At 71.9% G+C, this 55,994-nt stretch carries 57 protein-coding genes (2 of these 57 running past the window's edge); 32 read left to right on the top strand and 25 right to left on the bottom strand.

Annotated features, from left to right (window positions below):
* The 5 genes from purH to sucC form a co-directional block, all read right to left on the bottom strand.
* Positions 1-1,439 carry the 5' portion of a bifunctional phosphoribosylaminoimidazolecarboxamide formyltransferase/IMP cyclohydrolase gene (gene purH / locus BOSE127_RS09935; RefSeq protein ID WP_159557048.1) on the bottom strand. The gene continues 196 nt to the left of window position 1, outside the view, so the window shows 1,439 of its 1,635 coding nt (coding positions 1-1,439); the start codon lies at positions 1,437-1,439; its stop codon lies beyond the left edge, outside the window.
* The gene (gene purN / locus BOSE127_RS09940) at positions 1,436-2,029 is read right to left on the bottom strand and encodes a phosphoribosylglycinamide formyltransferase (protein WP_042539801.1); all 594 of its coding nucleotides are present in this window, start codon (positions 2,027-2,029) and stop codon (positions 1,436-1,438) included. Before purN ends, purH begins: the two co-directional genes overlap by 4 nt.
* Before the next feature lie 41 nt (positions 2,030-2,070).
* Positions 2,071-4,149, bottom strand: coding sequence for a cell division protein PerM (locus BOSE127_RS09945; protein ID WP_159557050.1), 2,079 nt, complete (start codon positions 4,147-4,149; stop codon positions 2,071-2,073).
* Positions 4,150-4,290: 141 nt separating this feature from the next.
* Positions 4,291-5,178 carry a succinate--CoA ligase subunit alpha gene (gene sucD, locus BOSE127_RS09950; protein ID WP_042539799.1) on the bottom strand — a complete coding sequence of 296 codons (888 nt, stop codon included), beginning with the start codon at positions 5,176-5,178 and terminating at the stop codon, positions 4,291-4,293.
* 11 nt (positions 5,179-5,189) lie between these two features.
* Positions 5,190-6,359, bottom strand: a complete 1,170-nt coding sequence (sucC, locus tag BOSE127_RS09955) for an ADP-forming succinate--CoA ligase subunit beta (RefSeq protein WP_031260265.1) — start codon at positions 6,357-6,359, stop codon at positions 5,190-5,192.
* A 223-nt stretch (positions 6,360-6,582) separates the two neighbouring features.
* On the opposite strand from sucC, the gene BOSE127_RS09960 reads away from it, so the two are divergent.
* The 6 genes from BOSE127_RS09960 to BOSE127_RS09985 all read left to right on the top strand — a co-directional run bounded on the left by BOSE127_RS09960 (position 6,583) and on the right by BOSE127_RS09985 (position 11,235).
* Entirely contained in the window at positions 6,583-8,214 is a 1,632-nt protein-coding gene (locus BOSE127_RS09960) for a RecQ family ATP-dependent DNA helicase (RefSeq protein WP_159557052.1), read from the top strand.
* Between the two features lie 244 nt (positions 8,215-8,458).
* Complete coding sequence (locus BOSE127_RS09965) at positions 8,459-8,758, top strand: hypothetical protein (protein WP_159557054.1); 300 nt, start codon at positions 8,459-8,461, stop codon at positions 8,756-8,758.
* 50 nt (positions 8,759-8,808) lie between these two features.
* On the top strand, positions 8,809-9,174 hold the full coding sequence (locus BOSE127_RS09970) for a hypothetical protein (protein ID WP_159557056.1): 366 nt from the start codon (positions 8,809-8,811) through the stop codon (positions 9,172-9,174).
* On the top strand, positions 9,171-10,010 hold the full coding sequence (locus BOSE127_RS09975; protein ID WP_159557058.1) for an oxygenase MpaB family protein: 840 nt from the start codon (positions 9,171-9,173) through the stop codon (positions 10,008-10,010). The genes BOSE127_RS09970 and BOSE127_RS09975 overlap by 4 nt, the downstream gene beginning before the upstream one ends.
* 5 nt (positions 10,011-10,015) lie before the next feature.
* Positions 10,016-10,624, top strand: a complete 609-nt coding sequence (locus tag BOSE127_RS09980; RefSeq protein ID WP_017888159.1) for a hypothetical protein — start codon at positions 10,016-10,018, stop codon at positions 10,622-10,624.
* A complete protein-coding gene (locus BOSE127_RS09985) occupies positions 10,624-11,235 on the top strand; it encodes an FHA domain-containing protein (protein WP_159557060.1) in 612 nt (203 codons plus the stop codon). Before BOSE127_RS09980 ends, BOSE127_RS09985 begins: the two co-directional genes overlap by 1 nt.
* A gap of 67 nt (positions 11,236-11,302) precedes the next feature.
* Here the strand turns inward: BOSE127_RS09985 and BOSE127_RS09990 are convergent, their stop codons facing one another.
* On the bottom strand, positions 11,303-15,718 hold the full coding sequence (locus BOSE127_RS09990) for an FtsK/SpoIIIE domain-containing protein (protein ID WP_056071947.1): 4,416 nt from the start codon (positions 15,716-15,718) through the stop codon (positions 11,303-11,305).
* Between the two features lie 105 nt (positions 15,719-15,823).
* On the opposite strand from BOSE127_RS09990, the gene BOSE127_RS09995 reads away from it, so the two are divergent.
* Together BOSE127_RS09995 and BOSE127_RS10000 are read left to right on the top strand one after the other, a co-directional pair.
* Complete coding sequence (locus tag BOSE127_RS09995; protein ID WP_017888162.1) at positions 15,824-16,120, top strand: WXG100 family type VII secretion target; 297 nt, start codon at positions 15,824-15,826, stop codon at positions 16,118-16,120.
* Between the two features lie 107 nt (positions 16,121-16,227).
* Positions 16,228-16,557 carry a DUF6507 family protein gene (locus tag BOSE127_RS10000; RefSeq protein WP_152427322.1) on the top strand — a complete coding sequence of 110 codons (330 nt, stop codon included), beginning with the start codon at positions 16,228-16,230 and terminating at the stop codon, positions 16,555-16,557.
* Between the two features lie 233 nt (positions 16,558-16,790).
* Here BOSE127_RS10000 and BOSE127_RS10005 read toward each other — a convergent pair whose 3' ends face one another.
* Entirely contained in the window at positions 16,791-18,113 is a 1,323-nt protein-coding gene (locus BOSE127_RS10005; RefSeq protein WP_017887730.1) for a glutamyl-tRNA reductase, read from the bottom strand.
* Between the two features lie 38 nt (positions 18,114-18,151).
* Between BOSE127_RS10005 and hemE the strand changes: the two genes are divergently transcribed.
* The 11 genes from hemE to hemL all read left to right on the top strand — a co-directional run bounded on the left by hemE (position 18,152) and on the right by hemL (position 27,972).
* Positions 18,152-19,258, top strand: coding sequence for a uroporphyrinogen decarboxylase (gene hemE / locus BOSE127_RS10010; RefSeq protein WP_031260073.1), 1,107 nt, complete (start codon positions 18,152-18,154; stop codon positions 19,256-19,258).
* Positions 19,255-20,571 (top strand): protoporphyrinogen/coproporphyrinogen oxidase, encoded by a 1,317-nt coding sequence (locus BOSE127_RS10015; protein ID WP_159557062.1) that lies wholly within the window; start codon positions 19,255-19,257, stop codon positions 20,569-20,571. Before hemE ends, BOSE127_RS10015 begins: the two co-directional genes overlap by 4 nt.
* A gap of 100 nt (positions 20,572-20,671) precedes the next feature.
* Positions 20,672-20,926 carry a hypothetical protein gene (locus BOSE127_RS10020; protein WP_017887727.1) on the top strand — a complete coding sequence of 85 codons (255 nt, stop codon included), beginning with the start codon at positions 20,672-20,674 and terminating at the stop codon, positions 20,924-20,926.
* Entirely contained in the window at positions 20,923-21,381 is a 459-nt protein-coding gene (locus BOSE127_RS10025; protein WP_017887726.1) for a phage holin family protein, read from the top strand. Before BOSE127_RS10020 ends, BOSE127_RS10025 begins: the two co-directional genes overlap by 4 nt.
* A 41-nt stretch (positions 21,382-21,422) precedes the next feature.
* Positions 21,423-21,653, top strand: a complete 231-nt coding sequence (locus tag BOSE127_RS10030; RefSeq protein ID WP_017887725.1) for a DUF3618 domain-containing protein — start codon at positions 21,423-21,425, stop codon at positions 21,651-21,653.
* 68 nt (positions 21,654-21,721) lie between these two features.
* Positions 21,722-22,474, top strand: a complete 753-nt coding sequence (gene hemQ / locus BOSE127_RS10035; RefSeq protein ID WP_056072514.1) for a hydrogen peroxide-dependent heme synthase — start codon at positions 21,722-21,724, stop codon at positions 22,472-22,474.
* Positions 22,471-23,703, top strand: a complete 1,233-nt coding sequence (locus tag BOSE127_RS10040) for a ferrochelatase (protein WP_017887723.1) — start codon at positions 22,471-22,473, stop codon at positions 23,701-23,703. The genes hemQ and BOSE127_RS10040 overlap by 4 nt, the downstream gene beginning before the upstream one ends.
* A gap of 11 nt (positions 23,704-23,714) precedes the next feature.
* Positions 23,715-24,752: a hydroxymethylbilane synthase gene (gene hemC, locus BOSE127_RS10045; RefSeq protein WP_071249885.1), complete on the top strand. Its 1,038-nt coding sequence runs from the start codon at positions 23,715-23,717 to the stop codon at positions 24,750-24,752.
* 258 nt (positions 24,753-25,010) lie between these two features.
* Positions 25,011-25,592: a uroporphyrinogen-III synthase gene (locus BOSE127_RS10050; protein ID WP_235045685.1), complete on the top strand. Its 582-nt coding sequence runs from the start codon at positions 25,011-25,013 to the stop codon at positions 25,590-25,592.
* A complete protein-coding gene (gene hemB / locus BOSE127_RS10055) occupies positions 25,589-26,644 on the top strand; it encodes a porphobilinogen synthase (protein WP_081612315.1) in 1,056 nt (351 codons plus the stop codon). Before BOSE127_RS10050 ends, hemB begins: the two co-directional genes overlap by 4 nt.
* Positions 26,641-27,972: a glutamate-1-semialdehyde 2,1-aminomutase gene (hemL, locus tag BOSE127_RS10060; RefSeq protein ID WP_071249881.1), complete on the top strand. Its 1,332-nt coding sequence runs from the start codon at positions 26,641-26,643 to the stop codon at positions 27,970-27,972. Before hemB ends, hemL begins: the two co-directional genes overlap by 4 nt.
* A 48-nt stretch (positions 27,973-28,020) precedes the next feature.
* Here the strand turns inward: hemL and BOSE127_RS10065 are convergent, their stop codons facing one another.
* The 6 genes from BOSE127_RS10065 to BOSE127_RS10090 form a co-directional block, all read right to left on the bottom strand.
* A complete protein-coding gene (locus tag BOSE127_RS10065; RefSeq protein WP_159557064.1) occupies positions 28,021-28,740 on the bottom strand; it encodes a hypothetical protein in 720 nt (239 codons plus the stop codon).
* Between the two features lie 99 nt (positions 28,741-28,839).
* Complete coding sequence (locus BOSE127_RS10070) at positions 28,840-29,637, bottom strand: ABC transporter ATP-binding protein (protein WP_159557066.1); 798 nt, start codon at positions 29,635-29,637, stop codon at positions 28,840-28,842.
* Complete coding sequence (locus tag BOSE127_RS10075; protein WP_159557068.1) at positions 29,634-30,956, bottom strand: hypothetical protein; 1,323 nt, start codon at positions 30,954-30,956, stop codon at positions 29,634-29,636. Before BOSE127_RS10075 ends, BOSE127_RS10070 begins: the two co-directional genes overlap by 4 nt.
* A gap of 3 nt (positions 30,957-30,959) precedes the next feature.
* On the bottom strand, positions 30,960-31,628 hold the full coding sequence (locus tag BOSE127_RS10080; protein WP_017887715.1) for a GntR family transcriptional regulator: 669 nt from the start codon (positions 31,626-31,628) through the stop codon (positions 30,960-30,962).
* Positions 31,629-31,707: 79 nt separating this feature from the next.
* Positions 31,708-32,685 carry an MDR family oxidoreductase gene (locus BOSE127_RS10085; protein ID WP_159557070.1) on the bottom strand — a complete coding sequence of 326 codons (978 nt, stop codon included), beginning with the start codon at positions 32,683-32,685 and terminating at the stop codon, positions 31,708-31,710.
* Between the two features lie 227 nt (positions 32,686-32,912).
* Positions 32,913-33,941 (bottom strand): 6-phosphofructokinase, encoded by a 1,029-nt coding sequence (locus tag BOSE127_RS10090; RefSeq protein ID WP_031260061.1) that lies wholly within the window; start codon positions 33,939-33,941, stop codon positions 32,913-32,915.
* Between the two features lie 74 nt (positions 33,942-34,015).
* Here BOSE127_RS10090 and BOSE127_RS10095 point away from each other — a divergent pair, with 74 nt between their 5' ends.
* On the top strand, positions 34,016-34,984 hold the full coding sequence (locus BOSE127_RS10095; protein WP_201300445.1) for a DNA-3-methyladenine glycosylase family protein: 969 nt from the start codon (positions 34,016-34,018) through the stop codon (positions 34,982-34,984).
* 86 nt (positions 34,985-35,070) lie between these two features.
* Here BOSE127_RS10095 and BOSE127_RS10100 read toward each other — a convergent pair whose 3' ends face one another.
* Positions 35,071-35,928 carry an NAD-dependent epimerase/dehydratase family protein gene (locus BOSE127_RS10100; RefSeq protein WP_042537979.1) on the bottom strand — a complete coding sequence of 286 codons (858 nt, stop codon included), beginning with the start codon at positions 35,926-35,928 and terminating at the stop codon, positions 35,071-35,073.
* A 72-nt stretch (positions 35,929-36,000) separates the two neighbouring features.
* Between BOSE127_RS10100 and BOSE127_RS10105 the strand changes: the two genes are divergently transcribed.
* The 3 genes from BOSE127_RS10105 (at position 36,001) to BOSE127_RS10115 (ending at position 38,341) form a co-directional block, all read left to right on the top strand.
* On the top strand, positions 36,001-36,333 hold the full coding sequence (locus BOSE127_RS10105) for a hypothetical protein (protein WP_020381114.1): 333 nt from the start codon (positions 36,001-36,003) through the stop codon (positions 36,331-36,333).
* A 50-nt stretch (positions 36,334-36,383) separates the two neighbouring features.
* Positions 36,384-37,748 (top strand): hypothetical protein, encoded by a 1,365-nt coding sequence (locus tag BOSE127_RS10110; protein WP_042538049.1) that lies wholly within the window; start codon positions 36,384-36,386, stop codon positions 37,746-37,748.
* Positions 37,749-37,813: 65 nt separating this feature from the next.
* Positions 37,814-38,341, top strand: a complete 528-nt coding sequence (locus tag BOSE127_RS10115; RefSeq protein WP_042537976.1) for an AAA family ATPase — start codon at positions 37,814-37,816, stop codon at positions 38,339-38,341.
* Positions 38,342-38,353: 12 nt separating this feature from the next.
* On the opposite strand, the gene BOSE127_RS10120 is transcribed toward BOSE127_RS10115, so the two are convergent.
* Entirely contained in the window at positions 38,354-39,025 is a 672-nt protein-coding gene (locus BOSE127_RS10120; RefSeq protein WP_159557072.1) for an HAD family hydrolase, read from the bottom strand.
* Between the two features lie 188 nt (positions 39,026-39,213).
* Between BOSE127_RS10120 and BOSE127_RS10125 the strand changes: the two genes are divergently transcribed.
* The 4 genes from BOSE127_RS10125 to BOSE127_RS10140 are packed head-to-tail and all read left to right on the top strand — an operon-like array spanning position 39,214 to position 42,203.
* On the top strand, positions 39,214-40,254 hold the full coding sequence (locus BOSE127_RS10125; protein ID WP_159557074.1) for a TerC family protein: 1,041 nt from the start codon (positions 39,214-39,216) through the stop codon (positions 40,252-40,254).
* Between the two features lie 43 nt (positions 40,255-40,297).
* Positions 40,298-40,987 carry a YceI family protein gene (locus BOSE127_RS10130; RefSeq protein WP_159145890.1) on the top strand — a complete coding sequence of 230 codons (690 nt, stop codon included), beginning with the start codon at positions 40,298-40,300 and terminating at the stop codon, positions 40,985-40,987.
* Entirely contained in the window at positions 40,984-41,499 is a 516-nt protein-coding gene (locus BOSE127_RS10135) for a sigma-70 family RNA polymerase sigma factor (protein ID WP_017887705.1), read from the top strand. The genes BOSE127_RS10130 and BOSE127_RS10135 overlap by 4 nt, the downstream gene beginning before the upstream one ends.
* Complete coding sequence (locus BOSE127_RS10140; protein ID WP_017887704.1) at positions 41,496-42,203, top strand: anti-sigma factor; 708 nt, start codon at positions 41,496-41,498, stop codon at positions 42,201-42,203. The genes BOSE127_RS10135 and BOSE127_RS10140 overlap by 4 nt, the downstream gene beginning before the upstream one ends.
* On the opposite strand, the gene BOSE127_RS10145 is transcribed toward BOSE127_RS10140, so the two are convergent.
* Positions 42,200-42,679, bottom strand: a complete 480-nt coding sequence (locus BOSE127_RS10145; protein WP_159557076.1) for a MarR family winged helix-turn-helix transcriptional regulator — start codon at positions 42,677-42,679, stop codon at positions 42,200-42,202. The two genes, BOSE127_RS10140 and BOSE127_RS10145, sit on opposite strands and share 4 nt — an antisense overlap.
* A 128-nt stretch (positions 42,680-42,807) precedes the next feature.
* Between BOSE127_RS10145 and BOSE127_RS10150 the strand changes: the two genes are divergently transcribed.
* The gene (locus BOSE127_RS10150) at positions 42,808-46,377 is read left to right on the top strand and encodes a bifunctional proline dehydrogenase/L-glutamate gamma-semialdehyde dehydrogenase (protein ID WP_159557078.1); all 3,570 of its coding nucleotides are present in this window, start codon (positions 42,808-42,810) and stop codon (positions 46,375-46,377) included.
* 93 nt (positions 46,378-46,470) lie between these two features.
* On the opposite strand, the gene BOSE127_RS10155 is transcribed toward BOSE127_RS10150, so the two are convergent.
* The 4 genes from BOSE127_RS10155 to BOSE127_RS10175 form a co-directional block, all read right to left on the bottom strand.
* A complete protein-coding gene (locus BOSE127_RS10155) occupies positions 46,471-46,668 on the bottom strand; it encodes a hypothetical protein (RefSeq protein ID WP_071404495.1) in 198 nt (65 codons plus the stop codon).
* Between the two features lie 10 nt (positions 46,669-46,678).
* On the bottom strand, positions 46,679-47,221 hold the full coding sequence (locus tag BOSE127_RS10160) for a dihydrofolate reductase family protein (protein ID WP_236559532.1): 543 nt from the start codon (positions 47,219-47,221) through the stop codon (positions 46,679-46,681).
* A 261-nt stretch (positions 47,222-47,482) separates the two neighbouring features.
* Complete coding sequence (locus tag BOSE127_RS10170) at positions 47,483-47,827, bottom strand: hypothetical protein (protein ID WP_071249865.1); 345 nt, start codon at positions 47,825-47,827, stop codon at positions 47,483-47,485.
* Entirely contained in the window at positions 47,824-48,819 is a 996-nt protein-coding gene (locus tag BOSE127_RS10175; protein ID WP_159557082.1) for an SDR family oxidoreductase, read from the bottom strand. Before BOSE127_RS10175 ends, BOSE127_RS10170 begins: the two co-directional genes overlap by 4 nt.
* Before the next feature lie 92 nt (positions 48,820-48,911).
* On the opposite strand from BOSE127_RS10175, the gene BOSE127_RS10180 reads away from it, so the two are divergent.
* The gene (locus BOSE127_RS10180) at positions 48,912-49,625 is read left to right on the top strand and encodes a hypothetical protein (protein WP_159557084.1); all 714 of its coding nucleotides are present in this window, start codon (positions 48,912-48,914) and stop codon (positions 49,623-49,625) included.
* On the opposite strand, the gene BOSE127_RS10185 is transcribed toward BOSE127_RS10180, so the two are convergent.
* From BOSE127_RS10185 to BOSE127_RS10200, 4 genes are read right to left on the bottom strand one after another with little or no spacing between them, the layout of a single operon-like run.
* Positions 49,597-50,358, bottom strand: a complete 762-nt coding sequence (locus BOSE127_RS10185) for a YqjF family protein (protein ID WP_017887697.1) — start codon at positions 50,356-50,358, stop codon at positions 49,597-49,599. The two genes, BOSE127_RS10180 and BOSE127_RS10185, sit on opposite strands and share 29 nt — an antisense overlap.
* Positions 50,355-51,188 (bottom strand): nitroreductase family protein, encoded by an 834-nt coding sequence (locus tag BOSE127_RS10190; protein ID WP_017887696.1) that lies wholly within the window; start codon positions 51,186-51,188, stop codon positions 50,355-50,357. The genes BOSE127_RS10185 and BOSE127_RS10190 overlap by 4 nt, the downstream gene beginning before the upstream one ends.
* Before the next feature lie 3 nt (positions 51,189-51,191).
* Complete coding sequence (locus BOSE127_RS10195) at positions 51,192-51,572, bottom strand: hypothetical protein (protein WP_159557086.1); 381 nt, start codon at positions 51,570-51,572, stop codon at positions 51,192-51,194.
* 10 nt (positions 51,573-51,582) lie between these two features.
* Complete coding sequence (locus BOSE127_RS10200; RefSeq protein WP_017887694.1) at positions 51,583-52,020, bottom strand: Lrp/AsnC family transcriptional regulator; 438 nt, start codon at positions 52,018-52,020, stop codon at positions 51,583-51,585.
* A gap of 246 nt (positions 52,021-52,266) precedes the next feature.
* On the opposite strand from BOSE127_RS10200, the gene ddaH reads away from it, so the two are divergent.
* Together ddaH and rocD are read left to right on the top strand one after the other, a co-directional pair.
* The gene (gene ddaH / locus BOSE127_RS10205; protein WP_017887693.1) at positions 52,267-53,175 is read left to right on the top strand and encodes a dimethylargininase; all 909 of its coding nucleotides are present in this window, start codon (positions 52,267-52,269) and stop codon (positions 53,173-53,175) included.
* The gene (gene rocD, locus BOSE127_RS10210) at positions 53,175-54,407 is read left to right on the top strand and encodes an ornithine--oxo-acid transaminase (protein WP_159557088.1); all 1,233 of its coding nucleotides are present in this window, start codon (positions 53,175-53,177) and stop codon (positions 54,405-54,407) included. The genes ddaH and rocD overlap by 1 nt, the downstream gene beginning before the upstream one ends.
* Positions 54,408-54,509: 102 nt before the next feature.
* Here rocD and BOSE127_RS10215 read toward each other — a convergent pair whose 3' ends face one another.
* A complete protein-coding gene (locus tag BOSE127_RS10215; RefSeq protein WP_159557090.1) occupies positions 54,510-55,502 on the bottom strand; it encodes an NAD-dependent epimerase/dehydratase family protein in 993 nt (330 codons plus the stop codon).
* A 127-nt stretch (positions 55,503-55,629) separates the two neighbouring features.
* Between BOSE127_RS10215 and BOSE127_RS10220 the strand changes: the two genes are divergently transcribed.
* Positions 55,630-55,994, top strand: partial view of an aldo/keto reductase family protein gene (locus tag BOSE127_RS10220; RefSeq protein ID WP_159557091.1) — the 5' portion only. The gene runs 646 nt beyond the window's last position; the window shows 365 of its 1,011 coding nt (coding positions 1-365); it begins with the start codon at positions 55,630-55,632; its stop codon lies off the right edge, out of view.

Below are 55,994 nucleotides of genomic sequence, written 5' to 3' on the forward strand. Positions count from 1 at the left end.
CCCGCACGGTTCACGGCGAGGTGGCACGAGTCGACCCGGTTGACCTGGCCCATGCCGACACCGACGCTCGCGCCCTGGTTCGCGAGCAGGATGGCGTTGGACTTCACCGAACGGCTGGCACGCCACGCGAAGGCCAGGTCGGTCAGGGTCTGCGCATCGGCGGGCTCGCCGGCGACGAGGGTCCAGGTGGACTGGTCGAAGCCCGTGAAGCGGTCGGCGTCCTGCACCAGGAACCCGCCGGAGACCTGCTTGACCTCGCGGTCGGCGAGCGCGAAGTCGGCCGGCAGCGTGAGCAGGCGGATGTTCTTCTTGCGCGACAGGACCTCGAGCGCCTCGGGGTCGAACCCGGGGGCGACGACGACCTCGGTGAAGATGTCCTTGACGGTCTCGGCCATGGCCAGGGTGACCGGGCGGTTCGCGGCGATGACCCCGCCGAACGCCGACAGCGGGTCGCAGGCGTGCGCGGCGGCGTGGGCCGAGGCGATCGGGTCGGCGGCGTCGGCCGGGGCGATCGCGATGCCGCACGGGTTGGCGTGCTTGATGATCGCGACGGCGGGCTCGTCGAAGTCGAAGGCCGCACGGACCGCTGCGTCGGCGTCGACGTAGTTGTTGTACGACATCTCCTTGCCGTGCAGCTGCGTCGCCTGTGCGATGCCGGTGCCGTCCGACGTCGTGTAGAGCGCCGCGGCCTGGTGGGCGTTCTCGCCGTAGCGCAGGGTCGCCGACAGCTCGGCCTCGACCGTCAGGTGCTCGTCGAACGCACCGGGGGTCCGGATGTCGCCGGCGGTCGTCGGGGCTGCGGCGGCGGTGACGACGTCGCTCGCGAAGTAGGACGCCACCGCGGTGTCGTAGGCGGCGGTGTGCGCGAAGGCCTGGGCGGCGAGGCGCTTCCGGAGCTCGAGCGTGGTGCCGCCGGCACGGACGGCCTCGACAACCTCGGGGTAGGACGCCGGGGAGACGACGATCGCCACGTTCGGGTGGTTCTTCGCCGAGGCACGGACCATCGCGGGGCCGCCGATGTCGACGTTCTCGACCACGGTCGCGGTGTCGGCACCCGACGCGACGGTCTCGACGAACGGGTAGAGGTTCACGACGACGAGCTCGAACGGCGCGATGTCGAGGTCGGCGAGCTGCTGCTCGTGCGACTCGAGCCGCAGGTCGGCGAGCAGGCCGGCGTGCACCGACGGGTGCAGCGTCTTCACGCGACCGTCGAGGGACTCGGGGAACCCGGTGACGCTCGCGACGTCGGTGACGGCGTACCCGGCGTCACGGATGGTCTGGGCGGTGGAGCCGGTCGACACGATCTCGACCCCGGAGTCGGCCAGGGCGCCGGCGAGCTCGAGCAGGCCGGACTTGTCGCTCACCGAGATGAGTGCACGGCGGACCGGCACCACGTCCCGGTCGCGGTAGAGGCTGGGGTCGGCTGCGTGCACGCTCATGCGCTCGGGGTGCCCTTCAGTTCGGTGGTGCCGTTGGCGATGTCGAGGATGGTCTGGATGAGCAGGCGGCGCTCGACCGGCTTGATGCGGTCGTGCAGCGTCGACTCGCTGTCGCCCGGCAGCACCGGGATGCGCTCCTGGGCCAGGATCGGCCCGGTGTCGACGCCGTCGTCGACCGCGATGACGCTCGCGCCGGTCTCGGTCACGCCGGCGGCGAGTGCGTCGCGCACGCCGTGGGCGCCGGGGAACTCGGGCAGGTACGCCGGGTGGGTGTTGATGATCCCCGGTGCGAACTCGGACACCACGGCCGGGGGCAGCAGGCGCATCAGGCCGGAGAGCACGAGCAGGTCGGGCGACCACGGACGGATCTGCTCCGCCAGGGCCTGACCCCACTCGGCGCGGGAGTCGTAGCGGGTGAACGGGACCGTGAAGGTCGGGATCGAGAACTCCTCGCCCAGCCCGAGCCCCTCGGCGTCGCGGTCGGCACCGATGGCGACGACACGGGCGGGGTACTCGGCGTCGAAGGTCGCTTCGAGCAGGGCTCGGAGGTTCGACCCGGTACCGGAGATCAGGACGACCAGTTCGAGCACGGCACCAACCCTACCGGGAGGCACGGCGTCGGCGGGCGCGGTTACCGGTCGTCCTTCGGCTGTCGCCACCAGGGCAGTTCGTCCTCGGGGATCTGGTCGGTGACGTCCCACTTCGCCTGGCGGGGCTGCTGCTCCCGCTCCGGTGCGGGCGCCCGGGTGTCGTGGACGACGTCGACGCGGTCCGCCTCGGCGGTCTCGTCCAGGTCGTCCCGGCCGGCGACGAACTCCTCGGTGCTCCACGGGAACGCGGGCTGGGCGTCGGTGGGCACGCGCGGCGGTGCTGCCGCGGGGGCGGTGGCCGTGGGCGGCTCGGGGGCGGGCTGCTGCGGCTCGGCGTCGGAGCCGGTCACGCGGCCGCGCAGTGCACCGGCTCGTCCCCGGACCCCCTCGGCCGCGCCGGCCAGACGGTCGCGCAGGCCGCCCAGGGCTGCTCGTCCGGCACCGCGTCGCACCGGTTCGGGCTCGGCGGCGAGGCGGTCGGCGGCCACCGCGTCGGTCTTCGCCCAGTCGGGGAGCTCGACGTCGTGGTCGGTGTCGCCGGCACGCGGTGCGCGGGGTGGAGGCGTGGGTGCGGAGGCGGGGTCGGGTTCGCGGGCGGGCCGCGCCGGTGTCGCGTCGGCCGGCTCGTCCCCGACGACCTCGCTGCCGATCGGCCCGGTCGTGTGTTCGGTCGTCGCGCGTTCGGTCGTCACCCGCGGGCGCGCTGCCGTCGACCCGTCGTGGGACTCCTCGACGACGAAGCGGTGCACGTCGGTGGTCCGTCCGGCCCCGGCCTGGTCGAGCGCGGCGAGCAGGGACCCCTCGCCGAGGTCTGCTCCGGCGCGCGCGGTGTCGTGGTCCTCGTCGGCCTCGGCGGCCTCGTCCGCTTCGGTCCAGCGCTCGCGCCTCCACCCGCCCTCCGGCAGGCGGACGAGGTCACTGCCCGCGGCGAGGGCGATGATCGCCGGCAGGCCGACCTCGAGTGCGGCGAACCCACCGACCGCCAGGGCGTTCGGGCCGACGTCGGCCAGGCGTCCCGGGCCGAACGATCCGGACGACACCCAGGCGACGAGCCCCGTGAGCACGCCGGCGACGAGTCCTGCCGCGACGCCGCCGAACGCACGGTGCAGCGCGGAGTCGGCGGTGCCCAGGGCCCGCACCAACCGGGGCCGCATCGAGCCGCCGATCGCGAACCCGGCGATGACGGGCACCAGGATCCAGACGAGCCCGAACGTGTGACCCGAGGTCGGCAGCGCGCCGAAGACCGGCAGGCCGGGGATCGGGCCCAGGGTCGTGGCGATCGGGGACACGCTCGACCCGGTGCCGATGGCGAACCCGGGGCCGATCAGCCACGAGGTCGCCCACCCGACGAAGTCCGGCAGGAACGCGAGCTGTCCGACGGTGAGCGCGACGCCGCCGATCACCCCGGCGTGCGACTGCTCGTACAGGGTGATGACCTCGGCGAACGAGGTGAAGAGCAGCAGGCCGACCAGCACCGCGGCCACGCCGACGACCACGGCGGTCGCTGCGGTCCCGGCGCGCAGCCCGAACCCGGCGACGGACCGCCAGACGGCTGGGACGCGGTCGACCAGGTCGATGACCCGCTGGGTGACGGCGTCGGCGGGCATGTCCCGGCGACGACGGCAGACCTCGGACGCGGCGAGTGCGGGGATCCCGAACCAGAGCGCCGGCAGCACCACGGCCTGCCAGAGCGTGGGGTGGGTGGCGGCGGAGGTCGTCGACAGCGCGACGGCCAGACCGAGGAGCGCGACGACGGCGGTGCCGACCAGCAGGCCGGTCGTGCGGTGCTCGGTCTCGGCGAACCGGCGTCCGGCACGGGCGCCGAGCCAGGCGGTCACGACCGCGAACCCGAGGGCCGCCAGGGTGACGTGGATGGGGTCGGCAGCGCCGCTGACCCCGGTGCTCTTGGCGAGTGCGGAACCGAGCAGGAACGAGACGTCGACGCCGTGCCCGACGAGCCAGACGCTGCCGGTGGCCTTCCAGAAGACGTCCCAGTCGACCTGCAGGCCGTACTCGAACCCCCAGAGCAGCGTCAGCGGCACGAGGGCGATCCCGATGCCGACGCCGACCGTCACGACCGCCTCGATCGCGGCGAGCAGAGCGGTTCCCAGGCGGTTCATCGCAGCGAGGATACGTGCCCCTCGCGCGGCCACCCCGGAGCCGCGCGGCTGCCGACGCAAAACACCGGTGTTCGCAGGACGAACACGCGCAGGACGCGGTTCACCCGACGAACACCGGTGTTTTGCGGAACGGGCTCGTCGCTAGCGGGCGGCGACGACCTCGCGCAGCAGCGCGGCGGTCTCGGACGGCGTCTTGCCGACCTTGACGCCGGCGGCCTCGAGCGCCTGCTTCTTCGCCTCGGCGGTGCCGGCCGAACCGGACACGATCGCGCCGGCGTGGCCCATCGTCTTGCCCTCGGGAGCGGTGAAGCCCGCGACGTAGCCGACGACCGGCTTGGTGACGTGCGCCTTGATGAACTCGGCCGCGCGCTCCTCGGCGTCGCCACCGATCTCACCGATCATCACGATGGCCTCGGTCTCGGGGTCGGCCTCGAACGCGGCGAGCGCGTCGATGTGCGTGGTGCCGATGACGGGGTCGCCGCCGATGCCGATGGCGGTCGAGAAGCCCAGGTCACGGAGCTCGTACATCATCTGGTAGGTCAGGGTGCCGGACTTCGAGACGAGGCCGATCGGCCCCTTGCCGGTGATCGTCGCAGGGGTGATGCCGACGAGCGACTCCCCCGGGGTGATGATGCCGGGGCAGTTCGGCCCGATGATCCGGGTCGTGCCGCCCTTCGCCTTGGCGTGCGCCCAGAACTCGGCCGAGTCCTGCACGGGGATGCCCTCGGTGATGACGACGACGAGCGGGATCTCGGCGTCGATGGCCTCCGTCACCGCGTCCTTCGCGAACGCCGGCGGGACGAAGACGATCGAGACGTCGGCACCGGTGGTGTCGATGGCCTCGCGCACCGAGCCGAAGACCGGCAGCTCGACGTCGCCGTGGGTGACGGTGGTGCCGGCCTTGCGGGCGTTGACACCGCCGACGACGTTCGTGCCGGCCTTGAGCATCAGGGCGGTGTGCTTCGTGCCCTCGCCACCCGTGATGCCCTGGACGATGACCTTGGAGTCCTTGTTGAGGAAGATCGACATGGTCAGTCCCTTCAGGCCGCTGCGGCGGCGAGTTCGGCGGCCTGCTCGGCCGCATCGTCCATGGTCGCGGCGACGGTGACGAGCGGGTGCGCTGCCTCCGCCAGGATCCGACGACCCTCTTCCACGTTGTTGCCGTCCAGACGCACGACGAGCGGTTTGGTGGCCGCGTCGCCGAGGATGCCGAGCGCGGCGACGATGCCGTTCGCGACGGCGTCGCACGCGGTGATGCCGCCGAAGACGTTCACGAACACGCTCTTCACCTGCGGGTCGCCGAGGATGACGTCGAGGCCGTTGGCCATGACCTCGGCCGAGGCGCCGCCGCCGATGTCGAGGAAGTTGGCGGGCTTCACGCCGCCGTGGCGCTCACCGGCGTAGGCGACGACGTCGAGCGTCGACATGACGAGCCCCGCGCCGTTGCCGATGACGCCGACCTGGCCGTCGAGCTTGACGTAGTTCAGCCCGTGGGCCTTCGCCTTCGCCTCGAGCGGGTCCTCGCTGGCGGTGTCCTCGAGGTCCTTGTGGCCCTCGTGGCGGAAGTCGGCGTTCTCGTCGAGCGAGACCTTGCCGTCGAGTGCCAGGATCTGGCCGTCGCCGGTGCGGACCAGGGGGTTGACCTCGACGAGGGTCGCGTCCTCGCCCTTGTAGACGTCGTAGAGCTTGACGAAGACGTCGGCGACGGCGTCCTGCAGCTCCGATGGGAAGTTCGCCTGCGCGGCGATCTCGAGCGCCGCGGCCTTGTCGATGCCGGTCAGCGGGTCGACCTCGACCCGGGCGAGTGCCTCGGGCTTCTCGACGGCGAGCTGCTCGATCTCCATGCCGCCCTCGACGCTGGTGAGCGAGAGGTAGGAGCGGTTGGCCCGGTCGAGCAGCACGGAGAAGTAGAACTCCTCGGCGATGTCGGCACCCTGGGCGACCATGACCCGCTGGACGGTGTGGCCCTTGATGTCGAGGCCGAGGATGGCCTGCGCGTGTTCGAAGGCCTCGTCCGGGGTCTTCGCGACCTTGACGCCGCCGGCCTTGCCGCGACCGCCGACCTTCACCTGCGCCTTGACGACCACGACGCCGCCGATCTTCTCGGCCGCCGCCTTCGCCTGCTCGGGGGTGTCGGCGATGATCCCCTGCAACACGGGGACGCCGTAGGACTCGAAGAGGTCCCTGGCCTGATACTCGAAAAGATCCACGCTGTTCTTCTTCCCGCACGGTTCGTGCGATCGGCATCGGTTTCCCGGTCGCGCACTCCACATCGAGGGTCGCTCGATGTCGAGACAACGGCCGCCACGCAGCCTAGCGCTGCTCGGTGGACGGCCGGTGCACGGATGCCGGAGCGGGCCGGCTCCGACGGGCGTGAGCCGCTGCGCGCATCGCTGGGACCGGCCTCAGGCTCCCGCTCGGCACTGTGGATCGGTGCACCCTGAACTCCGTACCCGCGCCACCGAGGTCTTCGGCTGGAAGCTCCGCCCCGACCAGGAGTCCGTCATCGACGCGGTCCTCGAAGGCCGCGACGCCCTGGCGGTCATGCCCACCGGTTCGGGGAAGTCGGCGATCTACCAGGTCGCCGGCCTCGGCCTGGACGGGCTCGTCGTCGTGGTCTCCCCGCTCGTCGCGCTGCAGGAGGACCAGGTGGTCGGGCTCGAGCACCATCCGGGTGCACCCCGCGCCGTCGCCCTGAACGCCACGAAGAAGGCCCGGGACGTCGCCGATGCCTGGGACGCCGTTGCCGCGGGCCAGGTCGGCTACGTGTTCCTGGCGCCCGAACAGCTGGTGAAGGACGACGTGCTCGAGCGACTCCGCGATGCCGGCGTCGCGCTGGTCGCCGTCGACGAGGCGCACTGCATCTCGTCCTGGGGTCACGACTTCCGACCCGACTACCTGGCGCTCGGCGAGGCCGCGGAGCGCCTGGGCCGCCCACCCGTGCTCGCCCTGACCGCGACGGGCTCCGCTCCGGTGCGGGACGACATCGTCGAGCGGCTCCGCATGCGCGACCCGTTCGTGCTCGCGTCGGGGTTCGACCGACCCGGCATCCGACTCGAGGTCATCCGGCACGCCGAGGACGCCGAGAAGCGCCAGGCCGTGGTCGACCAGGTCGCCGAACTGGACGGGGCCACGGTCGTCTACGTCGCCACCCGCGCCGCGACCACCGAGTACGCCGATGCCCTCGCCACCCGTGGTCGTCGCGCGCAGCCGTACCACGCCGGCATGCGCGTGGCGGAGCGCGAGTCCGTGCACACCGGGTTCCTGGACGGCGACGTCGACGTGGTGGTGGCGACCAGCGCGTTCGGCATGGGCATCGACAAGCCCGACGTCCGGTACGTCGTGCACGCCCACGTCCCGGAGTCGGTCGACGCCTACTACCAGGAGATCGGACGGGCCGGGCGGGACGCCGAACCGGCCGGCGCCACCCTGCACTACCGCGCCGAGGACTTCGGCCTGCGCACCTTCTTCGCGTCCGGCTCCCCCCGGCCCGCATCGGTGCGGGCCGTCTTCGACGCCGTCCCGCCCAGCGGCTCGATCGCCCGTTCCGCGCTCACGGAAGCCTCGGGGCTGTCGGCCCGCACCGCCGGCCGTGCGCTCAACGCCCTGCTCGACGCCGGTGCCCTCCGAGACGACGTCGACGGTGTCTCCCGGATGCCGGACGGCCCCCGGGACGCCGACCGTGCGGCCCGCGCCACCGCCGACCGAGCCGCCGAACGGGAACGGGTCGAGGAGTCCCGCATCGCGATGATGCGCCAGCTCGCCGAGACGACCGCGTGCCGCCGGCAGTTCCTGCTCGGCTACTTCGGCGACGAGCTGCCGGAGCCCTGCGGCAACTGCGACACCTGCTCGTCCGGCACGGCACGCGACGCCTCCGCCCACGTGGCCGACGGTGCGAACGACGCCGTCTGGCCACCGGATGCCCGCGTCGAGCACGCGGAGTGGGGCACGGGCGTGGTGATGAGCACGGAAGAGGACCGCATCACGGTGTTCTTCGAGTCCGCCGGTTACCGCACCCTCGCACTCGCCGACGTCGAGGAACGCGAACTGCTCGAACGCGTCTGACAGCGGCACGGACGGAGCACGGACGGAGCACACCGGCGGCCAGCGCACCAGCGCAGCCGACCCGGGCGGGGAAGGCGCGGCCGCTCGACCACCCGTCGGCGACCGCGCTCCACTCCCCCGAGCATCGGCGATGCTGCCGTGACGGCGTGACCGGAAGGTGACGCCCGGGTGAACACGACACGAAACCGGACAGCCGCCAAGCACCCGCGGGTAGGCAGGAAGCCCGCAACGGAAAGGAACCACCATGAGCGACCCCGGCATCAGCCCCGTCGACGACTTCGACTCCCAGCAGCGTCGCGACGACGACATCGACCGTGAGCACGTCGGCCCGTACGAGGTGGACGAGGCCGAGGAGTCGCTCGAGACCGTCACGAACGACGCGGTCGCCGGTGAGACGGTGGAACCGCAGCCCGGTGACGGCTCCGACGACGGTCCCACCGGCGGCTCCCCGCGCGAGGGCTCGCCCGACCTGTGGGAGCACGAGAACGAGCAGGACGAGGACCGCGCCGACCTCGGCAACGACCTCGGCACGAAGCCGCTCTGAGCGCTGACCTGATCAGGCTCCCCCGGAACACGGCTCGGTAGCATCGGGCCGTGTTCCGACGAGTCCGTGCCAGCGTCCGCAGCATGCCCTCGGCGGCGCGGCTGCTGGCCGTCGCGGTGATGCTGCTGGTCGCCGCCGCGGCGCACCTCGCCGCCCGCTCGGAGCCCGGTGGCCGCTGGGTCCCGCTGCTCGTCGCCGGCGTCCTCGGCGCGCTGGTCACCGGTTCCCCGACCCGCCTCTGGCCGATCCCCGCGATCTGGCTCGTCGCGACGCTCCTCGCCCTGACCGGTGACGCGCCCGTCGACCCCGCCTCCACACGGGTCGCCGTGATCGTCGGCGCAGTCGCGCTCCTGGTGGCGATCGCTGTGGACCTACGACCCGTCCTGCGGGCGCGACGCCGACGGGGTGCGGCGTGACCACCCCACGGCCTGGAGGCTCGGCGCACGACCCGCACCGGGCCTCCCGGCCGTCTCCCGCGCACGTCCACGACCGTCACCTGCGTCGGTTCCTCGCCGACAGCACCCCCGTGGCCGCGGGCGGCCGCGCCATCCTGCTGCAGATCGCCGACCCGGTCGTCGCGGCCGGTGTGCGACGGCACTCGGACTTCGCCCGGCGACCCCAGCAGCGGCTCGCCCACACCCTGATGTTCATCTACGCCGTCGTCATCGGCACGGAGTCCGACTCGGCGACCGCGACGGGCTTCGTCAACCACGCGCACGGGCCCGTCGCCGGCGCCGACGACGTCGACCGGCAGCTCTGGGTGGCCGCGACCCTGTTCGACTCCGCCCGGCGGGCGCACGACCTGTTCGGCACGAAGGTCTCCGCTGCCCGGGCCGAGCAGGTCCTCGCCGCCTACGCGCCGATCGCGACCGCGCTGCGGGTGCCAGCGGAGCGCTGGCCGACCTCGGTGGCGGCGTTCGACCGGTACTGGCAGCAGACGCTCGACGGACTGCAGGTCACCGACGACGCCCGCGGGGTCGTCCGTGACCTGCTGCACCCGCGGTTCGCGCCGCTGTGGGTGCAGGCGGCGATGCCCCTCGTGCGCATCGTGACCGTGGGGATGCTGCCGGAACCGGTGCGCACGGCGTACGGCTTCGCGTGGGGGCGGCGCGAGGAGCGGCGCTTCCGGCGGACCGTGCGGGTGGTGGCCGGGGTGCGGGCGCTCGTGCCGCGGGCGCTGCTGCGGGTGCCGGGGCCGGTGCTGCTGCGGGCGATGCGGCGGACCGCCGAGCGACACGGCGCGGTACGGTAGCGGGCATGTCGGTCGACCACTTCGCCATCACGGTCCCGCGTTCCTGGTTCGAGCTCCCGGTCGATCCGGAACGCCGCGACGACCGGATCAGCGCCCTCGTGCAGGAACGCATCGAGGACCACCGGGAACTCTGGGACCACCGCACCGAGATCGTCCGGGTGCTCCGCCGGTTCGCCCGCTCCGCCTGGGACAGCGGGGCGCGGTACTGCGCCGCGTTCGCCGAGCCCAGCGAGGACGGCATCGTCTCCGGTGCCCTCACCGTGACGGTCCTGCCCGCGCCCGAGGCCGGCGGGGACCCACTCGCCGCACTGACCGACCACGTCGCCGCGCTCGGCGGGGACGACGACGGGATGCACGTCGACGTGCACGAGGTCCCTCGCATCGGCCGGGTGCCGCGCGTCTGGGGCGTCTCGACGGTGCAGGCACCGGACGGCCGCGGATCGTTCGACGTCGTGCTCATGCAGACCTTCGTGCCGGCCGGCGACCAGGTCGCCCTGGTCAGCGTCTCGTCACCCGCGACCGACCTGGCCGAGCCGCTGTACGAACTGTTCGAGACCGTCACCGACACCTTCGAGCTCATCGACTCCGCCACGGTCGGCAGCGAGGTGTCCTGATGCGCCTCTGGCCGTTCCGGAAGAAGCGCAAGGTCGTCGAACCCGTCGTCGAACGGGTCGGAGAGCGTGATCTGGCGCAGATGGCACAGCGCGGAGAGCTCGCCCGTTCCGTCGTCACCCCTCCCCTGGCTCCGCGTGCGAGCGCCGACCGGGTCCGGGCGACCGTGGCGCAGATGCCCGGCCGACCACTCGGCTCGTCCGGCGGAAGCACCGCGCGACGCGACGCCGCGCCGGCCCGCCAGGCCGCGGCGGCCGTGCTCGTCCTCGACGGCGCCCAGCGGGTCACCGTGTCCGGCGGGGGACTGATCGGTCGCGATCCTGCGAGCTCCCATCCCGACGGCGGATACGCCCACATGATCGCCCTGGAGGACCCGGAGCGGCTGCTCAGTCGTACCCACCTGGAGTTCGGGTTCGGTGCCGAGGGCTCGCTCTGGGTGCTCGACACCGCGTCGGCCAACGGGGTCGAACTGCAGCGTCCGGGGTTCCCCCCGGCGATGCTCGTTCCGTCGCAGCGCACGACCGTGCGGCCCGGGGACACCGTGGTGTTCGGCGGGCACTCGCTCCGCGCCGAACCCGCCGTCGGACTCGTCAGCGAGACGCCGCTGGGCTGAGCCGACCCTGGACCGGGCAGACTGCTGCGGGGTGCGCACGCTCCGGGCTGCGCCCCTGCGGCCGGCGCTAGTCGCCGGCCGGCACCTGCACGAGTCGGAGCGCCTGGTCGGCGTCGTTCAGCAGAGCCCGGCCGGCGACGCGGTCCTGGGTGACGAGGCTCTTCGACAGCTTCGTGCCGATCAGGTCGCCATCGACCGTGCTGAGCGGCGCGAGGAGCATGCCCCGACGGGCCTTCTTCGCGTCGACCTGCCAACCGCGGAACCCGCTCGCCACCCCCTCGACGTCTCCCGCCAGGACGAGCCCGACCGAACGGCCCCGGTCGGACTCCATGATCGCCCGGAACACCGGTTCGGCCGGCGACTCCTTCAGGGCTTCGGCGTCGTCGACGAGCACGAGCGTGAAGCCCGCGGCGCCGGTGTCGATGGCGGCGGACAGGCCCTCGGCTCCGATCGCACCATCGGTCACGACCGTGGCTCGTGGCGCTCCGTCGAGCGCCCGCAGCGGGGACTCCCGCGGGGTCACCGCGACCACCGAACCACCGGCAGACAGCACGTGGCGGGCCATCGCGACGAGTGCGGTGCTCTTGCCCGAGCGGGGGCTGCCGCCGACGATGAAGACCGAGGTGTCCTGCACGAAGTCGTGCGTGAACAGCCGGAGCTCGTCGCCGCCGACGCCGAGTGCGACCCGGCCGACCGACGCCTCCGCCGACGGCAGGTACCGCACGGCGTCCTCGAAGGTGATGGAGCGCGGGAGCACGTCGATCCGGAACGGCTTCGGGGCGTCGGCCGACACGTGCGCACGGACCTCGTCACCGATGCCCCGGAGCGCGGCGGCCTGGTCGCGGCCCCCGAGTCCGCCGGGCAGAACGGCGACCTGGGTCTCCGTCGCCGTCGCGTTGCGGAACCCGCGCCCCGGCGGGATCGACTCCGGCAGCTTCTTGCCGTTGATGCCCTCGTAGTTGTAGTCGCCGCGGTCGGCCAGGGCAAGCAGCAGCTTCCGTTCCACCTGGCTCGACATCCGGCCGGACGTGAGGGTGCGGTCGCCGGAGACGACCAGGTGCACGCCGACGCCGACGCCCTCGCGCAGCAGGGTCTGGACGGCATCGTGCAGCATGCCGTTCTCGGCGTCCGCCAGGGTCGCCATGAAGCTCTCCCACTGGTCGAGGAACACGACGACGTGGGGCATCGGCACGGTGCCGGAGTCGGTCCGCTGTTCGGCGATCGACGAGTAGCCGCCGGCGGAGAACGCGGCCTGGCGCTCCTGCACCGTGCGGAGCAGGATGCCGAGCAGCCGCGAGACCCGGTCGGGCTCGTGCCGCTGCACGACGGCACCGCAGTGCGGCAGAGCACCGAGGGCGAGCAGGGCACCGTTGCCGCAGTCGATCCCGTACATGTGCACGTCGCCGACGCCGAGCCGCAGGGCCATCGCACCGGCGAGGGTGCGGAGGGTCTGGCTGCGACCGGAGCGTGGCGAGCCGATCACGAACAGGTGGCCGTCCGCGTCGAGGTCGAACACCGCCGGGCGCTGCCGCTGGTCACCGGGGTGGTCCTCGACGCCCCAGGCGACCGCCAGGGGCGCCAGGTCGCCGGTGCCGGTCGCCTCGACGTCGTCGAGCCCGACGACCTCGCCGAGCGGTGGCAGCCAGGGCTTCCGCTGCTCGGGGGTGCCGAGGGCTCGGGTGGCGTCGTCGATGGACGCGACGAGGACGCTCAGGTCGGTGACCTCCACGTCGCTCGCGGCGGCCTCGACGGCGGCCGGGCGAGGGGCCGGGTCACTGTACGAGGCGAACGTGAGCTCGCGGACCAGGGCGGGTCGGGCCTCCTGGTCGTCCGTGCCGGGCCGGCGCCCGCCGACGCGACCGGACTGGAACGGCAGCAGCGAGGCCGCGCCGAGCCGCACGTAGGCGCGCCCCGGGGTCGACTTCGCGATCCGCGCGGCGTCGTTCGCGCCGATGACGTCCTGGCTCTCCGACTGGTCGGTGACGCGCAGCGCGATCCGCAGGTTCGTGTTCGCGCGGATCTCAGGCGAGACGACGCCGCCCGGTCGCTGCGTGGCGAGGATGAGGTGGATGCCGAGGGAGCGACCGCGCTGGGCGATGTTCACCAGGCCCTTGACGAAGTCGGGCAGCTCACGGGCGAGCGAGGCGAACTCGTCGATGACGATCAGCAGCCGCGGCAGGCTCGGGATGGTGTCCCCGTTCGCCGCACGCTTGGCCTGCAGGTCCTGGTAGTCCTCGAGGTCCTTCGCGCCGACCTCCGCGAGGGCGTGCTCGCGGGTGCGGAGCTCGGCACCGAGCGACTCGAGCGCGCGCTCGACCTGGTGCGTGTCGAGGTCCGTGACCATGCCGACGGTGTGCGGCAGGTCGACGCAGTCCTTGAAGGCCGCACCGCCCTTATAGTCGACGAGCACGAAGTTCATCTCGTCCGGCCTGTTCGCCACCGCCAGGGACGCCACGATCGTCTGCAGCAGCTCGGACTTGCCGGAACCGGTCGTGCCGGCGACCAGGCCGTGCGGACCGTCGTTCCGCAGATCGATCGCGAACGGCCCGTCGATCGACGCCCCCACCACGGCGGTGGTGCTGCGGCCGCCGAGCAGCCAGCGAGCCTGGACGGCCTCGGACGTCGGCGGTTCGAGCTGGAGGACGTCGAGCAGGCGGGCGGACGAGGGGATGGCGCCGTCCTGCACGTCCGGGCTGGCGTCGACGATCGGCGACAGCGACCGGGCTACCCACTCGAGCCAGTCCTGGTCGACCAGGTCGGGGCGTGCGTCGTCGATGCGCTCACTGCGCTGCTGGGTGACCCGCACCCGGTCGTCGCGGACGACCACCACCGCGTCGCACTCCTCGGGCAGGAGCCGTTCGTCCAGGTCGAGGCAGATGCTGAACACCCCGACCGACGGCCCCTCCTTGAGCACCTGCACGAGCGAGGGCATCGCGCGGAGCCGCCGTGCGCCGTCCATCACGACGACGATCTCGTCAGCTGGCGGGGTCTTCTTGCCGATACCCGCCTCTTTCCGGGCGTCGATGATCGCGGCGAGCTCGGCGATCGCCCGCGCGGTCGACGCGGCGTTCGAGGCGATGCTCGTCATCGGCTGGTCTGCACCGTCCCGGCGGACGTGCGGCAGCCAGGACATCCACTCCCACAGCGACGTGCGCGTGGTGTCGGTGAGCAGCGTGAAGGTGACGTCCTTCGGGCTCTGCAGCGTCGCGAGCTGCGCGACCACCCAGTTCGCCAGTCGTCGGGCGTCGTCGTCGGGACCGGCGATGCCGATCACGCCGCGCTCGGCCAGACGGATGCGGACCGGCACGTCCGTGGCGTCCCACGCCACGGTCCGCTTGTGGGACAGCTGCTCCGGGTCCTCGATGGTCACCTCGGAGCGCTGCGTCGCCGTGCCGACGCGGACGAGCAGGTGGTCCGGATCAGTCCGGCGTCGCTCCCACAGTCGCGGCAGCGGCGTGACCGCGGTCTCGTAGACGGCGGCCGGGTCCGGCGCGCTCGCGATCCAGCGTGCGCGTTCGGACTGGAGGCTCTCGGTCGCGTCCGCCTCGATCCGCGCCTTGGTGTCCTCGTACTCCACGACGCGCTGCCGGTACGTCTTCTTGCCCTGTCGGCGACCCTGCAGCCCTGTGATGATCATCAGGACCGGCGACAGCAAGGCGATGAGCAGGTAGATCCAGCGGCCGGTTGTCGACACGAACATGACCGCCATGCCCATCGGCGCCAGTGCCATCAGGATGGGCAGCGCCCGGGCGGGGGGCTCGGTCGGCGGCGGCGGCAGCTGGTAGCGGGTGTGCTCGTCCGGGGGCAGGATGCGCGGCGGCCGGTTGTACTCGAGCGACATGCCGTCGTCCGCCAGTGACAGATGGGCGCCACGGTCCGGAGCGCGGCCGAATCCGAGCAGTACCGCACCGATCGCGAGCTGTGCTGTCTCGGGCCAGTCCGTCTCCTCGGTGACCGGCTCACCGTCGAGCAGCGCTCCGGAGAAGCCGTTCGCCGGACGCACCTTCGCGCCGTCGGCGGTCACCGTGACCAGCAGGGCGATCTCCGGCACCGTGTCGACCCCCGACGCCTCGGCCTCCACCTCGTCCGTGGTGCTCACCGGCACCCGCACGTGCGCGGACCGTGCTGTACCGATGGTCACCGTGCCGGTGCTGACCCGGACAATCGTCCCCGCGTGCAGCCCGGAGACGATCCGGATCTCGGCGTCGGTCAGCGGACGGAGTGGCTGCGGCGGCACCTGTTCCAGGCTGCGGCTCACCACCACTCCCTCCCGGACACCGGACTCGGCGACCGACGCCGAGAGGTCGAGCTGCTGCTCCCCGACGAAGTACACCGGAGTCCGACCGGAGGCGTCGACGTCCGTCGCGATGAGGCGCTCGGCCTCGGCCACCAACTCGCGCACCGCCCGGGAATCGTCACCGTCGACGTAGACGTTCGCGGTCTGGCCGCTCTCGCGGTCGACCATCGTGAACGTGAAGGTCATGGCAATCCCCCGTAGCGTTGACTTCGTGTCGCAGGACGATGGTAGTGTCCATCCCACACGCCCCGTTGGGGGGACAACGAAACTCCGGGGAAAGGGAGTCACACCGTGGCGAACATCAACGTCTCGTACGCAGACCTCGAGGCAGCAGCCTCCGACCTCAAGGCAGGCCAGGCAGACATCGAAGACCGTCTGTCAGCACTGCAGCGAAAGATCCAGCAGCTCATCTCGGATGGCTACGTCACCGACAAGTCGTCCGTCGCGTTCGGCGAGTCCTACGACGAGTTCAACCGTGGCGTGAGCCAGACGGTCCAGGGGCTCGAAGGCCTCTCCACGTTCCTCTCGAAGGCTTCGCAGACCCTGTCCGAGACGGACGAGTCGCTGGCCTCCGGCCTCAAGGGCTGACATCGTCGTCGACCCCGTGCCCCGCGATCGCGTGGGGCACGGGGTCGTCGCGGTTCCTGTGGCGTCGTCCTGGTGGTGCCGGTTCGTGATCGGGGAGGGATTGTTCCGTGGCAGGCAAACTGCTGGTTGATCTGATGGGGCTCGGGGAGCTCCAGAACGACCTGACGACCGTGCACAGCACGCTCGAGCAGGCGCACAAGCGTGTCGATGCGTCCGACGACGAGATCGGTTCGGGGACGGTACAGGACGCTCTGCACGACTTCGACCACCGCTGGGGCGACAAGCGGGACAAGATCAGCGAGTCGACGAAGGCGTTGGCGGACATGCTGAGCTCGTCCATCGAGACCTACACCGAGACCGACGAGAAGCTCGCGCAGGCCCTGCAGGTCAACGACGAGAACGGCGGCGGCGGGCCCGTCGCCTCGAGGGCTCAGTAGCCATGGGGCGGCCGTCGGGGTGGGACGTTGTCGATCAGGGTGACGATCCGGTCAAGGGTGATCCGTCGACGTTGCGGATGATGGCGCGGGAGTACCAGCGCATCTCCGACGCAGCCGATGACGCCTCGACCCGACTGAGCGCGCCCGGGCGCGCACCATCAGGACACGTCGGTCACGCACCAGCAGCAGCGCACTCACGCGCAGTGTGGGTGGTTGGGCGCCTGTCTGGAGGCTCAGCTCGCGTCCGCCTGGTCGTCGCGACCCGGGGTGGTCGGGTCCAGGGCCGTGCGGTCGGCCAGCGGGACGACGGGCGACGGCAGCTCCGGTTCGGCGTCGGGGCGGACGCCGTACAGGGAGTCGATCGCCCCGACGAACTCCTCGCCGCGACCGGCGCGACCGAGCTCACGGGCGCGGACCGACGGACGGTGCAGCAGGACGCCGACCAGGTGCCGGAGCGCCCGCTCGGTGTGCTCGACGGACTCGCCGTCGGCGTCCGCGCGGCGCTTGGCCCGCTCGATCTCGTCGTCGAGGATGTCGAACACGTGCTTGCGGAACGCCACGAGCGCCGGGGTCGTCGACTGCTCCATCGCCTGGGCGCGGAACCGGGACACGGCGTCGTCGACCATCGCGCGGGCCTCGGACTCGGCGTTCAGCTCGGAGATCGGGGCGTGGATGCTGATCGTCTCGAGGTCGAGCAGCTCGACGCCGTCGACGCCGGCGGCCGCGGGGTCGACGTTGCGGGGGAGCCCGAGGTCGATGACGATGCGGCGGACCCCGTCGTCGAGGTCGGCCGGTGCGACGACCGGGACCTCGCTCGAGGTGCAGGTGATCAGGACGTCGCTCGCCCCGATGGCCTGGCGCAGGTCACGGGTGGCGACGAGGTCGTGCTTGGCGGCGAACCAGGACGCGCGACCCGAGGGCGAGAAGACCTGGATGTTCGTGGCACCGCGGTCGCGCAGGGCGGCGATGGTGGTCGCCGCGTAGCTGCCGGTGCCGACGAGCAGCACGCGGGTGCGGGCCCAGTCGGTGACGCGCGACGAGGCGAGTTCGAGGCCGAGGCGCACGAGCGACCGGCCGGCGGCGCCGATGCGGGTGCGGGTCTTGACGCCGCGCGAGGTGTGCGCGGCCTCTTGGAACAGGCGCTCGAGGTCCGAGGTGGTGGTGCCGTTCGACCGGGCGTCCTCGAGCGAGCGACGGACCTGGCCGGAGATCTCGGTCTCGCCGACGACGACGGACTCGAGACCGCTCGACACGGCGAACAGGTGCTGCACGACGTCCTTGCCGCCGAGCACGTTGACGGAGTCCAGGACCTCGGTCGCGTCGAGGTCGCTCGCGGCGGCCACGGCCTGCACGGTGGCGGAGACGGCGGAGTCGCTCTCGTCGCCCGCGATGTCCAGGTACGCCTCGAAGCGGTTGCAGGTCGCGAGGACCACTGCACCGTCGAGGACGCCGGCATCCGTGACGAGTCGGCTGGCTGCCGCGGGTGCACCGATGCTCAGTCGCTCCAGGAGATCGAAGCTGGCGTTGCGATGCGACGCCGTGAGACAGATGAGCACGTAGTCAATGGTAACGCGCTCGATGGGAGAATCATCCGGTGACCGAAGCGACGAGCACATCCCTCCCCGACTCCCACCCCCTGGCATCAGGGCGGACGAGTGGTTCCCGCCTGGTACGGGCCCTGCGGGGTGACCGTCCGGAGACGCTCCCGGTGTGGTTCATGCGGCAGGCCGGACGGTCCCTGCCGGAGTACCGCGAGCTTCGGATCGGCACAGCCATGCTCGATGCGTGCCTCGACCCGGAGATGGCGTCGGAGATCACCCTGCAGCCGGTGCGCCGGCACGGTGTCGACGCGGGCATCTTCTTCAGCGACATCGTCGTGCCGATCAAGCTCGCCGGCGTGGACGTCGAGATCGTCCCCGGTCGTGGTCCGGTGCTCTCGTCGCCGATCCGCACCCCCGCGGACGTCGACGCGCTCGAGCAGCTCGACCCCGCGGCCCTCGCCCCCATCGAGCAGGCCGTCCGCCGAACGGTCGAGCAGCTCGGCGACACCCCGCTGATCGGCTTCGCGGGGGCACCGTTCACCCTGGCCGCCTACCTGGTCGAGGGCGGCCCGTCGAAGGACCACATCCGCGCGCGCACGCTCATGCACGCCGACCCCGAGACCTGGTCGCGGCTGCTCGCCTGGGCCGCCGAGGTGTCCGGGATGTTCCTGCGGGCCCAGGTGCTCGCCGGGGCCTCGGCCGCGCAGCTGTTCGACTCGTGGGTCGGGTCGCTCTCCCGCGCCGACTACATCCGGTACGTCGCGCCGCACTCCGCCCGGGCCATGTCGTACGTCGCCGAGCTCGGGGTCCCGCGCATCCACTTCGGTGTCGGCAGCGGCGAGGTCCTGGCCGACATGACGACCTTCGGCACGGACACCGTCGGCGTCGACGCGATCGGGGTCGACTGGCGCCTGCCCCTCGACCAGGCAGTCCAGCGCGTCGGCACCGGCGTCAGCGTGCAGGGCAACATCGACCCGGCGATGCTCTCGGCGCCGTGGGACGTCCTCGAAGCGCACGTCCGCGACGTCGTCCGTCGGGGCGGTGCCGCACGGGCCCACGTCGTGAACCTGGGCCACGGGGTCCCGCCGGAGACCGACCCGGACGTCCTGACCCGCGTGGTCGAGCTCGTCCACTCCCTCGGGGACGGAGCCGGCGCATGACCGACGTCGTCGTGGTCGGCGGCGGGATCGCCGGGCTCGTCACCGCGCGTGACCTGGCCAAGGGCGGCGCCCACGTGGTGCTCGTCGAGTCCTCGGGCGAGCTCGGGGGCATGATCCGTCGGCACACCGTCGGCGGGATCGACCTGGACATGGCGGCGGACTCGTTCGCCACCCGCACGGACGCCGTCGGCCGCCTGGCGACCGAGCTGGGACTGGGCAACGACGTCGTCGCCCCCGACCCCCGCGGCGCGTGGCTGATGACCCGCGACGGCCGGACCTCGCCGATCCCCGCGACCGGGCTCCTCGGCATCCCGAGCACCCCGATGGCGGCCGACGTGCTGGCCGTGGTCGGACAGCAGGGCGGTCTGCGCGCCCAGATGGACTCGTTGCTGCCGGCTCCGGTGGGCGCCAAGGCCTCCTCGCTCGGCGAACTCGTCCGCCGGCGCATGGGGGAGCGGGTGCTCGACGACCTGGTGGTGCCGATCGCCGGTGGCGTGCACTCCACCCACCCCGACCAGCTCGACCCCGACCGGGTGGCTCCGGGCCTGCGCGCCGCACTGCTGCGCGAGGGCTCCCTGGCACGGGCGGTCCTGTCGCTGCGGGCACGGGCGGCCGCCGGCACCCCGGTGCAGGGGATCCGCGGTGGCACGGTGCGGCTCGTGGACGAACTCGTCGCCGACATGGCCACCTACGGCGTCGACGTCCGACTGCACACCCGGGCGACCCGGATCGAGGCGCACGCGGTGGAGACCGTCCGCGCCGACGGCACCACCGAACGGCTGCCGGCCCAGCACACCTTTTCCTCCGTCGCCGACCCGGAGCGCACGGCTGCACCCGACCGGACGGGCATCCAGCTCGTCACGCTCGTCGTCGACCAGCCGGAGCTCGACGCCGCCCCGCGTGGCACCGGCATGCTCGTGCACCCGGACGCGCAGGCCGTCTCGGCGAAGGCCCTGACGCACGCCACCGTGAAGTGGCCGTGGCTGGCCGACGTGGCGGACGGACGCCACGTCCTGCGACTCAGCTACGCGACCAGCGCGACGGACACGGCGGGCGTGGCCACGAGCCTCCCGGTCGACCCGGCCGACCCCGTCGGCAGCCGTGCCCTGCAGGACGCCTCCACGCTGCTCGGCGTGCCGATCACGGCGGACCGCGTCAGCGGGGCCGCACGCGTCGGCTGGTACGGGCCGGACCTGACCGCAGCCGGGCTGGCCGAGGGCGTCGTCGGCATCGGCGAGGCCTCGACCGGACGCGGACTGGCGGGCATCATCGGCGCGGCCCGGAAGGCAGGCGACGAGCTCCTTCGTTCCTGAGCGGACCGCGCAGCCCCTGAGGGCTACTGTTGGTGAGACCGCCGGACGTATTCCGTTCGGTGCATGACCACCGCACAACCAATGCACGGAGGAATCGCACATGCGCGGAAAGCTCCTGTTCGTCGCCGGCGCCGCACTCGGGTACGTCCTGGGATCGCGAGCCGGACGGGCGCGGTACGAGCAGATCAAGACCGTCAGCGGCAAGGTCTGGAACAGCAACGGCGTCCAGAAGGGCGTGCACGTCGCTGAAGACTTCATCGCCGACAAGACCCCGGACGTCGCCGAGTTCATCGGTGAGACCACCAAGAAGGCCGTCCGCAAGGTCGGCCAGAAGAAGGACACCACCACCTCATGACGGACACCCGCGATCGCAAGTCGCGTTCGCTGTTCGGCCTGGTCGGTGACGTCCCGAAGCTCGTCAAGGGCCTGGTCAAGGGCGAGATCGACCTGCTCAAGGCCGAGATGCTCGCGAAGGCGAAGATCTTCGGTCTGGCAGCCGGGCTGCTGGTCGGTGCGCTCGTCGTGGTGCTCTACGCGATCGGCGTCCTGCTGACCGCAGCCGTGATGGGCCTGGCGACCGTGATGCCGGCGTGGCTGGCCGCACTGGTGGTGGCCGTGGTGATGCTCGTCATCGCCGCGATCCTCGGCCTGGTCGGCTGGAAGCGCCTGAAGAAGGGCCTGCCCCTCACGCCCAAGCGCACGATCGACAGCGTCAAGAACGACATCAACGCGGTCAAGGGCCTCGGCAAGAAGCCGACCCCGCCGACGCAGTACGGCAGCCGCAAGCCGGACGTCGACAGCCGCTCCTGAGCGTCGACAGCCCCGACAGCCGCACCACCGACGGAGGAACCGTGACCGACCCGCACGACGATCTCGCTGCCCGCGTCGCCGCGACCCGCGCCCAGTTGTTCGACACCCTCGACGCGATCGAGGACAAGCTCAACGTCCCGAAGCAGATCGGGATCGCCGCGTCGAGGTTCAAGCGCGGCCTCGACGAGCAGCCCGTCCCCTACCTGGCCGGTCTCGCAGCCGGCGTGGCAGTGGTCGGGGGTATCGTCGTGATGGTGCTCCGACGGCGGTAGACCGCCCGAGCGCGGTCCACCGGAGGCGGGGCGGCCACCACCCTGGCAACCGATAGGACAATGGATCCATGAGCTCCGACGCGCCCGTGCCCGCGAACGACCACCCCCACGCCGAACCCGCCGAGACCGGTCACCCGGACTCCGGGATCGACCCGAACCTGCTGACGGCCTACGCTCTGTGGGCAGTGTTCCGCCGGCCCCTCGGTCCGATCCACCGCGTCGGCGACGACGCCGTGGCCGAACTCGACGCCGTGATCGCCAGCGCTGCCGAGCGCGGGGTCACGATCCGTGGCTTCTACGACGTCTCGGCCTTCCGCGCCGACGCCGACGTCATGGTCTGGCTGCACGGCGACGACGCACAGGCGATCCAGGCCGTGCTGCGCGAGATCCGCCGCACCGGACTGTTCCAGGACGCCGAGCCGGTGTGGCACGTGATGGCCATGCACCGCGAAGCCGAGTTCAACAAGCGGCACACCCCCGCGTTCCTGCGCGGCAAGGACCCCGAGGCGTGGATCACGGTGTACCCGTTCGTCCGCTCCTACGAGTGGTACCTGCTGCCCGAGGACGAGCGCTCGAAGATGCTCCGCGACCACGGCATCGCCGGCGCGAAGTACCGCCGCGTGCTCACGAACACCATCGCGACCTTCGCCCTGAGCGACTACGAGTGGATCCTGCCGCTCGAGAGCCCGGACCTGGTCGACCTCGTCGACCTGATGCGCGATCTCCGTTACACCGAGGCGCGCATGCACGTGCGCGAAGAGGTCCCCTTCTTCACGGGTCGTCGCGTGACGACCGCCGAACTCCCGGAGGTGCTGTCATGACCGACACCAGCATGATCACGAACGGCCAGGTCCTCGCCGCGACCCCAGCGGCAGCGTCCGGACCCGAGCACGTCGAGACCCCGACCGCGTACGACGCGATCCTGCTCGCGGGCTTCGGTGGTCCCGAGGGCCAGGACGACGTCATCCCCTTCCTGCGCAACGTCACCCGCGGCCGCGGGATCCCGGACGAGCGGCTGGAGGAGGTCGCGCACCACTACCGCCACTTCGGCGGTGTGAGCCCCATCAACGCGCAGAACCGTGCGCTCAAGGCCGCGCTCGAGGCCGAGCTGGCGTCGCGCGGCATCGACATGCCGGTGCTCTGGGGCAACCGCAACTGGGCGCCCTACCTCGAAGAGGCCTTCACCGAGGCAGCGGACAAGGGCTACACCAAGCTCGTCGCCATCGCCACGAGCGCGTATTCGTCGTTCTCGAGCTGCCGGCAGTACCGCGAGGACTACGCCCGCGTGCTCAACGAGACCGGTCTGATCGACACGATCCAGATCGACAAGGTCCGCCAGTTCTTCGACCACCCGGGCTTCGTCCGCCCGTTCATCGACGGCGTCCGCGACGGCATGGCCCGCGCGATCGCCGAGAACGATGGCCTGGACGTCGCGACCGAGCTGCAGGTGCTCTTCTCGACGCACTCGATCCCCTCGACCGACGCCGCCCGCTCCGGCCCCGACTACCGCGGGTTCGACGAGCACGGCGCGTACGAGGCACAGCACCTCGCCGTGGGCGAGGTCGTGCTCGACCAGGCCTGGGCCGAGCTCCTCGAGCAGCCCGAGCACGCCCACCTGCAGGGCACGTCGAAGCCCGCCTGGAAGCTCGTCTACCAGTCGCGTTCCGGCCCCCCGACGCAGCCGTGGCTCGAGCCGGACATCAACGACTACATGAACGAGGACCTCAAGGGCGGCCCGACGCGTGCCGTGCTGATCGTCCCGCTCGGCTTCGTCAGCGACCACATGGAGGTCATGTGGGACCTCGACGAGGAAGCCACCGAGACCGCCGGTGAGCTCGGCTTCTGGTCGCTCCGCACGCAGACCCCCGGCATCGACCCGGCCTACGTGTCCGGTCTCGTCGACCTGGTGCTCGAGCGGGTCAACGGCACGCCGAAGGCCGAGCGTCCGCACATGACCGACATCGGTCCCTGGTACGACGTGTGCCGTCCGGGCTGCTGCGAGAACGTGCGAGCGGGGTTCAAGCCCGCCGCCGCCGGCGTCGCCCCGTGACCGATGCACCCGTGAACGACCCCAACACGACGTCCCCCGACGGCCCGGCCCCGATCCGGCTGGGCACCCGTGCCAGCCGGCTCGCGGTCGCGCAGTCGCAGGACGTCGCCGACCGCCTGGCGAAGGCGGCCGGTCGACCCGTCGAACTCGTCACCGTCACGAGCGAGGGCGACACGAACCGTGCGTCCCTGGCCTCGCTCGGCGGCACCGGTGTCTTTGCCAGTGCTCTGCGTGAAGCCCTGGTCGCCGGCGAGGTCGACGTGCTCGTGCACTCGCTGAAGGACCTGCCGACCGCCCCGTACCCGGGTCTGACGATCGGTGCCGTCCCGAAGCGTGCGGACGCCCGCGATGTCCTCGTCGCGCGCAACGGTGCGACCGTCGACACGCTGCCGGACCGCGCGAAGGTCGGTACCGGTTCGCCGCGCCGTGCCGCGCAGCTCCGTGCCGCACGGCCCGACCTGGACGTCGTCGACATCCGCGGCAACATCGACACCCGCCTCGGTCGGGTGGACGACGACCTGGACGCCGTGGTGCTCGCCGCCGCCGGCCTGGGGCGCATCGACCGCCTGTCGGCCGCCACCGAGCTGCTCGACCTCGGCTTCTGGCCGAGTGCTCCCGGGCAGGGTGCGCTCGCGGTCGAGATCCGCACGGACGAGACCGACCGGGGGCTGCTCGCGGCACTCCGCAAGATCGAGCACGCCCCGACCCGCCTCACGGTGACGGCCGAGCGCGAGGTGCTCGCCAAGCTCGAGGCCGGCTGCTCCGCTCCGATCGGTGCGACGGCCGTGGTGGACGCCGAGCTCCTGCTCGTGTCCGCGACCGTCTACCGCCCCGACGGCACCGAGTACCGCACCGCATCGCACGCGGCCGTGCTCGACGGTTCGGCGCAGGACCGTCTCGACGAGGCGCTCGCGGTCGGTGGCCGCGTGGCGACCGAGCTGCTCGAGAACGGTGCTGCGGAGCTCGCCGACCTGGCGACCACCGTCGCCGAGGACACCACGGACGGGCCGTACACCGCGGGCCCCGGCCTGGCGACGCCGGCCGAGTAGGCGGTCACCACGGAACCCTCCACCACCGCGACGGACGAGGCGCGACCCCCGGTCGTCCTCGTCCCGCGTGGCGGTGCGTGGGGGGACCGGGTCGCCGCGGCCGCCCTGGCCCGTGGGCTCGCCCCCGTCGTCGTCCCCCTCATCACGGACGCTCCGCCGTCGGACCCCTCTGCGCTCGACGCTGCGGTCCGGCGACTGGTCGCCTCCGGTGCGGCCGGGAGGCCCGGATCACCCGGTTCTGTCGGTGACGGAACCAACGTGGCTGGTTACGCATGGGTCGTGGTGACCAGTGCGACGGCCGTGACGGTCCTGGCGGGACGCGTGGCGGGCCTCCCGGCCGGGGTGCGCGTCGCCGCGGTCGGCGAGCCGACCGCCCGTGCCGCGCGCGCTGCGGGCTGGGTCGTCGACCTGGTCCCGGCCGAGACGTCCGCCGCCGGACTGGTGCAGGAGCTGCCGGACACCGACGGCACCGTGCTGTTCCCCCGCTCCGAGATCGCGGCACCCACGCTCGTCGACGGCCTGCGTGCCCGCGGCATCGACGTGGACGACGTGGTCGCGTACCGTACCGTGGGGACCGGCGACGAGCCGATCACCTTCGAAACGGCGCCCGCTGCGGTGCTCGTGACGAGCGGCAGCGTCGCCCGCGAGATCGCCCGCCGGATGACCCCGCTCGACCCCCGCACCACCGTGGCCTGCATCGGCCCCGGGACCGCAACCGACGCACGTGCCGCCGGCCTGCCCGTGCACGCCGTCGCACACGACCGGTCCGCAGAAGCCCTGCTCGACGCCGTCGTCGCGGCACTGAACCCCACCACCCCCCACCAGGAAGGTCACCCGTGACTGGACGCTTCCCCCAGGTCCGCCCCCGTCGGCTCCGCGCCACCCCTGCGATGCGACGACTCGTGGCCGAGACCCGGCTCCACCCCGCCGAGCTCGTGCTGCCGATGTTCATCCGCGAAGGCGCGACCGACGCCGTGGACATCTCGAGCATGCCGGGTGTGCAGCAGCACTCCCTCGACTCGTTCCGCCGTGCGCTGGTCGACGCCGCGTCGGTCGGTGTGGGTGGCGTGAACCTGTTCGCCGTGCCGACCACGAAGGACGCCGACGGCTCCGGTGCGACCGATCCGGACGGCATCCTCAACGTGGCGATCCGCGTGGCTCGGCAAGAGGTGGGGGACGCCCTCGTGGTGCAGTCCGACCTGTGCCTCGACGAGTTCACCGACCACGGGCACTGCGGCGTGCTGGCCGCCGACGGCTCCGTCGACAACGACGCCACGTTGCTGCGCTACCGCGACATGGCGGTCGCGCAGGCCGAGGCCGGTGCCGAGCTCGTCTGCATGAGCGGCATGATGGACGGCCAGATCGCCGCCGCACGTGACGCCCTCGACGGTGCCGGGCACAGCGGCACCGCGCTGCTCGCCTACGCCGCGAAGTACGCCTCGGCTTTCTACGGTCCCTTCCGTGAGGCGGTGTCGTCGTCGCTCGTCGGTGACCGTCGGACCTACCAGATCGACGCCGCGAACGGTCGTCAGGGCCTGCGCGAGGTCGCACTCGACGTCGACGAGGGTGCCGACATCGTGATGGTGAAGCCCGCGATGAGCTACCTCGACGTGCTCGCCGAGACCGCGGCGACCTCGCCGGTCCCGGTCTGGGCGTACCAGATCTCGGGCGAGTACGCGATGATCACCGCAGCAGCACAGAACGGCTGGATCGACCGCGACGCAGCCGCGATGGAGTCGCTCGTCGGCATCAAGCGCGCCGGTGCCGACGCGATCCTGACCTACTTCGCCGTCGACATCGCGCGGAAGCTCAACGAGGAAGCGGGCCTCCGCACCTCGGGCAGCACCGCCGACGTCGCCGGCATCGCCTCGACCGGGAAGGCCCCCGAATGACCACGAACGACCAGCTCTTCGGCCGCGCCAAGAACGCGATCCCCGGTGGCGTGAACTCCCCGGTCCGCGCCTACGGGTCGGTCGGCGGCACCCCGCGCTTCCTGGTGTCCGCGAAGGGCGCCTACGTCACCGACGCCGAGGGTCGCGAGTACGTCGACCTCGTCGCGTCGTGGGGGCCAGCGATCCTCGGGCACGCCCACCCCGGCACGGTCGAGGCCGTGCAGCAGGCCGCCGCGCGCGGACTGTCGTTCGGGGCGTCGACCCCGGGCGAGACCGAGCTGGCCGAACTCGTGAAGCAGCGGGTGTCGGTGGACGGCGACGGCCCCATCGAGAAGCTCCGCATGGTGTCGACCGGCACCGAGGCCACGATGACCGCGATCCGACTGGCCCGCGGGTACACCGGCCGCGACCTGCTCGTGAAGTTCGCCGGGCACTACCACGGCCACTCGGACTCCCTGCTGGCCGAGGCCGGCTCGGGTGTCGCGACCCTGGCCATGCCGGGCAGCGCGGGCATCACCGCCGAGACCGCCGCGCAGACCCTCGTGCTGCCGTACAACGACCTCGACGCCGTCCGCCGGGCCTTCGATGAGCACTCCGAGCGGATCGCCGCCGTGATCGTCGAGTCGGCCGCCGCGAACATGGGCGTGCTGGCTCCCGAGCGCGGCTTCAACCGGGCACTGGCGCAGATCACGCAGGCGCACGGGGCGCTGCTCATCGTCGACGAGGTCCTGACCGGGTTCCGGGTCGGAGCTGCAGGCTGGTGGGGCCTCGAGGCGTCCAAGGTCGTGCCGGACGGCGCCGGGTGGAAGCCCGACCTCATCACGTTCGGCAAGGTCATCGGTGGTGGCATGCCCCTCGCCGCCCTCGGTGGTCGGCGCGAGGTCATGGACTTCCTCGCCCCGCTCGGGCCGGTGTACCAGGCGGGCACGCTCTCCGGCAACCCGCTCGCGGTCGCTGCCGGTACCGCCACGCTCCGCGCGGCGACGGCCGAGGTGTACGAGCACCTCGACCGCACGGCGTCGACCATCGCGACCGCCACGAGCCAGGCACTGTCGGCCGCGGGCGTCGCCCACACCGTGCAGCACGCCGGCAACCTGTTCTCGTTCGCGTTCACCGAGCAGGCACCGCGCAACTACGACGACGTGCGGGCACAGGACGTGTTCCGCTACGCGCCGTTCTTCCACGCGATGCTCGACGCCGGGGTGACCCTGCCGCCGAGCGTGTTCGAGGCGTGGTTCGTCACCGCCGCCCACGACGACCGCGCCGTCGGACGGATCCTGGACGCCCTGCCCGCGGCCGCGAGGGCTGCTGCCGCCGCGACCGCGTGACGGGCGCGGGGGCTGCTGCCGCCGCGACCGCGTGACGGGCCGCGGGACTCAGGAGCAGTCGGCCTTGGTGAAGGTCGTGTCGACGGTCTTCGACGAGCCCTCGAACTTGTAGGTGTACCGCATGTCGACGTCCTCGTCGAGGAGCTTCTTCGTCTCGCTGTTCGAGCAGAGGTTCGGCCCGACGGCGTCGCGGATGGCACCTTCGGTGATCGAGGCCGGGTCGACGTTCGCCGACACCGTGTAGTCGTAGTGGATCGCGGCGCCCTCGGCCTCGATCCCGGTCCACGTCGTGACGGAGTCGACCTGCTTCGGCAGGTCGCTCTGCTCGCGGATCTGCTCGACCGCCTTCGAGACCTTCTCCTCGGTGGAGTCGCTGAAGGACGCGTTCAGGCCCTGGCGGACGAGGAACGCCACCACGACGGCGACGACGACGCCGAGCACCGAGATCAGGACGCGCTTGCCGCGGGACGAGGACTTGGGCGGGGGAGCGTACGGTGCGGTGCCGGCCGGGGCTGCCTGGGCGTACGGCTGCTGGGCGTACGGCTGCTGGGCCTGCGGCTGACCGGTGTACGGCTGCTGCTGGTACTGCTGGCCGGCGGGGGGTTGCTGCTGGTACTGCGGCGGCTGCTGCGCGGACGGCTGGCCGTCGGGCTGGGGCGGCCCGGCGGGCTGCTGCGGGTACTGCTGGCCGTTCGGCTGGCCGGTGTTCGGCTGGCCGTCGTTCGGCTGCGGCGCGGACCCCGGGAAGGGCGGCGGCGTGTTCGTCATGGTTCCCCCTGGTGACGGTCAGCGGCGTGACACCGTGGTGCGGTGCCGGGTCCCTCCCCGACACGGGCCGCGGACACGGAACGCCCATTCAAGCACGCGTCAGGCGGATCGGCGTGCGGCCCAGCGCCCCTCGGCCCGCAGGATCGCGAGCGGGAAGTCGAACGCGTGCGACACCGCCGACGACGTGATGACCTGGTCCGAGGTGCCCTGGGCCACCGCGGCGCCGTCGCGCAGGAGCATCGCGTGCGACGTCGAGGCCGGCAGGTCCTCCAGGTGGTGGGTCACCATGACGCTGCCGAGGCCCGGGTGCCGGTGCCGCAGGGCGTCGACGGTCTCGAGCAGGTGCTCCCGGGCGGCGACGTCCAACCCGGTCGCGGGCTCGTCGAGCAGGAGCAGCTGGGGCTCGGACATCAGGGCCCGGGCGATGAGGGCGCGGCCCCGCTCGCCCTGCGACAGCACCGGCCACCGGGCGTCCCGTCGCGCCGTGAGCCCCACGTCGGCGACGTGCTGCTCGGCCAGGGCGACCTGTTCGGCCGAGGGTTCCCACCGCATCATGAGGTCCGTCGTGCCGGTCAGGCCGGTCAGCACCGTCTCGAGGACGGTGAGCGGCGACAGCATGCGGTGTCGGGGGTCGACGTGGCCGATGTGCTGACGGAGTTCGCGGACGTCGACGCGTCCGAGTCGGCGACCGAGGACCTCGACCGTGCCCGCGGTGGGGTGTCCGGTCGCGCCGAGGACGGCGAGCAGGGTGGACTTGCCGGCACCGTTCGGTCCGAGCAGCGCCCAGTGCTCGCCGCGGCGGACGGTCAGGTCGATGTCGTGCAGCAGTTCGCGGCCGGAGCGCGTGACGCGGACCCCGGTGGCGTGGATCAGGACGTCGTCGCGCTCGTCGGTCATGACCCCATCGTGCCCCACCGCGCCGTGACGTCGTCCACGTGGGCTCGTGCGACGTCGACGAACCGGCGGGCAGCGGCTCGGGCGGTCTCGACGTCGCCGCTGCCGGCGGCCGCGTCGAGCGTGAGCCAGAGCGCTTCTGCGTCCCACTGCCGGAACGCGGGTGCCTCGGGCAACGCGTAGGCGAGCCGGGCCATCGCGAGGCGCAGGGCCTCACGCACCCAGCGGTTGCCGGACTGTTCGGACAGGAAGCGTGTGACCGCGAACGAACTCTCCGTGTACCGGTGATCGCGCACCTGGCCGTCCGCGCGTGCCCGTGCGACGAGCGTGCGGAACTCCTCGAGCGCGGGGCCCCGCAGGCCGGGCAGGACGTGGACGGCGCCGTGGGTGAAGACGCCGGTGAGCAGCTCCATCGTGTCGCGCCAGGTTGCGAGCGACGGTTGCCCGACGCGGTACCGGCCGCCGTCGTCCTCGACGAGCCCCAGGTCGTGCAGCCAGCGCAGTGCTCCGTGCACCTGCTCGGGTGTGGCACCGGTCCGTGTCACGAGGTCCTCGAGCCGATGCGTGGACCCCACCGCCAACGCGCCGGAGCGGACGTCTCGCAGCAGGGTACGGCCGACCGGACCGACGCGGTCTTCGGTGGTGTCGTCCGCCGGGCGGTGCGTCCGCGGGATCCCGACGTTCCGCCGGTGGACCTCGAACAGCCCGTCCATGACCTCGGCCGCCGCCGTCGCCACGGCCGGGTCACCGGACTCCACCGCGCGGGACGTGGTGGCGAACCAGGTGTGCACCTCGTGGACCGACCAGAGCTGCGTCGGGACCCGGGCCCACCGCATCCGCTCGAACGCACGCAGGCCCAGGCTGCGCACCAGGGTGTTCGGGGAGTGCTCGAACCAGAACTGGCAGGCGGCGGAGAACACCGTCGGGTACTCCGGCAACCGGAGTGCCGCAGTGGTGCGAGCCCGCGCGACCCGGCGGTCGAGTTCGGCGTGGAGCTGAGGGGTGAGCGCCGGGATGGTCGCGCGGAGGGCCGGGCCGACCAGCGCGACCCAGAAGTCGAGCGTGTCCGAGAGGTCGGCGTCGGACAGTTCGTCGTACCACCACGAGCCGTCCGGGCGCCGGGACAGGATGCCGAGGTCCTCGAGGCGAGCCGCCGCTGCACGGACCCGGCCGCGAGGCGTGCCCCACTCCCACCCCAGTGCGTCGAGGTCGACGGGCACCGGTCCACGCGGGCCGGTGCGGACGTGGGCGAGCAGGGACGCGTAGGCGTCGTCGTTCGCCGCCGCCCAGGGGTCGGCGTCACCCCACTCGCCGACGACCACGGGTCAGCCGCGGTCGGCGCGGACCGCCTCGATGTGCTGTTCGAAGTTGCGGGTGAGGGCTCGACCGGCCTCGGCGGCCCCTTCACCGTCGCGCTCGGTGAGGGCCTCGCGCAGGATCGAGAAGAACGCCTCGGACCCGTACTGCTCGAACGGCGGCGTCGGGTTGAGCGTGAAGCGGACCCGCTCCATGGCACCCACGGCCGCGTTCTGCACCAGGGGGTTGCCGGAGTGCTCGACGGCGAACTCGATGATCTCGGTGAGGGCGCCGCTGAAGCCGTAGTCCCGCACCTTGCGCATGCGGTCGGCCTTGTCGAGCAGCGCGGTGAGGGCTTCGACGTCCTCGTCGCTGTACTCGGGGACGCCCCAGCGCAGGCTGAGCTCGAAGAACCCGGCGGTCGCGCGGGTCGCGGTGACCCAGTCGTCGAAGGTGGGTGTGGCGACGCGGGTGTACCGGTTCGCCTCCATCTCGACCAGTCCGATGTCGACGAGCTTCGCGATCGCCTCACGGATCGGGGTGCGACTCACACCCAGCCACTGGACCAGCTCGTCGTCGTTCAGGCGCTCGCCGTGCTGCAGCGTGCCGTCACGGAGCGCCGCGAGCATCTTGTCGTAGACGACGTCGCGCAGGAGCTTCCGGGGAGAGCTCTCCACGGTGGACTTGGGGACCGGCATGTCATCTCCTCGAGGACGAAATCGACACTCGAAATCCTAGCGTGCCAATATGCAAACGTTTGCTAAAAAACGCCGGGATTCAGCCCGCAACGGCGACCACGGTGCGACCGTGCACCCGCCCTGCGACCACTTCGGCGCCGACCGTGATCGCCTGCTCGAGCGTGACGGTGCGGGTGACGTCGGCCAGCAGCGCCGCGTCGAGGTCGGTCGCCAGCCGGTCCCACGCTCGACGGCGGAGCTCCGGTGGGGCGTCGACGGAGTTGATGCCGAGCAACGAGACCGACCGCAGGATGAACGGCAGCACGGTCGTCGGCAGCGCGGAGTCCTGCGCCAGCCCGCAGGCCGTCACCGCGCCACCCCACCGGGTCGAGGCCAGCACGTTCGCCAGGGTGGCCCCGCCGACGCTGTCCACCGCTCCGGCCCACGTGGCACGCTGCATCGGCTTGCCCGGCTCGGACAGTGTGCCGCGTTCGATGATCTCGGTGGCACCGAGCCGGCGGAGCGAGTCCGTGTTGGCCGAGCGACCCGTCGACGCCGTCACCCGGTACCCGCGGGCCGCGAGCAGGGCGATCGCCACGGTGCCGACCCCGCCGGACGCGCCGGTCACGAGCACCGGCCCGTCGTCCGGCGCGACGAAGCGCTCGAGCGCCAGCACGCTGAGCATCGCGGTGAACCCCGCCGTGCCGATGGCCGCCGCGAACGAGTCGTCGATCGTCTCGGGCAGCACGACGAGCGATCCGGACGGCACGACCGCCTGCGCCGCCCAGCCCCCGTGCCTGCTCTCACCCAGGCCGGCACCGTTCAGCACCACCCGGTCGCCGATCGCCACCTCGTGCACGCCGGGACCGAGCCCGGACACCGTGCCCACGACGTCGATCCCCGGAACGAGCGGGTCGAGCCGAGCGACACCGGGGTTCCGCGCCAGGGCCAGCCCGTCCTTGTAGTTGACGCTCGAGTACGTGACGTCGACCAGGACCTCGCCCTCGGCCGGATCCGGCAGGTCGACGTCGGTGACGGTGGGCGGGGTTGCACTGGACACGAGGACGGCGCGGGTCATGCGCCGGACGCTACCCCCCTCCCTCGCAGGCTCGGTCGGCGCGCCCGGCATGCCGCTGGCGCGTCATCGCCGAGCCGGTCGCGCCCGGCGGTCTGCCCGCTCTTTCCCAGAACGTGCGCGATGGCTGGTGGGATCGGGCGTACCGGGGCGGAACAACCGACGGGGTACGCCCGATTCGACCAGGTGCGCCCGAAACAGCCCCCAGCCCCCAGCCCGGCCCAGCCCACTCAGCCGAACATGATGGCGGCCTCGTCGAAGCGCGCCTGCGGCACCGTCTTGAGCTCGCCGAGCGCCTCCTCGAACGAGACGTGCTCGATCTCGGTGCCCCGGAGCGCCACCATCCGGCCCCAGCGCTCCTCGACCACGGAGTCGATCGCCGCCAGGCCGAGCCGGGTCGACAGCACCCGGTCGTACGCCGTCGGCGTGCCGCCGCGCTGGATGTGCCCCAGGGTCGTGGCCCGCGTCTCGATGCCCGTCATCTCCTCGATGAGCGGCGCGAGGCGCTCGCCGATGCCACCGAGCCGCGGGCGCCCGAAGGCGTCGAGGCCACGCTCGGTGTGCGCGGTGTCCTCGTGGTCGGGGACGAAGCCCTCGGCCACCACCACGAGCGGGGCACGACCGCGGTCGTAGGCGGCCCGCACCCACTTCGCGATCTGTTCCATGCTCGTCTTCTGCTCGGGGATGAGGATCGCGTGCGCGCCCGCTGCCATGCCGGAGTGCAGCGCGATCCAGCCCACGTGCCGGCCCATCACCTCGGCGACCATGCAGCGCGAGTGCGACTCGCCCGTGGTGCGCAGGCGGTCCATGGCCTCGGTCGCGATGGCGACGGCGGTGTCGAAGCCGAACGTGTAGTCGGTCGCACCCAGGTCGTTGTCGACGGTCTTCGGCACGCCAACGATCTTCAGCCCGGCGTCGGTGAGGCGCTTCGCGGCGGCCAGGGTGCCCTCGCCGCCGATCGCGACGATGGCGTCGATGCCGTGCTTCTCGAGCATCCGCTCGATGTTCTCGACCCCGCCGTTGGGGCCCTCGAACGGGTTCGTGCGGCTGGTGCCGAGGATGGTGCCGCCCTGCTTCGCGATGCCCTGGATGTCCTTGCGGCCGAGCGGGACGATGTCGCCGTCGACCACGCCGCGCCACCCGTCGCGGAAGCCGACGAAGTCGTGGCCGTAGATGGCGATGCCCTTGAGGACGATCGCGCGGATGACCGCGTTCAGGCCGGGGCAGTCGCCTCCGGAGGTGAGGATGCCGATGCGCATGGTGAACTCCGTCGTCGGGTGGTGGGGATCACTGCCCATCATGACTGACGGTGGTTCAGCATTACCATCCCCGTGTGTCCCTGCTCGCTTCCGCCGCCGCCGTCGACGACGCTGGTGCGTCCGGTGACGCGTCGCGCGTCGACACGGTGTACCGGCCTGGAGGCGCGGTGGACGTCGCGTCGACCCTGCGGCCCCTGCAGCGCGGCTCCGGCGACCCGGCCTTCCAGGTGGCCGGCGGTGTCGTGTGGCTCGCGCTGCAGACGCCCTCCGGCCCCGCTTCCGTCGCGATCCGGCGGGCCGGCGACACCATCGCGGTCTCGGCGTGGGGGAGCGGAGCGCCCTGGGCCGTTTCCCACGCTCCTGAGCTGCTCGGTCGCGGCGACGACTGGTCGTCGTTCGACGTCTCCGGCAACGAGTTCCTGGCCGCGGCACGACACCGGCAGCCCGGGCTCCGGCTGCTCCGCACGAACACCGTCGTCGCGATGCTCGTGCCGGCGATCATGGAGCAGAAGGTGACCTCGCGTCAGGCGTGGGGCGCGTGGCGGTACCTGCTCCGTCGGCACGGCACCCCGGCGCCCGGCCCGGCACCCGCGGGCATGATGGTGCCGCCCGACGCCCGGACGTGGGCTCGGATCCCGAGCTGGGAGTGGCACCGGGCCGGCATCGAACCGGGGCGCTCGGCGACCGTGATGCGCGCCGTGCAGCTCGCGCCGGCACTCGAGCGGACCCTGGCGCACGGCCGCGGCGGCGAGGCCGTGTCCACGAAGCTGCAGTCGATCCCCGGGGTCGGCCGGTGGACCGCCGCCGAGACCGCGCAGCGATCCCACGGCGACCCGGACACACCGAGCGTGGGGGACTTCCACGTGCCGGCGCTCGTCGGCTGGGCGCTGACCGGTTCGCCGGTCGACGACGACGGGATGCTCGAGCTGCTCGAGCCCTGGCGCGGGCACCGGGAGCGCATCGTGCGCCTGATCGCCGGCTCGGGGTTCCGGAAGCCGTCGTTCGGGCCGCGGATCACGATCCAGGACCACCGCGGCCACTGAGCGGTCGTCCGCAGAACACCGGTGTTCGCGCGTCGCACACCGGCACGCGCGTGTTCGGAGCGTGAACACCGGTGTCTCGCAGGGTGTCAGGGGTGGCGGGTGCCCTCGCCGGCCAGGACGGCGCGGTAGCCCTCGCGGAACGTCGGGTACTGCGGTGTCCACCCCGTCGACCGGAGCAGCGTGTTGGACAGGCGCTTGTCGCCGCCGGCCTGCCGTGCGTCGCCCTCGCCGGTGGACGGCTCGGCGACGTGGAGCTCGTCGGCCAGGAACCGCAGCACGTCGTCCAGTCGGCTCGGCTCGTCGTCGGTACCCAGGTAGAGCGGTGCCGGGTCGGGCAGCGCCGCCAGGTGCACGAGTGCGGCGGCAGCGTCGTCGCGGTGGATGCGGTTTGTGTGCGGTGAGGTGCCCGGCGCCAGTCGCGCGGACCCGGACCGGACCTGGTCGATGAGTCGCTCGCGGCCGGGGCCGTAGACGCCCGACAGCCGGACCAGCACGGCGCCGGGAGACCGTTCGCGCAGCAGGACCTCGGCCTCGACCAGGACCTCGGCGGTCGGGGTCGCACCACGCGCCGGGGTCTCCTCGGTGACCTCGCTGCCGTCGGCGACGTCGTAGACCGCGGTCGAGGACACGACGAGCACCCGGGGGTCGGCGTCCGAGGCGTCGATGCCGTCGAGCACGTTGCGCAGACCGTCGACGTAGGTGGCGCGGTACTCGTCGACGTCGCGGCTGCCGGCGGCGAAGGCCACGACGACGACGCTCGTGTCGGCCGGGATCGCGGGGACCTCGTGGCGCAGGTCGACGCTCCGGCCGGTGATCGGCGCGGGGACCAGCTCGGCGCGGCGGCGGAGTCCGATCACGCGGTGGCCCTGGTCGGCGAAGCGCAGGCCGGCTTCGGTCCCGAGGTCGCCGCATCCGGCGATGACGACTGTCGTGGAGTTCTGCACGGCTCGACACTGGCACGGCCGGTTGGTGGAAGGCGGGGAGGCGCGCACATCACGGATCACTAGGGTCGGCGCATGGGGCGGCAGCGGCGACGGGTGGTGCGTGACGTGGCGATCGCCGTGCCCCCGTTCGTCGAGATCGCGCTCGTCGTCGCCGGCTCGATCGTCTCCGTCGGAGCCGTGGGGGAGAGCGCTGCGTCGTGGGCGCCGTTGTCGTGGCCGCTGTACGCCGTGCTCGGGACGTTCCCGTTCGCGGTCGGCGCGCTCGTCGCTGCGGTGCGGCTCCGCGGACTCGAAGCCAGGACGCCGGCGATCTGCTTCGCTGCCCTGTCGGTGGCCGTGGGTGCCATCCCCTTCGTCGGGATGCTGAGCGTCTTCGTACAGTTCTGGAGTGTCTCGCCTAGATGAGAACGGTTATCGTCTAGATGACCCTCATCCGCACCGCACTCAGGAGCTCCATGTCCGCTCGACCTCCACGTCTCCTCCCGGCACTCGTCATCGCGGGGCTCGTCCCGCTCGTCGCCACCGCGATCGCCGTCCCCGCCTCGGCTGCACCCACCGTGACCCGGACCGCCCACCACAGCTGGCTCGTCACGGCCGACCCGACCGCGAAGCGCGTGTACGTCAACGACGCCGTGACCGGCAGGCGGACCGCCACCCTGAGCGGGATCGAGTTCGGCACCCACGCGGGCTCGGTGCAGCTCGGCCACGGGCAGATCGCGTTCATGGACGAGTCGAAGCCGCAGCTCGACGTCCTGGCCATCGGCCCCCGCGGTACGGCCCGCATCGCGCAGCACTACGCGATCCCGAACGGCGACGGCCGGTGGGAGCGCGCCGGCTGGCTGTCCACCGACACGGCGCGGCGTCACCTGGCGGTCGGGTCCGACTTCGACGGCTCCGAGCGCCAGCGGGTCACGGTGATCGACCTGCGGCGGAAGACGGAGCACACTGCTCGGATCGACACCTCGGCCGTGCAGCTCGCCACGACGGGCAAGCGCGGCACCGAAGAGGTCGAGACGTTCCTGGTCGGCAGCCCCCTGCGCCTGGTGGTCACCGCGGGCGGACGACTCGACGCCTACTCCGTGTCCGCGATCATGCAGGGTGCGACCCACCCGCGCCCCGTCGCGACCACGCCCCTCGGCGCCTACCCGCACGGCCCGATCGTCAACGCCACCGGGACGGTGATCGGCTCCGACCTGGCCGCCGGCGTGCAGACCGTCCGGGTGACACGGACCGGCTTCACGGGCTCCCGGTCCGTCGCCTACCCGAAGCCGAGCGTGCAGAGCTACCGGCCCCGCATGGCACCGGACGGCACGACCGTGGTCGGCACCCAGGCCGGCACCACGGCCGCGGGGACCCCGTGGAACGCCGTCCCCGCCTACCTGACCACCTCGTCGACGTCGTCGGGAAGGATCAGCAGCGTCGACCTCGGCACCGGTTCCTTCACCCGGGTCGCCGTGACCGCGCGGTTCGCCGCCGTCGCGCTGACGTCGGGCACCGGCGACTCGCTCGTCCTGGTGCGCAAGCAGGCCGACGGCGTCTACTCCGGCCGGACGACCTCGGTCGCGCTCACGCCGCTGCGCAAGGGCCCCGTCGCCGGACAGCCCGCCACCGGGGCGTCGGTGCGGTTCACCGCCGCGACCGACGACGGCCGCAGTGTGTTCGTGACGCGGGGCGACGAGGGGAAGATCACCCAGATCGACACCGCCGGTGCGACGCCGTCCGTGCTCCGCACCATCACGCTGCCCACGGCGCTCGCCGGGGGTGGGTACATGACGACGGTCGACTCGACGATGAGCCCGTACGACCTCAGCGGTCGCTGATCGTTCGTCGATCGACAACCGGCCGCCGACCGCCCCACGGGGTGGTCGGCGGCTAGGGTCCTGGTGTGATCGTCTGGTTGAACGGAACACACGGGGCGGGCAAGACGACGACGAGCCGACTGCTCCAGCCGCTGCTGCCCGGCTCGCGGGTCCTCGATGCCGAGAAGGTCGGCGAGGTGCTGATGGACGTCACGCCGGGGCTGCCGGCCAGTGACAACTTCCAGCACTGGGACCCGTGGCGGCCGCTCGTGGTCGAGACCGCCCGCCGGGTGCACGACTACGTGGGCGGACCGCTCATCATGCCGATGACGGTCCTGGTCGAGGCCTACTGGCGCGAGATCGCCGCGGGACTCGCCGCCCACGGCATCCCGGTCCGGCACTTCGTGCTGCACGTCGACGAGCCGACGCTCCGCGACCGGATCCAGCACGACCCGATCGTGGGCCCGTCGACGTTCCGGTTCGCGTACGTCGACGCCTACGCCGAAGCGGCGCGCGGCTGGCTGCACGCCGAGGCCGAGGTCATCGACGCGACCGACACCCCGGCCAGCGAGGTCGCCCGCGCCGTCGCGGACGCGGTGACGTCAGAGCGCTGACCGGCGGTGACGTCAGAGCGCTGACAGCACGAGCTCCCGGATGCCGGGGCGCTCCGGCTGCCCGTGGTCGACCAGCACCGCCCGCATCCCGGCCGCCCTGGCACCGACCACGTCGCGCTCGGGGTCGTCGCCCACGAAGAGACAGTCCGCCGGGTCCACGCCGAGCTCCCGCGCCAGGGTTCCGAACGCGCGGACGTCCGGCTTCTGGAACCCGATGCGTTCCGAGGTGCAGACGACGTCGAACGCGTCGGCCAGGCCGGTCCGCGCGAGCTTGTCGCGTTGCTGGGTCTCCGTGCCGTTCGTCAGGAGCCCGAGGCGGTGTCCGTGCTCGCGCAGCTCGTGCAGCAGCGGCAGGCTCTCGGGGAAGAGCCGCCATGCCTCCCGGTACGCACCCGAGTAGTCGTCGAACACCGCGTCCAAGCCGGCGTCGTCCTCGGGCACCTCGACGCCCAGCGGCGGCAGGACCGTGCGGAGCCGTGCGCGTCGCTGTTCCTGGAAGCTGATCGCCCCGGACCGCCAACGCTCGAACTGCTCGTCCTCGGCCGTGAACCAGTCGCGGAGGACCGCCTCCGTGGCCTCGACGCCGAAGCCCTGCAGGAACCGGGTCACGCCCGCCCGAGCCGACCCGTGGTGGTCGAACAGCGTGCCGTCCAGGTCGAAGCCGATCGCTCGCGGAGTCCCCACGTGCCCAGGCTAGGGCCGCTCCCGGTCCGGGCGGACCCTGCGAGGTGAACAGCTGCGGACCCCTGCGAGGTGCACAGCACTGTCCGCCGCACGCAGCCCCGGGGTTCGCCACCGCCCGGATCATGCCGGAGACTGGTCCGGGCCACTCACGAAGCGGCCCGCCCCACCACCAGCAAGGAAGGCTCCGCATGCCCGAGCTCCCCGTCGTGTTCGAAGTCGGCTCGATGATCGCCCTGGTCGCGATCCTGCTCGCCGACCTGCTCATCGTCGCGCGTCGCCCGCACGTGCCGACGCTGCGCGAATCCGGCATCTGGGTGGGCGTCTACGTCGGGCTGGCGCTGGTCTTCGCGGTGCTGATGCTGGTCTTCGCCGGCGGTGACTCGGCCGGGCAGTTCCTGGCGGGCTGGCTGACCGAGTACAGCCTGAGCATCGACAACCTGTTCGTGTTCGTCATCATCATGGCGCGCTTCTCGGTGCCGAAGAAGATCCAGCAAGAGGTGCTGCTGCTCGGCATCATCATCGCGCTCGTGCTCCGCGGGATCTTCATCCTGGTCGGCGCGCAGCTCATCGAGAACTTCTCGTGGATCTTCTACATCTTCGGTGCCTGGCTGATCTGGACGGCGATCCAGCAGCTCCGCGGCGAGGACGAGGACGACCAGAAGGACAGCTTCATCGTCCGGCTGCTGCGCCGCCGGGTCCGCCTCACCGACACGTTCGACGGCATGAAGTTCCGCACCCACCACGACGGCGTCCGGCACTTCACGCCGCTGCTCGTCGTGCTCATCGCGATCGGCACCACCGACCTGCTGTTCGCGCTCGACTCGATCCCGGCGATCTTCGGCATCACCGAGAGTCCCTTCATCGTGTTCACCGCGAACGTCTTCGCCCTGATGGGCCTGCGCCAGCTCTACTTCCTGCTCGGCGGTCTGCTCGAGCGCCTGGTCTACCTGAAGTACGGCATCGCGGTGATCCTGGCCTTCATCGGTGTCAAGCTCGTCCTGCACGCGCTGCACGACAACGAGCTGCCGTTCCTGAACGGCGGCCACCACATCGAGTGGGCACCGGAGATCAACACGTGGGTGTCCCTGCTCGTGATCGTCGCCGCGATGGCCGTGTCGATGCTGGCGAGCCTCGTGCGCATGCGCGGCGAGACCCCCGCGACCGACGACGGCGCAGCCGAGATCGACCAGGACCGAGCCGACCAGGACCCCGCCCGGACCTCCGACTGAAAACCCGTTTGAACGATCCGCTCCGCTCCCTCGTTGTCTGGGTATGGCACTCCGCAAACGCACCAAGGTCATCATCGGGATCTCCGCCGGCGTCGTCGTCGTGGCGGCAGCAGCCGTCATCGCCGGCCCGGTCATCTACGCGAACACCGTCAACGGCCAGGCCGCGGCAGCACCCTCGCTGTCGGCGTCCTCGTCCGGCACCCTCGACGCGAAGGACGCCGACGGCACCTGGACCAGCAAGAGCAGCTCGTACGCCGGGTACCGGGTGCACGAGGTCCTGCAGGGGAATGATGTGAACGTGGTCGGTCGCACGAAGGACGTCAAGGGCACTGCCGTCGTCGACGGCGGCTCGCTCACCAAGGCGTCCGTCACCGTGCAGGTCGGCAAGATCAGCACCCCCGAAGCCGCACGCGACGAGTACTTCCGCTCCACGGCACTGCAGACCGACAAGTACCCGACGGCGACGTTCGAGCTCACCAAGCCCGTCGACGTCACGAAGGCGCTCGACGGCTCCACGCAGGCCGTCACCCTGACCGGCACGATGGAGCTGCACGGCGTCGAGAAGCCGGTCACGGCCGACGCGCAGGTCGCGGTCGGCAAGGGCGGCACCGTCCAGGTCGCCGGCACCGTGCCGATCACCTTCGCCGACTACGGCGTGAAGGCCCCCTCGCTCGGCTTCGTCACCGTGGACGGGAAGGGCTCCGTCGAGTTCTCCCTCGACCTCGGGAAGTGACCGTGACGAGCCGTTCCGCGGACGAGTTGCTCGCGACGCTGTACCGCGAGCACGGTGACGCGCTCACGCGGTACGTCCGGCACCTCACGCGGGACGGCTCGACGGTCGAGGACGTCGTGCAGGAGGCGATGGTCCGCGCCTGGCAGCGCCCGGCCGTGCTCGAACGGGCACCCGACAGCGCACGGGCGTGGTTGTTCACGGTGGCGCGCAACCTGGTCGTGGACGAGGCGCGGTCCGCACACAACCGGCGCGAGCACGGCACCGAACACCAGGTGGAACGGATCGAGTCGGACAGCACGGACGCCGTGCTGGACCGGATCGTGGTCGCCGACGCACTCGCGTCGCTGACCCCGGACCACCGCCGCGTGGTGGTCGACGCGTACTGGCTCGGGCACACGGTGCCGGAGATCGCACGACGACACGACATCCCGGAGGGCACCGCCAAGTCGCGGCTGCACTACGGGCTGCGAGCCCTCCGGCTCGCACTGCAGGAACGAGGAGTGACCCGATGAGCGACGACAAGTACGCAGAGTGGGATGCGGCGTACGTCCTCGGGTCGCTCCCGGCGAGCGAGCGCCTGGAGTACGAGCGACACATCGAGAACTGCGACCGCTGTGCGGCCGCCGTCGCCGAGCTGGTCGGTCTGCCGGGTCTGCTCGGCAAGCTGCCGGCCGACCAGGCGATCGAGATCGCGGAACCGGACGGGAGGCCCGACACCCGTTCCGAGAGCGACCTCGCCTCCGTCGCGCACCGCGTCCGACACCGTCGCCGCCGTCGCCGGGTCTGGGTCGCCGCCACCGCCGGGCTCGCGGTGGTCGCCGCCGTCCTGGGCGGGCTCGCGGTCGGGGCAGCGGGGGAGCGCACCACGGTGCAGGCCGGCTCCGCGCCGACCGCTGCGGCCACCGCCGACCGGTACGACATGAGCGGCGTGCAGGGCCTCGACGTCAAGCTGGCCGTCAGCGGCGAGCAGTGGGGCACCCGCTTCGACTGGGGGTGCTCGTACGGCGGCAAGGCGTGGTCCCCCGACGGGTCGATCCTCTACGACCTCGTCGTCGTCCGGAACGACGGCACGACGCAGACCGTCGGCTCGTGGACGGCTGCCGGTGCGGATGCGCGCGGGCTGTCGGCCTCGACGGACATCCCGCGCGACGACATCAGGAGCGTCCAGGTGCGGCTGCGCGGTGAGCGCGGCGCGCTCGCCGTCGTCACGCTCTAGCCGGCGTCGGCCTCGTCCGCAGCGTCGTCGGGGCCGATGGCGTCCTGGACGTGCGCGCTGACGGACCGCAGCGTCTCGGCGTCGGTCCCCACGGGCCTCCAGAACAGGTCCTCCAGCGCACCGGTGTGCGCGCGGATGCCGGCGAGCACCGCTCGACGACCGTCCGCGGTCATGACCACCCAGCTGCCGCGCGCGTCGCTCGGGCAGTCGGCGCGCTCGACCAGGCCGCGGGCCACCATCCGCGTGACCTGGTGGCTGACGCGCGACTTCTCCCAGCCGATCCCCGTGGCGATGTCCCGGACGCGCAGACGGTGGTCGGGGTCGCGGTGCAGGCCGATCAGGATCTCGAACTCGGGGACCGAGATGCCGGCTCCCGCCTGGACGGCCCGGTCGAGCGCCCGGTCGAGCCGTCGCCAGGCGTCGTGGTACGCGTCCCAGGTGACCCAGTCGTGGCCACCGTTGCCCTCCGTCGACATGCCGACCAGCGTATCCACCGGGCGGGGCATCGGACCGCGCCACGGGTGCTTTCATCCGCTCGGATGACTCCTGGCCGACGTACGGCGTGCTCCGAGGCCGCGTCGGACGTGCGGCATACGATCGGGGGATGCCGAGTGCTCGCCTCCAGGACACCACCGATGACGCCGTCGCGCTCGTGCGCCGGTGGCTGGCGGCGTCCGCCGGGGTGAAGCCCGACCCGGGTGCGGCCCGTCTGGCCCAGGTCCTGCGCGACGAGCAGGGCCTCGACTTCACCCGTGGTTTCGTCGACAAGGTCGTCCGTCCCGAAGACCCCCGGGTCGCCGCGCGCAACCTCGAGCAGCTGAGCCGTGACGTCCCCGACTTCCTCGCCTGGTACCTGCGCGGTGCGGTGACGCTGGGTGGCGGGTTCGCCACCATGGCGCCGTGGGCCGTGATCCCCACCGCGCGCCGGATCCTGCGACGGATGACCGGGCACCTGGTGATCGACGCGAGCACGAGCAAGCTCGGTCCCGCGCTCGCCAAGCTCCGCGGACCGGGCACCCGCCTCAACGTGAACCTGCTCGGCGAAGCCGTCCTCGGCAGCGCCGAGAGCGACCGACGCCTGCAGGGCACGATGGACCTGCTCGCCCGCGACGACGTCGACCACGTGTCGATCAAGGTGAGCGCCGTCGTGCCGCAGACCTCGCCGTGGGCCTTCGACCAGACCGTCGAGCGCGTCGTCGACCGGCTCGTCCCGCTGTACCGCCTGGCCGCGGCGCCGACGGCCGCCGGACGCCCCGCCAAGTTCATCAACCTCGACATCGAGGAGTACCGCGACCTCGACGTCACCCTCGCCGTGTTCCGGACGCTGCTCGACCGTGACGAGTTCGCCGACCTGCAGGCCGGCATCGTGCTGCAGGCCTACCTGCCCGACGCCGCCGGAGCGCTCGACGCGCTGACCGAGTGGGCGCAGGAACGCCGGTCGCGCGGCGGAGCCCCGATCACGGTGCGGCTCGTCAAGGGCGCGAACCTCGCGATGGAACACGTCGACGCGATCGTGCACGGGTGGCCCCTCGCCACCTGGGGCAGCAAGCGTGAGACCGACACCGCCTACCTCCGGATGCTCGACGCCGCGCTGACGCCGGAACGCACCGACGCCGTGCGGATCGGGGTCGCCGGGCACAACCTGTTCGACCTCGCCACCGCGTGGGTGCTCGCCCAGCGGCGCGGGGTGACCGACGCCGTCGACGTCGAGATGCTGCTCGGCATGGCGTCCACCCACGCACACGCCGTCCGCGCCGACGTCGGGCAGATCCTGCTCTACACGCCCGTCGTCCAGCCGGACGAGTTCGACTCCGCCATCGCGTACCTGGCGCGCCGCCTGCAGGAGAGCGCCAGCCCCGAGAACTTCCTCGCCGCCGCGTCCGACATCGACCACGACGCCAGCGTGTTCGAGCGGGAGCACAGCCGGTTCCTGGCATCCGTCGCCGCACTCGACGAACCCGTCCCCGCCAGCCACCGCACCCAGGACCGCCACCGCGCGCTCGGTGAACCGGTCCTGCGGGACGCGTTCCGGAACGCCCCCGACACCGACCCGTCCGTCGCCGCGAACCGGGCCTGGGCACTCGACGTCCTGCGCCGGGTGCCGCGCTCGCAGCTCGGTGCGCAGACGATCCGTGGGGCGAAGGTCGCCGACCGCTCCAAGCTCGAGCGGATCATGGCCCGGACCGCCCAGGCCGGAGTGAACTGGGGCCGACAGGACCCGTCCGACCGCGCCGAGCTCCTCGACCTCATCGGGCACGAACTCGAGACCCGCCGCGCCGACCTGATCGAGGTCATGGCCGCCGAGACCGGCAAGACCTTCACCGAGGCCGACACCGAGGTGACCGACGCCGTCGACGCCGCCCACTACTACGCCGAGCGCGCTCGCCGCCTCGGGGACGTCGAGGGCGCGCAGTACGTGCCGCCACGGTTGACCGTCGTCGTGTCACCGTGGAGCTCCCCCGTCGCGGTCCCCGCCGGGGGCGTGCTGGCCGCGCTCGCCGCGGGCAGCGGTGTCGTGTTCAAGCCCGCACCCGAAGCGAAGCGCTCGGGGGCCGTGCTCGCCGACGTGCTCTGGGACGCCGGGGTGCCGCACTCGCTGCTGCAGCTCGTCGACCTGGCCGAGGACGAACTCGGCCGCGACCTCGTCGGCCACCCCACGGTCGACCGCATCATCCTGACCGGCTCGTCCGACACCGCCCGCTCGTTCCGCTGGTGGCGTGCCGGGCTCCCGCTCAACGCCGAGACGAGCGGCAAGAACGCCATCGTCGTCACGCCGAGCGCCGACCTGGACCTGGCGGTGCAGGACATCGTGCGGTCCGCCTTCGGGCACGCCGGACAGCAGTGCTCGGCGGCGTCGCTGGTGATCCTGGTCGGGTCGGTGGGCGAGAGCGAGCGCTTCCAGCGGCAGCTCGTCGACGCCACCCGCACGCTCCGGGTGGCGTGGCCCGACGACCCCACGGCGCAGGTCGGCCCGCTCATCACGGAGCCGCAGGGCGCCCTCCGTCAGGGTCTGACCGAGCTCGGCCCGGGGGAGTCCTGGCTCGTGCAGCCCGAGGCGGTCGACGACTCCGGTCGGCTCTGGTCGCCGGGCATCCGCGACGGTGTCCGCCCCGGCAGCGACTTCCACCAGACCGTGTACTCGGGCCCGGTGCTCGGCATCATGCGGGCCGAGACCCTCGAGCAGGCCATCGCGATCCAGAACGGCACCGACTTCGGGCTGACGGCGGGCATCCACTCGCTCGACGTCGACGAGGTGTCCGAGTGGCTCGCCCGTGTCCGCGCCGGCAACCTCTCCGTCAACCGCGGCACCACCGGTGCCGTCGTCGGGCGCCAGCCGTTCGGCGGCTGGAAGGGTTCGTCGGTCGGTACCGGCACCAAGGCCGGCGGTCCGATGTACGTCGCGACGCTCGGCAGGTGGCTGCCCACGCCCCGCACGGTGCACCGGAGCATCCAGCTGCACGGCCTGCCCCCGCGCGTGACCGCGGTGATCGAGGCCGCACGCAGCGGGCTGTCGTTCGAGGAGTTCGACCGTGTGCGCGCCGGTGCCCTGAGCGACGTCCGTGCACGCGAGACCCTGTTCCGCTCGCAGGACCTGGCGGGACTCGTGGTGCAGCGGAACGTGCTGCGTCACCGTCCCCAGTCCGTCATCGTGCGCCAGGCCGAGAACGCCTCGACCGTGGACCTCGTCCGGACGCTCGTCGCGGCGACCTCGGCACGGGCGCACGTCCTGCTGAGCACGGCTCGGCCGCTGCCCGGCCCCCTCACCCAGCTGCTGGCGGGGAACCGGTCGCCGCTCGACGTCGTCGACCACCTGGTCGAGTCCGACCAGGAGTTCCACGCCCGCGCGTCGTCGGGGGCGGTGTTCCAGGCGGACTGGTCCAGCGGTCAGGACGACGAGCCCGTCGACGCGCTCGAGGCCGTGCTGTCACAGGGGCAGGACCGCCCGGCACACACGGCGTTCGGTGGTCCCGGGGCCCGCATCCGGCTGCTCGGCGGCGACTCCCAGGCCCTCGAAGAAGCACTGGGCGCGAGCATCGACGTCGCGATCCACGACGCCCCCGTGGTCGAGGCCGGCGTGATCGAGATGCTGCCGTACCTGCGCGAGCAGTCGGTGTCGATCACCGCGCACCGGTTCGGCGACGTCGACAGCGAGTTCTCCGAGCTGCGCGTCTGAGCAGTTCCGCGCGTTGCGTTTCGCTTCGTGAGCAGAAGAGGTCGGATCCCCAGACGGGACCCGACCTCTTCTGCTCACGAAGTGCCCCGAGGATCAGTCCTCGGCGTCACCCGCTTCTTCGTCCTCGACGCCGGTCTCGTCCATGCGGTCGCGCAGGTGGTCCGCCATCGCGCCCGCACCCTCACCGGCGTGGTCGTGGTCGACCTGCTCGATCAGGCCCTGCAGCTTCTCGTGGTTCGTGGCATCGGTGGCACCGTCCATGACGGGCTCGGTCTGCTCGTTGTCGCTCATGCTCCGGACGCTACGCCGCGGTTGCTGCGGAACGGTAGTGGAGCTCGACCGCCCCGCCGTCGAACCGCGTGGTGCCGACGAGCTCGAACACCGGCGTCGGTGCGGCGACCGGCAGCAGGGGTGCTCCGGCACCGAGCGCGACCGGCATCACGGTGACCCGCAGCTCGTCGAGGATGCCCGCCTGCTGGTACTGCGCCGCGAGCAGTCCGCCGCCGACGACCCAGACGTCACGGCCGTCGGCCACGCGCTCGAGGTCGGCCTGGTGGTCGCCGACCTCGCCGGAGACGAAGCGCACGTCGGCACCGTCCGGCACCGGCAGGTCTCGCGTCGTGAACACCCACGTCGCCAGGTCCGGGTACGCCCACGTGTCGTCGTGCTCGAGCAGCCACTCGTACGTCGTCGACCCCATCGCGATCGCGCCGACGCCCGCGTAGAATCGGTCGTGGTGCTCCTGGAACGGTTCGAAGCCGAACTGCAGCAGCCAGTCGAGGTCGTCGTCGGGCGCGGCGACGAAGCCGTCCAGCGAGGACGCGACGGAGTAGATCGTGCTCATGCCGGGGACGCTACCGAGCACCCCCGACAGCACTCAGCGCCGACTGCCGCGACCGACGACCGCTGCCTCGGCGATCGCCAGGGCGGCGGCGATCCAGAGCTGGTCGAGCGCGAACCGGCGGCGACGGGGATCGGCGACGGCCAGCGGCACCATCGTCACGCCGTGCAGGGTGTCCACGANGGCGACGAAGCCGTCCAGCGAGGACGCGACGGAGTAGATCGTGCTCATGCCGGGGACGCTACCGAGCACCCCCGACAGCACTCAGCGCCGACTGCCGCGACCGACGACCGCTGCCTCGGCGATCGCCAGGGCGGCGGCGATCCAGAGCTGGTCGAGCGCGAACCGGCGGCGACGGGGATCGGCGACGGCCAGCGGCACCATCGTCACGCCGTGCAGGGTGTCCACGACGGCGCTCAGGGTGTGCGCGTTGCCGGAACCCGCCCGCGCGACGAGCACGGCCTGTCCGAGCTGTCGGATCCCGAGCACGCCGTGCAGCGCCGCCTGGTCCGACCCTCGGGCCGCACGGCTCAGGTGCCACAGGCCGAGCCCAGCTCGGGCCAGCTCGACGACGGCTGCTCCGGACACGGTCGACGACCGGCGGCTCATCGTCGGCGTCCCGCGACGAGGGCGACGGCCCCGGCGGCACCGAGCACCGCCCCGATGATCCCGTTGCCGACCCGGCGGTGCTCCACCCACCAGGTCTGCGGCGACCAGGCGTGCGCGGACTCGTCGAAGACCCCGTGTGCACCATGGTCGCCCGGCACCGGCTCGTACAGGTTGTCCCGCATCTCGAGGCCGTCCTTGTCCGGAGCCTGCTGCCCGTCGACCAGGGTCTTGGCGGCGTACCAGTCGGCGAAGCGTCCGCTGATCCGGTTGCCGAGGATCGTGTAGACCGTGGACTCGCCCACCCAGGTGCGGCTGTGCGGTCGTTCGGCCACCGCGGCGATGGCCCGGGCACCGACCTCGGGCTGGTAGATCGGGGCGACGGGCTGCGGGTGGTGCGGCAGCTTCGACTTCACCCACTGGAACTGGATCGTGTTGAGCGCCGGCATGTCCACGCGGGACACCTTGACCTTGCTGCCCTGTTCGCGCAGCTCGGAGACGACGGACTCGGTGAACCCGACGATCGCGTGCTTCGCGCCGCAGTACGCGGCCTGCAGGGGGATCCCGCGGAACCCGAGCGCCGAACCGACCTGGATCACGTGCCCACGACCGCGGGGGACCATCCGTGACAACGCCGACCGGGTGCCGTTCACGAAGCCGAGGTAGGTCACGTGCAGCGCCCGCTCGAAGTCCTCCGGGGCGGTGTCGAGGAACTTCCCGAACACCCCGACCATCACGCCGTTCACCCACAGGTCGATCGGTCCGAGCTCCCGCTCGACCCGGTCGGCCGCGGCCTCGACGGCGTCGCGGTCGGAGACGTCGGCGACCAGGGCCAGCCCGCGTCGCCCGGCGGCCTCGACCTCGGCGACGGCGGCGTCGACGCCCTCCTGCCCGCGGGCCAGGACGGCCACGTCCCACCCCCGTGCGGCGAGCTCCCGGACGGTCGCCCGTCCCAGTCCTGCGGATCCACCGGTCACCACTGCCACTCGAGTCATGGCTCCCTTGTACCTGCGGTCGGCCGTGCACCACTCAGCCGCTGTCCCCCGACGACCCGTGCCTCAGGGCGGTGGCCGAGCATGATGGTGGTGTGGACACGCGAGACGACCCCGTGGAACCCGAGCCGGACGCGGAGCCGCAGCCGCGCTGGATCAGCCGGACGCCGATCGTCCCCGAGCAGTGGTGGGGTCCGCCGACGGCTCTGGCAGTCGGGGTGATGGCGATCGTTGCGATCGGCATCTGGTTGCAGCGTCCCGCCCTGCCCGTCGTGATCCCGGTCGGTGCCGTGGTGCTGGTCGGTGCGTTCGTGCTCGCGGTCGCCGGGCGGCGTGCGTACTGGTACCCGAGTCGGGTGGAGGCTTGGCGCTTGCATCGCACACGGGTCCTCGTGTGGAACGTGGTCGGCGTCGCGTTGTCGGTGTTCGCCTTCGCGGTGGGAGCACGGACGCTCCTGATCGGGTACCTGGTCGCCGCCACCGGCCTGTACACGATGCGACGCGACGACCCGACGCGGTTCGAGCGGCGCGGTCGTGCGGTGGCGTCGGCGGCCGTCGCGGTGGTGGCGGCCGTGTTCGCGGTCGTGGCGTTGACGGTCCCGGTCGTCGACGAAGCGCACGCATCGCTGTGGATCGGGTGGAGCGTCCTGGTCATCCCGGTCGCCGTCGTCGTCGCGGTGCTGAACTGGCGAGCCGCGTCGAGGACGGCCGAGCCCGACCTCGACGGGGCGGAGGCCGTCGAGGGTCAGCGACCGGGACCGGAGCCGGGCACCGATCCGCTCAGCGCCCCCGACCGAACCGCGTCGTGACCCCCGGCGAGTAGAGCACCGAGTCCGGCTCGAGCTCGGTCAGCCCGAAGGGCAGCCCGGCCGCTCCGACCAGGTCGTCCCGCAGCGACACCACCGAGGCCCGGTGCAACGGCCACGACTCGTGCTCGTTCGGCCAGAACCGCGTCCGTCCGGCCCGGTGCACGTGCATGCCCCACCTCGCGGTCAGGAACGTCTCGAGGGGCCCCGGCTCGTCGAGCGCCTCACCGATCCGGACGTCGAGCATCGACCGCAGGTGGGTGCCGTGCCGACGCATCGCGTACCCGACGCGGCCGTCACCGCTGCGCGACTCGGCGACCGCCCACCGGTACGGCAGGCCCGTCGCGACTCGCGCCCCGATGGTCGGCAGGAGCTTGCCGGCGTCGAGCGACAGGAACACCACCCCGCGCTGTCCCTGCTCGTCGACCGTGTAGACGCGGACGTTCAGCTCGACGAAGTCGCCGATGCTCCCGGTCGAGAACGGCGGGAACCGGGTGTCCTCGAACCGGAACGCGATGAGGCCCACCCAGGTGGTCACGCCGTCGTCGGTGCCGTCGAGCGCCATCGTGTCGGGCCGTGTGCCGGCCGGTAGCAGCGGCGCCACCGCCGACACGTCGACGCGCCAGTGCACGAAGACGACGTCGAGCCAGTCCTGCGAGATCCAGGGACGGCCCGGCAGGCCGGGGGCGACGGGCTGGAGGCCCGGGGCGCTCTGGGTGGGTCGGGTGTCGGTCACGATGTGGTCGCCTCCGGTTCGATGTGGGCTGCGACGGGTGCGTCGTCCCACCCGCGCTGCGGGGTGTCGCAGGTGCCGCGGAACACGTACTGCGAGGGACGCTTCCGCTCGCTCGACGTCCAGTCGATGGCCGGCCGTCGTCGTTCCGGGGGCAGGTACCCGATCCGGTAGACGGCCATCAGCTCGAGCGACTCGGGCACGCGGAGCAGTCCCTCGATCTCCTCCCACGCGCCGGGGGTCTCCATCGGGAAGGACACGAACTGGATCCCCAGGCCGAGCTCGGTCGTCGCGAGCCAGATGTTCTCCATCGCCGCGCCCATGCTGAACACCGAGTAGAAGCCGGACAGCTCCTCCTTCCGGTACTCGTGGCGGTCGAGCATCACGCCGAGCAGCAGCGGCGACCCGGCGACGAGCTTCCGGTTCTCCTCACCCAGGGTCTGCGGCACCCGGAGCGTGTTCATGAGCAGCTGCCCGCGCTTCGTGAACACCTGCTTCGTGAACGGCCGCAGCGGCCCGGGGAGCTTGTCGAACAGCATCCCGTCGCGCCGCTCGTCCATCTCGGCCTTCGAGAACCGGAAGTACGGCTTGTACCGCTCGAAGAACGTGCCCGCGGCCATGGTGCGGGTCATCGAGCTGCCGCTGATCTCGGCGACGCGGTCGATCGTCTCGCGCTCCTCGACCAGTACAAAGCGCCACGGCTGGCTGTTGAGCTGCGACGGCGCCCGTCCGGCGAGCTCCATGAGCAGCCGCTGGTGCTCCTCCGACACCGGATCGGGCAGGAACGGCCCGTTCGTCGTGCGTCGTCGTCGGATGGCCTCGAACAGCTCCACTGCTCACCTCTCTGATCGCCTGCGGGCGAGCACGGCCCCCAGGTAGGACGGTGCTGCGGCGACCGCGACCCTCCAGTGTGCTCCGGCGCGTGGGTTCGTGCGTGGAGCGACCGCCAGCGGCACGAGTGCCGGCAGCAGGAACAGCGCGGTCCGGTCGCGCGTCCACACGGGGGTCGTTGCGGCGACACCGGTCAGGGTCGCGGTCACGACGAACAGCCCGTGGTGCACGACGCGGAGCTTCTTCGTGCGGATCAGCCGCACGGCGACCGCGGTGCCCCACAGGCAGTTCGCGACGTAGGCGAGGCCCGCAGCGGTGACCAGCTGCCGGGCCGGACGCGATCCCGCGGGCGGTGATCCGCGCCTCCCGGCCGTCTTCCGTCCCATGCGTGGGACGTTACGCGGTCTCTCGACTGACGAGCTTGGAGAGCACGATCGCGGAGCGGGTGTGGTCGACCTGGGGAGCGAGGCGGACCTTGTCGAGCGCCTCTTCGAGCGCGGACAGGTCCTTCGAACGCATGTGTACGACGGCGTCGGCGCTGCCGGTGACCGTGCCGGCGTCGATGACCTCGGGGACGGTGTCGAGCAGGGCACGCAGCTCGTCGGGTGACACGGTGCCGCGGCAGTAGAGCTCGACCCAGGCCTCGGTGCCGCGGTCCTCGACGGCGGGGTCGACCTTGATCGTGAACCCCTGGATGACACCGTCACCGACCAGCCGGTCGACGCGGCGCTTGACGGCCGAGGCCGAGAGTCCGACCACCGACCCGATGTCGCCGTAGCCGGCGCGGGCGTTGTCCCGGAGCTGATCCAGGATGCGGTGGTCGAGCGTGTCCATTTGTCCCCTATCGTACGCGGACTTGTTGCGAGGCCGGTGGGTCTCGCGCACGAAACGTGCGTCACCCGAACGGGTGTCACGCCGTCGGGGCCCCCGTACTGCACTTGCTGGACGGTGTGTGTCAGGATCGGAGTGGCGTCGACCTGGTCCGCTGCGGTGAGTGAGCCTGCATCTCACCGGAGCTCTTCTCCTCGTTCCGTTTCGGTTCCTGGCAGGCTCGGGCCCCGGTCCCTTCCAGGAGGACTGATGTCGAACACCGCACCCGCCCCCGAGTCCGTCGCCACCCCGGCCCGTGTCGCCACGAAGCGCACGATCCTGATGTGCAAGCCGGACTTCTACACCGTGAGCTACCGGATCAACCCGTGGATGCACCCGGAGGAGCCGACCGACACGTCGAAGGCCGTCGAGCAGTGGGAATCGCTCGTCGCCGTCTACGAGCAGCTCGGCTTCGACATCTCGTACATCGACCCGATCGACGGCCTGCCGGACATGGTCTACGCGGCCAACGGCGGGTTCGTCCTCGACGGCATCGCGTACGGCGCGAAGTTCCAGTACCCCGAGCGCCAGCCCGAGGGCCCCGCGTACATGGACTGGTTCCGCCAGGCCGGTCTGACCGTCGCCGAGCCGGAGCAGACCAACGAGGGCGAGGGCGACTTCCTGCTCATCGGGGACACCATCTTCGCCGGCACCGGCTTCCGGTCGGACAGCACCTCGCACGACGAGCTCGCGACGATCTACGGCCGCGAGGTCGTCACGCTGAAGCTCATCAACCCGAGCTTCTACCACCTCGACACCGCCATCGCCGTGCTCGACCCCGAGCCCGCCGTCGACGGGACGAGCAACATCGCCTACCTGGAGAGCGCCTTCGACGAGCCGTCGCTGGCGATCCTGCGCGAGCGCTTCCCGGACGCGATCATCGCCACCGAAGAAGACGCCGCGATCCTCGGCCTGAACTCGTACTCCGACGGGTACAACGTCGTGATCGCCGCCCGGGCCGTTCGGTTCGCCGAGCAGCTGCGCGAGAAGGGCTACAACCCGATCGGCGTCGACCTGTCCGAGCTGCTGCTCGGCGGTGGTGGCGTGAAGTGCTGCACCCTCGATCTGCACCCGGTCGGCACCGGCACCTCGGTCGCGCGTTCGCTCGGGGTCAGCTGATGTCTGCGGCAGCGTCGCTCGGGGTCAACACCGCGGCGGCGCTCGCCGTCGAGGACCGCGCCCTCGCGCACAACTACAGTCCACTGCCCGTCGTCATCGCGTCGGGTCAGGGAGCGACCGTCACCGACGTCGACGGCAAGCGGTACCTGGACGGCCTGGCCGCGTACTCGGCGGTGAACTTCGGCCACGGCAACCCGCGACTGCTCGACGCCGCGCGGGCGCAGCTCGACCGCGTGACGCTGACCAGCCGCGCGTTCGTGAACGACCAGCTCGGGCCGTTCGCGGCAGCACTGGCGGCGTTGACGGAGACCGAGATGGTCCTGCCGATGAACACCGGTGCCGAGGCCGTCGAGTCCGCGATCAAGGTGTCCCGCGCCTGGGGCTACCGCGTCAAGGGCGTGCCGGCCGAGCGGGCGACGATCATCGTCGCGTCCGGCAACTTCCACGGGCGCACCACGACGATCATCTCGTTCTCCGACGACCCCTCGGCCCACGACGACTTCGGGCCGTTCACGCCCGGCTTCCGCACGGTGCCGTACGGCGACGCTGCGGCGCTGCGCGAGGCGATGGACGAGACCGTCGTCGCCGTGCTGCTCGAGCCGATCCAGGGTGAGGGCGGCGTGGTCATCCCGCCGGAGTCGTACCTTCCTGACGTCCGCGCGGTCTGCGACGAGTTCGGTGCGCTGTTCATCGCGGACGAGATCCAGTCCGGCCTCGGTCGCACGGGGCACACGCTCGCGGTGCAGCGCGTCGGGGTGCGTCCCGACCTGATCACGCTCGGCAAGGCCCTGGGCGGCGGCATCGTGCCGGTGTCCGCGGTGGTGGGCTCGCGCGATGTCCTGGGCGTCCTGCGTCCCGGCGAGCACGGATCGACCTTCGGCGGCAACCCGCTCGCGGCGGCCGTCGGTGCCGAGGTCGTGGCGATGCTCGGCGAGGGCACGTTCCAGCAGCGGGCCCTCGACGGCGAACCGCTGTTGCGCGGCCTGCTCGACGACCTGCTCGGCAAGGGTGTCGTCTCGCACCGGGTCGCCGGACTCTGGGCCGGGATCGACATCGATCCCGCACTCGGCACGGGCAAGGCGATCTCGAAGGACCTCGCCGACCGCGGGCTCCTGGTGAAGGACACCCACGGGTCGACGATCCGCTTCGCACCGCCCCTGGTTGTCACCGACGACGAGGTGCGCTTCGCGATCGGAACCCTGGCCGAGGTGCTCGCCGCGCGCCTGACCTGATCCGCAAAACACCGGTGTTCGCGCGTTGAACCCCCGCATGCCGCGGTGCGGAGCGCGAACACCGGTGTCTTGCGTGCGCCGGCGCGCGACAACCAGTGCGGCTCACACGGCCCAGCGCGCCGCCAGCTCGTCCATCAGGGCATCGAGCCGCTCGTCGATCACCTGCTCCTCGGGGTGTGCCTCGTACCAGGCGATGACCTCGCGCACACCCTGCCGGTAGGTCGTGCGCGGCCGGTACCACGGCACGAGCGACCGGATCTTGCTGTTGTCGAACACCGACGAGTTCGCCTTGTCGCCGAGCAGCGCCGCGCCCCACTCGGGGTCCGCCGCGTTGATCGCGTCTGCCGGCACGTGCACGATCCGCAGGTCCTCGACCCCGGCCGCCGCCGCGATCTCGTGCGCGATGGCGTTCCACGTCGGGGCTTCGTCGCTCGTGATCGTGAAGGGCTCACCGATTGCCTCGGCCCGGTCGAGCAGCCCCGTGAACCCGACCGCGAAGTCGCGGCTGTGGGTCAGCGTCCACAGCGACGTGCCGTCGCCGGTGATGACGACCGGCTTGCCGGCACGCATCCGAGCGACCGCGGTCCAGCCACCCGTCAGCGGCAGCTTCGTCTCGTCGTAGGTGTGCGACGGCCGCACGATCGTCACCGGGAAGTCCTGCTCCCGGTACGCCTGCATCAGCAGTTCCTCGCACGCGATCTTGTCGCGCGAGTACTGCCAGTACGGGTTCTTCAGCGGCGTCGACTCCGTGATCGGCAGGTGCGTCGCCGGCGTCTGGTAAGCCGAGGCCGAGCTGATGAAGACGTACTGCCGCGTCCGCCCTGCGAAGAAGTCCGCGTCGGCCTGCACCTGGTCGGGCGTGAAGGCGATCCAGTTCACGACCACGTCGAACCGCTGGTCGCCGAGTGCGTCCGCCAGGGCGCTGCGGTCCGACACGTCGGCCTTGAGGCGCGTCACACCCTCCGGGATCGGCCTGCCCCCGGTGGTCCCCCGGTTGAGCACGGTCACGTCGAACCCCTGCTCGACGGCTTCCCGGACGCAGGCGGCGCTGATGACGCCGCTCCCGCCGATGAACAACACGCTCGCTCCGGTCATGGATGCTCCCTCGCTTCGATGCGGCGCAGCGTCGCGCCGTCGTCCCATGTGATCCTGCACCGTCCGAGCCGACTACCGTCACGGTTCGGGTCGCACCGACGCGCCCCACGACAGGAGTGACACGCACATGGAGTACCGCTACCTCGGCAACTCGGGCCTCAAGGTCTCCGAGATCACCTACGGCAACTGGCTCACCCACGCATCCCAGGTCGAGAACGACGCGGCGATCGCCTGCGTCAAGGCGGCCCTCGAGGTCGGCATCTCGACGTTCGACACCGCCGACGTCTACGCCAACGCCGGCGCGGAGACGGTCCTCGGCGAAGCGCTCAAGGGGGAGCGGCGCCAGTCCCTCGAGATCGCCACGAAGGTGTTCGGTCCGACCGGTCCGAAGGGCCACAACGACACCGGGCTGTCCCGCAAGCACATCCTCGAGTCGATCGACGGTTCGCTGCAGCGGTTGCAGACGGACTACGTCGACCTGTACCAGGCGCA

The organism is Curtobacterium sp. 8I-2 (assembly GCF_902506155.1).
GTDB classification, from domain to species: domain Bacteria; phylum Actinomycetota; class Actinomycetes; order Actinomycetales; family Microbacteriaceae; genus Curtobacterium; species Curtobacterium poinsettiae.

Coding starts and splice junctions, on each gene's coding strand:
- BOSE127_RS09945 (WP_159557050.1), bottom strand. CDS start 4,149: ATGAACCGCCTGGGAACCGCTCTGCTCGCCGCGATCGAGGCGGTCGTG.
- sucD (WP_042539799.1), bottom strand. CDS start 5,178: ATGTCGATCTTCCTCAACAAGGACTCCAAGGTCATCGTCCAGGGCATC.
- BOSE127_RS09965 (WP_159557054.1), top strand. CDS start 8,459: ATGAGCGACCCCGGCATCAGCCCCGTCGACGACTTCGACTCCCAGCAG.
- BOSE127_RS09980 (WP_017888159.1), top strand. CDS start 10,016: ATGTCGGTCGACCACTTCGCCATCACGGTCCCGCGTTCCTGGTTCGAG.
- BOSE127_RS09985 (WP_159557060.1), top strand. CDS start 10,624: ATGCGCCTCTGGCCGTTCCGGAAGAAGCGCAAGGTCGTCGAACCCGTC.
- BOSE127_RS09990 (WP_056071947.1), bottom strand. CDS start 15,718: ATGACCTTCACGTTCACGATGGTCGACCGCGAGAGCGGCCAGACCGCG.
- BOSE127_RS10015 (WP_159557062.1), top strand. CDS start 19,255: ATGACCGACGTCGTCGTGGTCGGCGGCGGGATCGCCGGGCTCGTCACC.
- BOSE127_RS10020 (WP_017887727.1), top strand. CDS start 20,672: ATGCGCGGAAAGCTCCTGTTCGTCGCCGGCGCCGCACTCGGGTACGTC.
- BOSE127_RS10025 (WP_017887726.1), top strand. CDS start 20,923: ATGACGGACACCCGCGATCGCAAGTCGCGTTCGCTGTTCGGCCTGGTC.
- hemQ (WP_056072514.1), top strand. CDS start 21,722: ATGAGCTCCGACGCGCCCGTGCCCGCGAACGACCACCCCCACGCCGAA.
- BOSE127_RS10040 (WP_017887723.1), top strand. CDS start 22,471: ATGACCGACACCAGCATGATCACGAACGGCCAGGTCCTCGCCGCGACC.
- hemL (WP_071249881.1), top strand. CDS start 26,641: ATGACCACGAACGACCAGCTCTTCGGCCGCGCCAAGAACGCGATCCCC.
- BOSE127_RS10065 (WP_159557064.1), bottom strand. CDS start 28,740: ATGACGAACACGCCGCCGCCCTTCCCGGGGTCCGCGCCGCAGCCGAAC.
- BOSE127_RS10070 (WP_159557066.1), bottom strand. CDS start 29,637: ATGACCGACGAGCGCGACGACGTCCTGATCCACGCCACCGGGGTCCGC.
- BOSE127_RS10080 (WP_017887715.1), bottom strand. CDS start 31,628: ATGCCGGTCCCCAAGTCCACCGTGGAGAGCTCTCCCCGGAAGCTCCTG.
- BOSE127_RS10085 (WP_159557070.1), bottom strand. CDS start 32,685: ATGACCCGCGCCGTCCTCGTGTCCAGTGCAACCCCGCCCACCGTCACC.
- BOSE127_RS10090 (WP_031260061.1), bottom strand. CDS start 33,941: ATGCGCATCGGCATCCTCACCTCCGGAGGCGACTGCCCCGGCCTGAAC.
- BOSE127_RS10105 (WP_020381114.1), top strand. CDS start 36,001: ATGGGGCGGCAGCGGCGACGGGTGGTGCGTGACGTGGCGATCGCCGTG.
- BOSE127_RS10110 (WP_042538049.1), top strand. CDS start 36,384: ATGTCCGCTCGACCTCCACGTCTCCTCCCGGCACTCGTCATCGCGGGG.
- BOSE127_RS10125 (WP_159557074.1), top strand. CDS start 39,214: ATGCCCGAGCTCCCCGTCGTGTTCGAAGTCGGCTCGATGATCGCCCTG.
- BOSE127_RS10130 (WP_159145890.1), top strand. CDS start 40,298: ATGGCACTCCGCAAACGCACCAAGGTCATCATCGGGATCTCCGCCGGC.
- BOSE127_RS10140 (WP_017887704.1), top strand. CDS start 41,496: ATGAGCGACGACAAGTACGCAGAGTGGGATGCGGCGTACGTCCTCGGG.
- BOSE127_RS10145 (WP_159557076.1), bottom strand. CDS start 42,679: ATGTCGACGGAGGGCAACGGTGGCCACGACTGGGTCACCTGGGACGCG.
- BOSE127_RS10150 (WP_159557078.1), top strand. CDS start 42,808: ATGCCGAGTGCTCGCCTCCAGGACACCACCGATGACGCCGTCGCGCTC.
- BOSE127_RS10155 (WP_071404495.1), bottom strand. CDS start 46,668: ATGAGCGACAACGAGCAGACCGAGCCCGTCATGGACGGTGCCACCGAT.
- BOSE127_RS10160 (WP_236559532.1), bottom strand. CDS start 47,221: ATGAGCACGATCTACTCCGTCGCGTCCTCGCTGGACGGCTTCGTCGCC.
- BOSE127_RS10170 (WP_071249865.1), bottom strand. CDS start 47,827: ATGAGCCGCCGGTCGTCGACCGTGTCCGGAGCAGCCGTCGTCGAGCTG.
- BOSE127_RS10175 (WP_159557082.1), bottom strand. CDS start 48,819: ATGACTCGAGTGGCAGTGGTGACCGGTGGATCCGCAGGACTGGGACGG.
- BOSE127_RS10195 (WP_159557086.1), bottom strand. CDS start 51,572: ATGGGACGGAAGACGGCCGGGAGGCGCGGATCACCGCCCGCGGGATCG.
- BOSE127_RS10200 (WP_017887694.1), bottom strand. CDS start 52,020: ATGGACACGCTCGACCACCGCATCCTGGATCAGCTCCGGGACAACGCC.
- ddaH (WP_017887693.1), top strand. CDS start 52,267: ATGTCGAACACCGCACCCGCCCCCGAGTCCGTCGCCACCCCGGCCCGT.
- rocD (WP_159557088.1), top strand. CDS start 53,175: ATGTCTGCGGCAGCGTCGCTCGGGGTCAACACCGCGGCGGCGCTCGCC.
- BOSE127_RS10215 (WP_159557090.1), bottom strand. CDS start 55,502: ATGACCGGAGCGAGCGTGTTGTTCATCGGCGGGAGCGGCGTCATCAGC.